Origin of the sequence: Foliimonas ilicis (assembly GCF_039939195.1) — a bacterium.
GTDB classification, from domain to species: domain Bacteria; phylum Pseudomonadota; class Alphaproteobacteria; order Rhizobiales; family Rhizobiaceae; genus Foliimonas; species Foliimonas ilicis.
Window position 1 is genome coordinate 56,010 of the sequence record NZ_JBDUUH010000001.1, and the last position, 57,208, is coordinate 113,217.

The window sequence follows — 57,208 nt, forward strand, 5'->3', positions numbered from 1 at the left end:
ATGGCATCATGGTCGGCCTGACCGGCCTCGTACCCGGCCTGCTTTTTGATCCGGCCAAGACCGCTTTCAATCGCAACACGCTGATTAAAATTGCAGCAGCCTGCCTGATTACCGGGCTGGTCATGGTTGCTGCCGTTTCCGCAAGCCTTGCCTATCTCGGCATCTTCCCATTCTGGTGGGCGGTGATGTATCTGGGGCTCTCGGACATCGTGCCGATGTTGATTGGTACGCCTCTGCTCGTTATCCCCGCGCTGAAGATTCTCAAAAGCGCGCATCCTTCAGGCTTCACGCGCTTCTAGGCGCAAAACGAGACCATTGTGCTTGATTTAAAGAATGTAAATGTCGGTTTCGGCGACGCGCCTCTGGTCGTTGCCGAAGCCTCGATGAGCCTTGCCGCAGGTGAGCGCCTGCTCATTTGCGGTTCTGCGGGCTCGGCCAAGACGACATTGCTCAATGTCGTCGCAGGCATCATCCCGCGGCTCGTCACGCCCGGCCGGTTCTCCGGCGAAATTCTGCTGGACGGACAGGATCTGCGCTCCGTCTCCAAGGATTTTCTCTACACCACCATCGGCAGCGTTACGCAAAATGTCGAAGACCAGCTTTGGGATTTGAGCGTCGAGGATCTGATCGCGTTTCCCTTGGAAAATCGCGGCACGCCGAAGGCTGAAATCCGCGCGCGGATTGAAGAGCTTCTGAACGAATTGCACCTGAACGCCTTGCGCGGACGCCGCGTGCTGACGCTTTCGGGCGGCGAACGACGCATGGTGGCAATCGCTGCCGCCCGCGCTGCCTCACCGCGCATCATGGTGCTGGACGAACCGACGACCGGTCTAGACCCATCCGCCCGTGCGCGGCTGGCGGCGATATTGGCTGCAACTGTGAATGAAACAACGGGATTGCTGATCGCGGAGCAGGACCCGACCGCATTCGAGACCATCGCGAGCAGCGTGCGTTTGCTGGTCGCCGGGCGGTTGTCAGAGCCCTATGAAGCGGGATCAATCATGGGTCAGCAAAAGCCCTGGATCGACGCGGGTATACTGCCGCCGCGCCGCACGAAAAACCGCCTCGAATCTCATGCGACCGGCGGAGAACTGCTATCCGTCAGCGGTATCGAAACCCGCCTCAAGCGCCCTGACGGCAGCCCCGTTCTGCGAAATGCCAGCCTACACATAAAGGGCGGCGAAGTGGTTGGCCTGATCGGTCGCAACGGTGCGGGCAAGACGACGCTGTTCCAAGCGATTCTTGGGCTCGCCAAGATCGCCACGGGAACGATCACCATCGGCGGTGCCAACGCAAACGAATGGACAGTCGCGCGGAGGGCGCGTTCGATTGCCTATCTACCCCAGAATATGCGGCGCATCCTGTTCAACATGACCGTTCTGGAAGAAGTCCTCTTCGCAATCACGGCAGGTGGGAAGGCCGATGATGCGGCGACCGTCAAAGCACGCGCCGCTTTGGAAAAATACGGGCTTTCTGATCTGACGGACGCAAATCCGTTTGCGCTTTCGGCGCGCCAGCAAAGCTTGCTGGGCCTTGCCTGTGCCGATGCCGCACAGGCATCCATCGCGATCCTCGACGAGCCTTTGCTCGCGCGCGACATCCATGGCCGAAACATGCTCGATCTCTTCATCAACACGATGATTTCTCGCGGCCACGCCATCATGCTGATCTCGCACGATCTCGACCTCGTCGAAGAGGTCGCCTCGCGCACGCTCATTCTCGATGACGGTCAGATCGTGTTCAATGGATCGACCGGCGACGGCTGGGCCAGTACGGCGTTTCAGCGACTTGGCTGGCCAATTCCTTCGGTGCTTGCGAGAGGTGCTGCGGCATGACCCGTATTCACGACGTCAATTTCTTCGTCAAGCTCGCGGCAGCCTTCGCCGTCATGACGATTGCCTGGCTGATGCCGGACTGGCGCTACGGCGTGCCTCTGGCGTTTGCCTCCGTTGCCTTCATGGCCATCGTGCGTGTGCCGGGGCTCGGCAGCTACATCAGAGGCGCCACGCTGCTGGTGCTGCTTGTCGTGGCAAGCTGGATTCTGAACCTCATGCTGCAAGGTCAGAGTTTCGCTGACTCATTGCAAATCGCGCTTGGCATGGCGGCGCGCCTCGTAACCACGACGGCGGCGTTCTACTTCGTCATGGAGACGAGCACCCCCGGTTCCATTCTGGCAGCGGCGAGTGCTGCCCGCTTGCCGCCGATCGTGACACTTGTTCTGTCGCTGACTTTCGGTATCATTCCGATGCTGCGCGAGGATTTCGAGCGCATTGCCGATGCGCAGCGCGCCAGGGGCATGGAGATCGACGATGTGTCTCTGCCTGTCCGACTGCGTTTTGCGCTGGCGCGCGGCGTGCCACTTCTGGTGCAGGCAATTCGCATGGCGCACGCTATCTCGCTTTCCCTTTCGATCTATGGTTTCGACATGAGCCGCAAGCGCACGACATGGCGCAATGTCGGCCTTCTCGTCGAACCACGCCTGCCGCAAAAAGGAACCACCCTATGACGACCAATGCGCCCTCACCGGTTACGAACCAGACCTGGCCGGTCGATGTTGCGGGATTGACCGTCGATCTTCCGATTGTCGCGATCAAACCGGATTTCGCGATTTCGCTGATGATAGTGATCGATCTCGGCGTCAAATTCGGTGAGCATATCGGCCGTCAATTGGCTGAAAAACTGCGCGACCTTCAACCGGACATCATCGTCGGTGCCGCAACACTTGGCATTCCGGTCGCTATAGAAGTGAGTCGCGCTCTTGGCCTCGACGACTATGTAATTCTGCAGAAGTCGCCGAAAATCCATCTCGGCGATGCACTGGTTCAACGCATTTCGTCCATTACGTCGAAGGGCGAGCAGCAGCTTCTGCTGGATCGTCAATCTGTCCCGCTGCTCAAGGGAAAGCGCGTGGTCGTGGTGGATGACGTCGTGGCGTCTGGTTCCAGCCTGAAAGGCTCGGTCGATCTCGTGCGCAGCGCTGGCGGCAACGTCGTGGGCATCGGCGTGATCCTGACCGAAGCGCGCGACTGGCAAGAAACGCTGGGCGAAGATGCACGCCTTATCCGCAGCCTCGCCCACATCCCGCAATTCACGTCGAATGACGGCAAGTGGGAGCCGATCGAAGATACGTTTCTCGATTAAAGCGGTTCATTTTTAAATAAAAATGCTGGCGGGACAGCGCCCCCTCGGCCCTGCCGGGCATCTCCCCCACAGGTGGGGAGATTGGCTGACACAACCATCCGCCCTCATTCTGCAGCGCTAATATTGAAGCTTCTCGGCTTGTTCTTCGACAAGTGTGAGGGTCAGCATGTATTGCGCGACGAGCTCTTTTTTCGCCTGCTCGACATTGCCGTCGAGGGTGGCTTCCATGATCATCCGATGCTCGTGATTTGAATCGCGTCGCGGGTAGGTGCCGACCATCGAGATGTATCGGTAGCGCTCGGCGTGATCCATCATTTCGTTGCAAAAACCGAACAGCCATGAAGATCCGCAGGCGGAAATGAGAGCGTTGTGAAACGCCCTGTGCTTGACTTCCCAGTCGGAATTGTCACCGCCATCGGACGGCATGCGGATGGGCGTGCGGGACAGATGATGGAAGGTGAGAACGATATTGTTCTCCCATTCCGGCGTTTTGTTGAGAATGGATTGCTCCAAGGCGATGCTTTCCATCCAGCACCGGGTTTTCACGAGTTCACGAAAATCTTCCAGAGAAATATGCGGCACGAAGAAGCCGCGCTGATCTATCCGGTCGACCAGACGCTCGGAGGAAAGACGGTTGAGCGCCTCGCGAACCGGATTGGCGCCCGCTTCATAGCGAGCGCCGATCGCTTCGATCTGGAGCTTTTGGCCGGGTTTGAGAGTGCCCTTCAGGATATCCAGCCGCAATTGCTGATAAACGATCGTCGCTGCGGTCGTTTTCTCGGAAATGCTGTCGATAAGCTCAATTTTCGAATTCATACGATATCCCAGGCGCCCTGCAATTCAGGACGCCATTTTTTCGGCTACGCTGGCCTTGTGCCAGAATACAAAGCGTCGCTCCACCCAGGCGACACTCCAGAAGAGAGTTAGTCCGAGCAAGCTCAGGAAGATGATGAGGGCAAAAACCCGTGGCGTATTGAGCTGGGAGGCCGCGACGCGAATGAGTTCCCCGAACCCTTTGCCGCCGCCCAGGAATTCGCCGGTGATCGCACCCGCCATGACACCGACCGAGGCGATTTTAAGCCCGGTGAACATCTGCGGAAGGCCTAGCGGGATTTTCATCCTGAACAGCGTTTGCCAGCGGCTTGCCCCCATGGTCTTGAAAAGCATGCGCGCATTTTCATCTGCCGCGTGTAACCCCGCTGCCGTTCCCACGACAATGGGAAATGTTGCGATGAAAGCGGCCAGCGCGACCTTGGATGCGATGCCGAAACCGAGCCAGGCCAGAAACAGCGGCGCAAAGGCAACTTTCGGCATCGTGTCGATGGCAACGAGATAGGGGAGAACGGCCCGTTCGCCAAAAGCGGTTTCGCCAACGATCACACCCAGCACGAAGCCGATGCTGATCGCGATCGCAAAGCCGAAGATGACTTCCTTTACCGTTATCCAGAGCGCGTTGAGCATGTAGCCGCCGGTCACAAGGTTCGTGCCGACGAAAATCATGTCCTCTGCGGTTTCGCCCGGCGAAGGCAGGATGATCGGCGATACGAAGCCGAACAGATAGATCATTTGCCAGATGGCGATGAATGCCAGAAACAATCCCAACATCGCCACCCAGCGGGGAAGACGATCCAGAAACGAAACCGGTTCGCTCCATGTCGTATGTACGATCTCATCCAATTGAACAGGAGTATCGCTCATATGAATGCTCCCTTATCCAGTCTGGCGCGGATGCGTTTGACGTAAGACCCGAATTTGGGCTCCGTCATCATGTCGAGCGAACGCGGGCGCGGCAGGTCGATTTCTATGGCCTCTACGAAATGCCCCGGACGCGGCGACATGACGTAGACGATGTCGGACAGGATCACCGCTTCCTGAATCGAATGCGTTACCAGAAAGGCTGTCGCGTTCCGCTCCATGCAAATTCTCTGCAATTCCATATTCATGAAATCGCGGGACAATTCGTCGAGTGCGCTGAAAGGCTCGTCGAGAAGCAGCACTGCCGGTTTGGTAATCAGCATCCGGCAGATCGAGGCTCTTTGCGCCATGCCGCCCGATAGTTCGCTCGGCATCGCTTTTTCGAAGCCCTTCAAGCCGACAAGCTCAAGCAGGGCTTTTGCGTCGGCGTGACTGGCTTTCGCGGCTTCGCGCCCATCGCGGATCTCGATCGGCAGGACGATGTTTTCCAAGGTCGAGCGCCAGGGAAACAAGGTGGCCTGCTGAAACATCATGCCGATGTCTCTGCGCGGACCCGTTACCGGTTTCCCCTCCAGAATGACACTGCCTTCGGTCGGCGGGACAAGTCCGGCCATGATCTTCAAAAGCGTGGACTTGCCGCATCCCGAAGGACCAATGACCGAGGAAAACGTTCCCTCGGCCAAGGTCAGATCGATCTTGTTCAGGGCATGCAGATTTCCGCGCGCATAACTCTTCGCGACCTGTCTGAGTTGGTAGACAGGCCGACCCTGAGGGTCGACCTGCTGCCGAATGGCCTCCGCTGCGGAGTTCATTCGTTCCATACCTTCACGAAATCATTCGTGTAGGCGGCATTCAGATCATCGAGCGGAGCTTTCAGAGCACCCGTCTCGACCAGGCTTTCATGCCACATCTTCCAATGTTCCGGCGGCTGGAAGCCCCATGGCGTGGACTTATCGACCGGCGTCATGCGCTCCTGGATGGCCGTGAACAAGGTATCGGCAAACGCCTTGTCTTCGCCTTCCTGCGGATTGCCCGTGGCTGCATGTTCGAGCACGGCCGCACGATTGGCGGGGTCCATGCCGAATTTCACGCCCTTGACCAGAGCGCGGCCGAAACCTTCGATAACTTTCGGGTTTTCGGTCATGTAGGCGCGGGTCACGGCCCATCCATTGCCAAAATAGGCTAGTGCCGGCTCCGGGGTGATTTCACGCAGCGGGATGCCCTTGGACTGAATGATTGCAGAGTCGCTGACCGCAGCAGCGTAGGCGGAAATCTCGTTGTTCATGAAGGCGGCAACGGCGGTTCCACCATCGCCAACGGCGAGGAATTCATAATCCTTGCCTTCTTCAAGACCGACCTCGCCCATAATTGCGCGGGTAAAGCCGACTTCAGCACCATCGGCAGTGCCTACGCCGATGACAGCACCCTTCAAATCCTTGGGTTCCTTGACCTCGGATTCATCCTTTACGACCAGACCGAAGACGGATTTTGGAAAATGATTGTAGATGAAAACAACATCCTCACCGCGTGCGCGTGCGCCAAGAAGCGGTCCGGGCCCTGGATTTCCGATCTGGGCCTGCCCTGCCACCATGGTCTGCAAGACGGATGCCGAGCCGTTGACGACTTCGACCGTTACATTGAGCCCTTCGTCTTTCAAATAGCCTTCGCCCAATGCGACGAAGAGCGGAAAATTATTCAGCGCCGAAGGGTTCGGCACCACGACGGTAATGTCTTTCAAATCCTGCGCCTGCGCCGATGGCTGAAGCGCAAAACATGCGAAGGCGACCAATCCGGTACGGAATGCGCCTGATAAATAGACTCCCAGTCCCATAGTTTTTCCTCCCATTTTCATCCGCAGTTTTCTGCTGTCTTTCACGAACATTAGCAGCCTACATTATTTTTATCATCTGTCAAAATCGTAGATATTTTATATGACATGCAAGAAATGTGTATTATAAGTTCACATATTGGGAAATTTTGGAGGAGAAATCTGAATGAGTAAGAACGGCTTTGCCATTGAGGCACCGGAGCAGGTCAGCCTGGAAATCACCGGCACCACTGAGCGCTTTCCGGTGCGGCGGATCTATTGCGTCGGGCGCAACTACGTCGCGCACGTTCGCGAAATGGGCGGGAATGAGGATCGCGATCCGCCGATCTTCTTCCAGAAACCTACGGATGCGATCGTGCTGAACGACAGCGTCGTCGCCTATCCGACGAAAACCGCCGATTACCATCACGAGATGGAAATGGTGATCGCCCTCAAATCGGGCGGCTACAACATTTCAGAAGATGACGCGCTGAGCCATATCTACGGTTATGGCGTCGCTCTGGACATGACGCGCCGGGATATTCAGGGCAATGGCAAACCATGGGAGATCGCGAAGTCGTTCGACCAGTCCTGCCCATGCGGACCTATCACGCCCGCCGACAAAAGCGGTCATATCGCCGGTGGTGAAATCAAGCTCACCGTCAATGGCGAAACCCGTCAGGTGTCCGATATCGATCTGCTGATCTGGAAAATTCCAGAAATCATCGCCAATCTGTCGACCTATTTCGAATTGAAGCCCGGCGACATCATTCTGACCGGCACACCGCATGGCGTCGGGCCAGTGAAGCCCGGCGATGTGCTTGTCGGAACGATCGCAGGTCTGGAAGCACTCACGGTGCGGATCGGTCAGCCCGCAGCCTGAACGCTTAAAGATACTCGTCCGGTCAAGGCCCCGTTGCGGTCTTGGCCGGACGACGGCTAGGGGCTATTTCATGACAGCGGTCTTCGATTTCGAACGCCCGGAGCGTGCCCAAATCGCGCAACTCGCAGCGTTTTCATCCGCGACTATTCACGAAACGAACGGGCAGTGCGGCGCGCTTCCTCATTTCCTGAAGCCTGTTTCCCCGGAAATGCGGCTTCATGGCGCGATACTAACTGTTTTTTGTCCGGCGGGAGACAATTTACCGCTTCATCTGGCAATCGAAGGCGCCCGCGAGGGAGACGTTCTTGTGGTCGATCATGAAGGATCGCTCGACGACGGTCCCTTCGGCGACGTCATGGCTGAAGCCTGCATCGCAAGAGGTATCGCCGGGCTTGTGATCGATGGCTGCATTCGCGATGCGACAACGATCAGAGCCATGAATTTCCCGGTGTTCTCGCGCGGCCTCTGCATCAAAGGCACGACCAAACTGCATGCAGGAAGGATCGGCGCTCCAATCCGGCTTGGCGATCAGGCGGTCGAATCCGGCGACATCATTGTGGGTGATGAAGATGGGTTGGTGGTCGTCGGCAAGCTGGAGCTTGCCGGACTGGCCGAAAAATGCGCCCAGCGCGAGCAACGCGAAGTCGAACTGCGCCGCGCCATCCGCGACGGAATAAGCACGGTCGAACTGCTTGGGCTAAAGCGGGAATCGATGCGCGATTGAGTCTTGCACACCGTCGCCACTATCTTCGTGTTCAGCATTAAGCGCGCCGCCAAAAGAGGCAGCGCGCTTGCATTCTTTAATGTTCAGTTCAGTTGGTCCTGAACCTTTTCCAGCGCAGCGAGCGCGCAGGCTTCGTCGAACTGGCCGCCGGGCGCGCCGCCGACACCGATTGCGCCAATGGTTTCCTCGCCGGCCTTGACGGGAACACCGCCTGCCAGAACCAGAAAACCATCGATCGACGCAAGTTCGCCGGCCGTAGGATTCTTCTGAATGTTTTCGGCCATAATGCTGGTCGGGGTGCGGGACGAAGCCGACGTATACGCCTTCTGACGCGCAGCTTCTGGTGTGTGCGCACCCGCATTGTCGGCACGCAGAAGTGCACGCAGAATACCGGCGCGGTCAACGACGGCAGCCGAAACATTATAGCCCTGTGCCGAGCATGCGGTGACTGCTTCCTGGGCAATGCTGACCGCAATATCGAGCGGCATGTTCTTTTCCTGCAGAAGCTGCGCAGACGATGCGGATGTCATTGCAAGTGCTGCTGTTGCTGCGAGAATGATACGCTTCATGTTGGTTCTCCTGGGTCCGTTGATTGAAAGCTCCTGCTTTCTGACAACAGATCTACAGGCTGAACATTTTTTGCTGAATCCGCGATGCCACAGGGATGACTAGGTACTCCTACCTACATCCGGGCCTGGAGCGGCAAGTGTCAGCCGTACAAACTCGGCAACCGAGCTCGTTCCCAGCTTCTCGGCGATGTTGGCGCGGTGAGCGTCGATCGTTCGAGCCGATATGTCGAGCGCCGCTGCGATGTCTTTGGTCGCGAAGCCCTGACAGACCATGTCCAGCACTTCGCGCTCGCGTGTTGTCAGCGTGCCAAGCAGATCGGCAGCCTCTCGTCGCTCCAGCCTTTCTTCCAGTATCTTGCCTGCTGCCTGTATCGCATCCAGAAGGACGTCTTCATCGATGGGCTTACTCAGAAAATCCATCACGCCTGCTTTGAAAGCCCTGCGACATGCATTCACATCGCCATGTCCGGTAATCATGATGATTGGCCAATCGATGCCGCGTTCTGTCAGCTTCTGCTGCAATTGCAGGCCGCTGATCATCGGCATTCGGAGGTCGATCAACATGCAGCCGGGGCGCGCCGTATCGAGATGCGCGAGAAATGTCGCCGGATCGGCAAATGCCTCAACAGTCATCCCATAGGTTTGCAGCAGCAGCGACAGCGCTTCCCGCACCGCTTCATCGTCGTCGACAAGATAAATGCGTGACCGGCTCATGATATATCCTGTGGTGCTGGTGAAGCGGCTGGCATGATGATCGTGAACCGTGCGCCGCCTTCCGGCGCATTGTCTGCCGTGATCCTGCCGCCGATGCGCTCCACAAGCGTCGCGCAGAGCGATAGCCCAAGCCCCATGCCATCCTGTTTCGTAGTGAAAAAAGGCTCGAACAGACGCGGCAGAACCGTATCGGCAATACCGGGGCCATCGTCGGTAACGGCGACAATGATGCTGTCGTCCTGCAATCCCGTCTCGATACGGATTTCCCGCCGCAAAGAAGCCGCCTGCTCCAGACTGTCGGCTGCATTTCGGACGAGATTGTTCAAAACCTGCTCCAGTTCCACGGGGTCGGCATGAAGGATGGGAAGCGCTGGCGACAATTCCAGTTTCAGGGTAATCGCGCGCCGCTCAAGATCCGCTTTCACGAGGTTGGAAATATCGCGAACGACCTGATTGATGTCGGTCGGTATCCGCGTTGGTTCGCGGTTGCTGATATAGTCGCGCATACGCTTCAGCATCTCACCGGCGCGTTTTGCCTCGCGCACATTGGCTTTCAGCGCTTGTGACAGCAGTGCGGTTGCCTGCTCAGTCGGCTCCTGGTCGAAAAGACGTTGCGCTGCCTGGCTCTGGCTCATCAATGCCGTCAAAGGCTGGGTTAACTCATGCGCGATGCCGGATGCCAGCTCGCCCAGCGAATTGACGCGCGATGCATGGGCAAGGCGCGTCTCGCGTTCCAGAAGCTTTGCACGCTCTTCTGCCGCCGATGCGGCCAGCCTCGATTGGTGAGCGTTCATGCGTTGGCGCCATCCGAAACTGAACAGCAGCAAGCCGATCAGCGAAGTCAAAGCCACACCGGACAGGAGCCGCAAATCGATGACATCGAAAAGCGCGAGCGGGCGTTCCAAGGAGAGCAGAAGCGGCTGAGACTGGCTGTCAATCATCCTGCTGAATCGCGGCAGCGGGAGCCATGAAGACGGAAATTGTGCAGCGGGGCGGTCTGTAACGGTTTGACCATCGATATTCAGCCGCAAATGAGCCCATTCCGGCAACTCTTCCGGCTCGACTAGCCGGGAGGGATCAATGCGCATAATCACGGCAAGGCCCGGATTGGTGTCGTTTACCTTTTTGCCCAGTATGTAATGACCGGGCAGGTCCTTATCGACATAGGTTCGAACTTCGCCCGCGCGTTGCTGGAAAATCGAGGCGGAAAATGCCGCATGGTCGACAGCGCCATTATTCTCCGGAACAGCAAGAACTGGCCTCAAAGTGACTATTGCCTGGTCACTAGCCTCGGCAAGTTCGACCAGAATGATGCCGGTAATGCGCGGATAAAACCGCATGATGCTCTGGGCCACCTGCCTGACGGACTGCTGCTGCGAGGCATCGGTGGCAAGAATAAGCGCGATGAGACTGGTTAGATGAGCATCGTGCTGGGCCACGCGTTGCGAAATGACCCTGTCCAGCGCAAAGCCCGTGGCGTTTAACTCGTCGGTGGCTCTTTGGATCGCTGCACTGGTGTTAAGCAGAAGGAATAATCCGACAGTCGCCAGCCACAGAAGCAGGATCAACGCTGCCCATCCGAAAGAAGGTCCGCTGCTCTTCGTCACCTGCCAGGCATTTCCTCTGTGTCGTTTGCGTCCGCTGGAAACCAAGCGGTAGTTGCTGACCCCAAAATCAGGCACGCTAGAAAGTTCGAATGAACGCGGCGACCTCTTCCTGAAGTTCCTCTACTTTGGTTTCGGCTTCTCCACGCCGTTTGCCGAGACCCTCTATGTTGTCTTCTTCCTGTTCGAGCATCACGACATAGCGCTGCCCTAAAGCACTGTCGGCAGGCACGGCGGCAAGATTTTCACGAATGCGGCTCTGGCCTTCCGAGGCCCGGTCCAGATCGCGCTCGATCTCACCCACCACACGCTCGGCCTCGGCAACTCCCCGCCGCAATTCGGCAAGTTTCGTGAATTTGGAAGCTGTCTCGGAATCGGCAACCGACCCGGCCCAGCCAAACAAGGCATCGGACGACGCATCGACGAGTGCGAAGACCTCCAACTGTTTCATTTCGTCAGTTGCCACCACTTCGGCTTGACCGCGAGGCTCAATTTCAGTCCGCAGCCTTTGATGCGTCGGCGTGACGCTATCAAGTGACTCTGAGGTGAAATTCCATCCATCGCGCCGGGGATGCTCGATGATCACGGTTCGCGGAGCGTCCGCGGCCCCTTTTATTGTATAGGTGGTGACGACACGAGAAAGCCGGGTGATGCGAACGCTGCCATCAACAACGGAAATCTGACTGATATTTTCCTCCGGACGCGTCTGTGTCGCGACTTCTACCTTCCTATCGGCGGCAAAACTTGCCATCCGGCTTTCACCAGCAGGCAGACCGGCCAATTGGGCATCGCCGACATATCCGTTCTGATCGTCATAGACGGTGAGAATACCCGGCGGCAGGCTCCCCGGACTGTCGTTTTTCAAGAACAATGCCGCGATGGGATGGTTTTCGTTTCGCCCCGGCTGAAAGACCGATACGCGCTCGGCCGGCACCTCATCATCGACAAAAGGCAGCGAAAGCGTCTGGCCCGCCTTGAGATCAACAGGCTGGGGCAGCCTGTAAGTGGCGGAGGTCATGCCTTCATTCTGTTCGGCTTGCCGGGAAGCGGGTGCGAGTGCAGCCATATCGCCGGCAAAAGAGGCTTCAACCTCCGCAAAAGGCTCACTCCTGCGCAGCGCCGGAGCTGCGCCAGCGGCACTTATCATTGCCTTGGAATTGTCCGGTCTGGGCGCAGACGTGCTTCCCGCTGTGACAGGAACGACCTGCCGTTCATGCCAGTAACGCTGATGCAGGTGCTGGGAGAGCGTTACCGGCGCGCCCGACGAAAGGGTCAGCGCTATCTCGTCCCAATCTTCACCGGTTGCATTTTCGACGACCGCCCAAGCCTGAAGACGCGCCTTTTGATCATTCCCGATCACCAAGCGGTAGGCCGCTTTCCAAACTGGAGCTGGCACAAGATATGTAAGCGTGATGGAGCGGCTGCGCTCGCCCGACAATTCCAGGGAAATTACCCGGATTTCATCCGTTCGTCCGCGCCCACTGACATTTGCCGCCTCCCGCACCTTCTCAAGCACTGAATCATCCAGAATGCTGAGCGCCGTATCGGTTCCCATTCTCAGCACTTTGATTTCGCCATTGTCAGCCATGACGGAAAGAACGCGCTCCTCGATGTCGTTTTCGGGATTCGTGCTCTTCTGGCTACTAACGCCCAGAACGACGCCGTCCAGAGTGCGCCCTCCCGACGAGGCGCGAATTTTCACACCTTGAAGGGACGCCGCGAGATCCGGCAGCGACCCCATCTGCTCAGGCGTGAAGGGCAGCCGCCGAAACGTCTCTTCTACGGGCGACAGGCCATCGAGCGTCATCGCGCCGACCGTGCCTTCAGGATCTCGGACGACGAGACTTTTCAGAATGTCATCGACATGTTCGAGCGGCACTTCCAGCCGCAAGATGGTCGAACCGTCAGCCGATGCGTTACGGCGAATTTCAGCCAATCCACCGGAAGAAAGGGTGATGGCTTCGATTTTGCTTGAATTTTCTTCCGCTGAGACCGGAGTTGCCAGTACCGCCCCGATGACGACCGCGGAAGCCATGGCTGCCCGAATTGCCTTGCTGCGCGGATTTTGACTCTTCTTCATAATCTCCACCCGAAACGGTTTGCCATATCGCCAAGCTACACTTGGAAGGAATGGCCATTCAACCCGTTTCTAAACCCATAGTGTCAATCGGAGCCGGGCATGTCTGCGGCACCATGAGGTGAATGTTTGTTTGCAAGGCACTCCCAACGGGATTCGAACCCCTGCAATTTGAGCGGAGCGCCACACCATTTGCCCGTTGATGATGCACAACACATCGGCTATGTAGCGGGACGCTCGTCCGAATGAGGACAGGCGACTTCGTTAACAGGCACCCGTAGCTCAGCTGGATAGAGCGCTGCCCTCCGAAGGCAGAGGTCACAGGTTCGAATCCTGTCGGGTGCGCCAAAAATCCTAAAGAATACAGATATTTACGACACATAACCGGTTCGCACTTTGTGCCATTTTGAAAATTCATGCACGAACAGAATCGGAACTTGCGGCACTTCTTCTTACAAATCCCGTATACGGAGTCATGGATGCCATCCACAATATGCCTTTTGCTCTCTGAGAGGCCTTTAGTGCCACATCTATATTCGGACGGGTGCGCTTCTTCCGCGCCTCGTTCACGGTCACCTTAGGGATATCAAGTAACAAAAGAAATGAAGGTGATTCAATTTGTTATAATAGTGAAATACATCATATATTCTTCTTAGATTAGTTATCCGAGAATCCTCTATTATCTGTCAATATAGTCCTGCAAACGACACAAAATCAGTGTAACCAGCGCCCCAAGCTTTATCTACGGCACGCCGCAGAAACAAAACTTAATGCGCGAACTAACACTTAATGCAGCTCGGTGAACGGTTGCTAAAGCACTTGCGTCGTGGACCGACATCGCATCGCGCATAATTGCCGGTAGATTGAAGGGTTCGGATGCCGAGGCGTAGCCTCCTCGTAGGATTCAACGATATCCGGTCACCCTCCGAGCCAATTGACTGCATTAATAGAATTGACGTTTAATCACCAACTGCTGGCGGACGGGGAACCTTTAAATTTTCCGAGGAGGAATTCTTGATGGAACTGGCTGCTACAGCCCGTGCAATGCTTAATCGTTATCGCAATGGAAGGGATATAAAGAATGCTTTGAAGTCTGCGCCTGAAGAGCTGCGTAAAAGCCTCTCTGCCTCGTTCGACAAACCATCAAACGCCATGCTTAAGATCGAAGGGCGACGAAACATTCTTCTCAGCGACCCTTCAGAAATTAGCATTGTTGATTTCGGCGCCGGCGCATCAACGGATGAACTGTCAATTGAAGAACAGAAAAAGGGACGGTTCTTGACATCGACGGTAGCGCTTTCCGCGCGCGCTAGTAAGCCAGAGCTTTGGGCTCGTTTTCTTTACAATCTGACCATAAATCACGCTGCAAAAAATGTACTCGAGATGGGGACATGCGTAGGTATCTCTGGCGCCTACATCGCCTCGGCATTGCGTAAAACCAATGGGCGATTAACTACTCTCGAAGGTGACCCCGAGCGTGGCCGAATTTCAGGAGAGACTTTTTCCGTTCTAGAACTGAACGAGATTGCAGACGTGATTATCGGACCTTTCCATGAGACGCTGAATACAGTTCTTGCCGAGCGCGGTCCTTTCGATCTTGTGTTTGTTGACGGGCATCATGACGGTGAGGCCACAGTTCAATACTTCGATATCTTGAAATCCCATGTCATCCAGAATGCAATAATCGTGTTTGATGACATCCGTTGGTCGGCTGGAATGAAACAGGGATGGGATCGTATTGCGTCCCAGCCCGGCGTAGAGCCAGTGGACTTAGGAGGTATTGGTCTGGTGAGAATTACTGCATAGCCGTACTTTATGCCACTCAAAGAGACTGGTCCGCGACCGTATCCATCTGTCAATTAGTATTTACCTCTTCGGAATAAACCGGAGGGTCGTGTGTTCAAGCGGCAGCAGGACACCCACCGCCCATGCCCCACGACCTGATGCGTTGCGTAGCCGCTTTAATGTGGCGGGAGCTGCAGGAATTGCGAAGGCCCACTGCTCCTTTAATGTTTAAAGCACTTTTACCTGCATCCACATGGTATCGGTCATCCCATCGGTTGCAGGCGTGGAACAGACGTGATTAGAGTTGTTAGACGTTATGTCCTGATGGCAGGCAATGGCATCCCAGGCTCACCCCCAGTCACAGAATATCGATCTGATTAAAATGGCTGCCTGCCTGCTCGTCATCACCGTTCACGTGACGGGGGTTAACCTTGTCGATATTGCGAGTCCGGGGTGGACGGCAACAAACGTCTACGAGTCATTCTCACGCGTTTGCGTACCGCTGTTTTTCATGGTGTCTGGAGCGACTCTGCTTCCTAGGGATCATCGTTTAGGTGAATTCCTCAAGCGGCGCTTCTTGCGTATTTTTCCGCCGCTACTGTTTTGGTCTTTTGTTTATATCGGCTACTATTACTATAGCAAAGGATGGGACTTGCGGGCTTGGGGAGCATACTATTCCTTTTTGCTCTGGAGACCATCTGCAACGCATCTTTGGTATTTATATGCGCTGATTGGGATTTACCCGTTTATCCCCCTCATATCGAAAATATACAACAATTCCAGCAACACGGAGAAGATTTACTTTCTTGCGCTGTGGTTTTTAACTTCGACTGCCGTTCCCTTTCTGGGCAGCGCATACGGCATTCGCCTGAACCTGTCAGCCTACTACTTACAGACGATCGGTGGCTATATCGGCTACTTTTTCCTGGGAGCCTTCGCCATGGAAATTGGGAGACGGCCTCATAGGTCAATCCCATGGATTTCCGTCGCAATCTACGTTCTGAGCAGCATACTGATCGCCGTCATGACCTATCGGGTCTCGATGGCTGCCGGGAAATGGACAACCGTGTTTCAGGCTTATCTGACACCACTGGTCGCAGTGGCGGCTTTCGGTTTGTTCACGCTGCTAATGTCGTTGCGCTTGCATCTCACCGAACTTCAAGGCCGCGCACTCGCGAGTTTCGCGCAGTGCTCGCTGGGCGTCTATTGCATCCACATCATTGTCAGAGATGAGCTTGCGCGGGCGGATATAACTGCAGCCCATAGCCCGTATACGCTGATTGTCCCGGCGGTTGCCGTGCTAGTGATGGTCATCTCCTGGTTAGTGATCTTCGTTGCCAGGAAGGTACCGGCGCTTCGCTACATTTTGTAGAATCGGGCCTACTGCTTCAGTACGACTCGAAATTGTGCAGACCGGATGCAGGTAGAGCCAAACAACATCATGCCCCGCGATAAATGCTGAACCCTAAAGCGGTGACGTTTTTCGGAAGCGAAAAACCTTGATAAGGATCAGTCCGAAAACAAAGCCGCCCGAAATCATCGCAGTTTGAAGACCCACGCTGAAGAGAACGAGTGCGTAAGGCGTCATGAGAGTGATAAGCATTCGCCCTTCATCTCGGTAAAGCCAATTATCTCTTCGACCGAGCAGCAGCCTCAGCACGACGAACGCAATTAATATCCCGGAAAACCCAAAATTAATGTAGGCGTCGCTAATAAAATCAGCGTTTGCCGAGACACCCTCACGCCAATAGTATGCCCCCACGGTATGCGTGGGGTTATCTGTACGCCCATCGAAGAATCGCCCAAGCAGGCCATTGCCGCCCCAGAAGTATCCATTCTGGTCGGCAAAATTCTTGTATCGAGCAAATAAACCTGAGCTCACCATGAAAAGGCGGTCATAAAAAGCCACCGCCCAAATGCCCATTGCGGAACTTGTGCCAACGACGGACAAAACGCCCCACTGCGCTACCGATAGGGCGGCAGGGACGTAATATGCATTGAACTGCAATCGTCTATGGGCGAACCAATAATAGAAGACTAAAATTAAGCCCGAAAAAGCTAACGAGATTTTATGCGCGGCCAGCAGGTAATCGACAATAAAAATAAACAAAGGGACCGCAAGAAATAGCGGCTTCCTCCTCTCTATCGCATAGGCGGCTGCACAAAATGCAGAAACGTATTTAGAAAATTGGATTCCATAGCGCTCCCAACCTGACACCAACGATGCAAATTCGGCACGTGTGCTATACGCATCTTTCAACCCAGAAAGCTGCAATTGAGAAGAATACCTTATGGAAAGATAGAAATAAAATGCTGCTCCAATCAGCCCCACAAAAGCCAAGATAGCACGACCGTCGTGACCGACGACGACTTTCAAACGAGTAAAATTACCCCCCGCAATTCCGGAAAGAGCCAGCGGAAGCACAACATACAGAGATGTAATTATTGCCCACCAATAGGGATCACTCAGCGACGCAACTATTGACCCGCAAATACCGCCTACAGCAACCAGGGGCAGCAGAACAAAGCAAAACAGGTCATTCTGGGACTTCCGACAAAACAGCCACAACGCCGGGACAAGGATGAAAATGGCGTTGCTCACCCCCAATAACAAAAGAGAAGGTTCGTAAATAAAATACGAACCGAAGTACAAATGATATTCGGCATTACGTAGTGTCACATATGTAAAAAATGACGTGAATACGTATATGATAACCCAAAATAAAAGCACGACATCATGGTGCAGTCGAACCCGCCCCCCATGCTTCACGCGCGTTTCCACTGAAATTCCCTTGCCTTGCCGATTTTCATACTGCACTGATGCGCCAGTGTGGACGCATAGATCGACGAGGCAAATGATGTCAACAAAGAACCAAAAGCAATACGATCCTGAGACTGGCCGAGCATATCCGTTTGGAGCGATGGCGTCTCCTCTTGTGATATTGCTATCGCCAAGTGTGCATCTACGGTGTCTCCCGACGAAGTGATGCGCATAGCTCACCTAACAACCGTTCATCATCGCCACGACACTCGAATATTGCTCAAGGAATGCAGATCGCTAGCTAAAGTGCATGACGTCACACTCGTCGTGGCCGATGGGCTTGGTCCCGAGATCTACGATGGCGTCCGAATTGAAGACTTGGGAAAGCCTGCTGGCCGTCGCGAACGCATTCTCGTGAAAACCCTTGAGGGCGTCCGTAGGCTAATCGGCAAGTTCGACCTTCTTCATTTCCATGATTCCGAACTTATCCCCGCAGCGCTTTGGGCAAAGGCGCGAGGTATCAAGGTAGTGTATGATGTACACGAAGATTTGCCTCGCGATCTTCGCATAAAGGAATGGATACCTTCAACTCTTCGTTTGCCGCTCTCATGGTCTGCAAGCGCAGCCGAGAAAATTGCTGGTAGAGCTTTCGACGGCGTTGTCACTGCAACGCCCACTATCGCACTGCGCTTTCCCGTTTCAAAAACAATATGCATACGCAATTTCCCAGACGCTGCCGAGTTTCAGAATGTGGCCGGCAAACCCTACCACATGCGTCCTGAAAAATTTGCCTATATCGGAACACTGTCGCATGCGAGAGGTATAGTGCCCCTCGTCGAAGCCGCCGATTTCACCCGAGCGACGCTAGTTCTAGGAGGCAAATTCAACACTCCCGAATTGGAAAGTGAAGTTCGAAAATCCCGTGGCTGGCAGTCCACCGAATTCATTGGCTTCGCAGATCGTAAGATGGTCGCAGATGTGCTGGCTGAGGTTCGTGTTGGCGTATGCACATTACTGCCGACCCAAACCCACCTCGATTCCTATCCCGTTAAACTTTTCGAGTATCTCGCCGCTGGACTTCCCGTGGTTCTATCTGATTTCCCAGTTTGGAGATCGCTTCTAGACGGCGTCGATTGCGCTCTTTTCGTAGACCCATCGAAGCCCGGCTCGATAGCAGCGGCCATAAACGAACTGATGGATAATCCGCAAAAGGCTGAAGCGATGGGTCGGAAAGGTAAAGAGGCCGCTTTGAGCCGCTTTAGTTGGGTGTCTGAAGAAAAGCGCCTGATCGAATTTTACGACGGGCTCGGTTCACAGACTCGCCTCAATTTGCCACCCGCAACTGCTTGAAACGAGCGCTATCAACTGCGCCGGATGAGCAGCTCTTTGCAAGCATAGCTCTCACGGGAATTGAAGGGCACAGAGACTGAACCTTCCGTTTGCTGGGCACTGGTTGCAAATTGCACCGGGAATAGTCGCGCACAGATGCTATGATCGAATGCATTTGCGAGTGATTTCTCCCGCGTTGCATTTGCCGCGAACAGCACAGTCAAGCATCCGAGTACGTAGCGCAGATCGTATACGCTATGACCAAATGGCCGCCGAAAGTGGACCAGTGTGGTCCTTCAACGAATTGACAGGCGACTGCGATGAAGGTTAACGGCGGGTCGACAATAAGGAAAAGTCCTCAATGCCTTTGGTTAGTGTAATCATGCCTGCGTACAATGCCGCAGCGACGATTGCATCTGCGATCGAGTCGGTAAAGCGGCAAACGATTGAAGATTGGGAACTCCTGGTGGTGGATGACTGGTCATGCGATAGCACCGCGCAAATCATCGAGGATTATTCCCGCCTTGATAGCCGTATCAGAGTGTTACGCACTGAACGAAACAGCGGAAGCCCCGCAATACCGCGAAATGTTGCCACGCGTGCGGCGTCTGGAAGGTACATCGCCTTTCTCGATGCCGATGATGTCTGGCTACCGCAGAAACTGGAACGGCAAACGCAGGCAATGCGCGATACGAACGCTGTCATCTGCTGTTCGGGCTATACCGTTATTGATCCATTCGGCCAGAAAATCGGGGCTTTTGTCCCGCCGCGCCGCGCCGGATATCGAGAACTTCTCAAGCGCAACACAATCGGTTGCCTGACCGTTGTCTATGATACGAAGAGATTCGGAAAGCGGGAATTTCCTAACTGCGGGCACGAGGATTACGCGCTGTGGCTAGATATGCTTCGCGAAGGTGAATCTGCACTAGGCTTGCCCGAAAAACTCGCCTCTTATCGCCTGATGCCAGGAAGCGTATCTTCCGACAAACTCAAGGTCGCTCGCTTTTTTTGGCACATATATCGAGAGCGCGAAAACTTTGGCCCTGCACTTAGCGCTTACATGTGCGCGCGCTACGCTCTCCTCAATCGCTCTAAGTATAAAAAATCATAACAGGAAGATCCCCATTCGATCCACTTAGCACGTAGAGGCGCTGGCTTCATCGCAGGGGATTGGAACCCCTACGAATATCAATGTGGAATCATTGATCTGCGCACAGCTCTGCCACCCGACTTCGATATCATTAGCATCGCACCGCCAATCGATGACATTTTCATTAAACATGGGCGCCAAAGACCTCAGTATCGATCGATAATTTCAGACGCCGCCTAGTCTGATCATGAACTGCTCCAGTTCAGCCGGGTCCATTCTGACGACGTGCTTTTCCTCCGGGTAGGCTTTGCTGTCGACGTCGGCGACGAATTCGGAGAAAGCGGCGATACGCTCGGTTTGGAGGCGGTCGAACTCGGCTGCGAAGTTGCGGTAGACTTTCGAGTGCCTTGGCATGTGGCCGCGGTTCTGGCCGAGCACGTCTTCCGCGAAGAGGTATTGCGCGTCGCACCCGGTACCCGCGCCCATGGAGATCATGAAAAGCGAGGTGCGTTCGGAAATCGCGGTTGCGACTTCGACTGGCACCACTTCGATTTCCGCCCCAAAGGCACCGGCGGCCTCGTATTGCTTCACCGCCTCGAACATCTGCATCGCGGTATCAGCCGTCTTGCCGACGGCCTTGAAACCGCCGGTCCAGGTGGCCCGCGAAGGGATGAGCCCGACATGGCCGATCACCGGAATGGCCTCATCAGCCATACGTTTGACGGTGGCAAAGCTGGCGCTGCAATAGACCGCGTCGGCGCTGGCCTTGTAGAGCCGGAAGGCCCAGCGCACGAAATCGTCGCCGGTGCCGATCTCGAAGAAATTGTCGCCCGGCATGGAAAACAGGCTGGGGGCGGCATCGCGATATTGCGGATTGAGCAGGAGGTCCGGAGGTATAGATACGATGTCGATGCCGGCACGCTCTGCAGCCTCGGCCTCCTCCAGCGTCATGACGCGGAGCATGCTCAACTGCCTTTTGCCCCTCATGGCGCGCAGGTCGGCGATAGTCGGCCTTTTTCGGCTCATCGAATCTTCCTCCTAATTCTTTATGCAGCGAGAAGCGCTTTAAGCTTCACGTCCGCGGCGGCGAGTTTTTCAATCGGCGGATGGGCGCGGCGCGCGATCAGCATTTCAGCCAAGCGCACATCTTTCGCGACGGCATTACCCCTGCCGATGCCGCTTGCGGCGACCAGCCTTCCGTCTTCCGCCAGATGAAACAGAATGAACGCGCCGTCGCCGAGATCACGGCGCACCGTTTTCACGCCTTCGTCGGAAAGTCCGGCGATCTGAATGCCGAGATCGTATTGATCCGACCAGAACCACGGTACGAACTCATGGCGCGTATCGTTGCCGAGCATATTCGCTGCGGCCAGCGCGCCCTGCTCTTGCGCATTCCGCCATGCCTCAAGCCGCACGCGGCGACCGTCATAGATCGACAGCGGAAAAGAGCAGCAATCGCCGGCGGCAAAGATATGCGGGTCGCTGGTACGCAGCCGATCATTGACCGCGATGCCGTTTTCGACGGTGAGACCTGCTGCTTGGGCAAGCGCTGTGTTCGGAACGGCGCCGATGCCTATGACGCACAGATCAGCCTCTATCGCTTCGCCTGAGGCGAGATGGATGTGGGGCGCGTCGGCATTATCCTCGATCTTCGTTATGCCCGTCCCGCACAAAAACCGAACGCCGCGTTCGACATGCTCTGCATGCACTATCTCGGCAATCTCTACTGGGACGCCGCGCATCAGAATTCTGCCCTGCGCCTCAATCACGGTAACGTCGCAACCAAGCAGGCGCGCCGATGCGGCGATTTCCAGGCCGATGAAGCCGCCGCCGATTATGGCGACACGCGCTTTTCCGCGCAGATGCGAACGTATCGCCAAGGCGTCTTCGAAGCTGCGCAAGGTGACGCAACGACCGCCATTGCCCTCGACCGGCAGACGGCGCGGTGAGGAGCCGGTTGCGAGAAGAAGTTTGTCATAAGAAAGCGCGCGTCCGTCTGCGAAATGAACGGTTCGCGCATTTCGGTCGATCGAGGTCGCTTCAGCAGAGCCGAGAAACGCAATCCCCTTTTCCTGCAAAGCGGTTTCGGTGACGATCGTGGTTGGCAGCGGATCGTCATCGCCAATCATGGCGTGTTTCGAAAGCGGCGGACGCTCATAGGGCAGATGCTTTTCGGCACCAATTAGCGTCACTGTCCCCTCATAGCCTTGCTCGCGCAAAGCCATTGCAGCGCGGGCACCGCATTCGCCAGCGCCGATAATCACCATTCCGGGTTGTTCGGGCGCGCCCACGTATCAGCCGATCTGGACCAGCACTTTGCCAGCCTCGACCTTGACCGGATAGGTCTGAAGATTGACGCAGACTGGCGCACCTTTGGCTTGGCCTGTCTTGTAGTTGAAACGGCCATTATGCTTGGGGCATTCGATGATGTCGTCCATGACAAGGCCATCGGCCAGATGCACTTTTTCATGCGTGCAAAGTCCATCGGTGGCGAAAAACTCGTCATCAGGCGAACGGTAAATCGCAAAAGTCCGCCCGGAATGGTCGAAGCGGATCACGTCCTCCTCGTCCACATCATCCACGCCGCACACTTCGATCCAGTCTGTCATATGATGTTCCCGCATTCTTTCCTGCCCGCCGCTATTCCGCTGCCAGATTCAGGGCATGAAATTCGTCGCGATAGGGACGCGCTGTCGATGGGAGTTCACGCTTCAGGAAATAATCCTCATTGCGCAATTGGTGCAGCAGCACCGGGAACACCTCGCGATAGGCGTGCCACATGGATGGGTTCGCTACCGGCAGATCATGCTTGATGAGTTCGTGAAGCCGGGGCAGCGCGTGATACGGAACCATCGGGAACATGTGGTGCTCGACGTGATAATTCATGTTCCAGTAGATGAACCGGCTGATCGGGTTCATGTAGACGGTGCGCGTGTTCAGCCGGTGGTCGATGACATTGTCGGCAAGGCCGATATGCTGAAGCAGGCCTGTCAGCACCATGTGCCAGCAGCCATACATGCGCGGCAATCCGATCAGCATCAGCGGCAGAAACGACCACATGTAAAGCGCCAAAGCGACGGTCGCGATGTAGATCGCCATGTGGATGCGGGCAGCCGTGACAACCTTCTTGCGTTCCATCTCAGGGATGAAACTCGCCTCGTCCGGCGTGATGATGCCGAGCGCGTTTTTGGACAGCGCGATCATCGAATACCAGACATCGAGAACGCCTAAGAAATTGAGAGCGACGCGCGCCAGATCCGGCGGGCGCATGACGGCGATTTCCGCATCGCGCCCGACGATTATCGTGTCTGTGTGGTGGCGCGCATGGCTCCACCGCCACGTTACCGGATTTCGCATCAGCATGAAGCTGGCGATCTGGTAGACGACATCGTTCATCCAGCGCGTGCGGAAGGCCGTGCCGTGGCCGCATTCATGCCAGCGCGAGTCGCTGGACGAGCCGTAGAGCACGCCATAGACGAAGAAGAACGGGACGCACCACCATGTGCCCCAGAAGTAGATGCCGCCCGCAGCCGAAGCCAGGATCGCGGCGATCCAGATGATCGTGTCGCGTATCGCGGGGCCATCGGAGCGCTGCATCAGCTCCTTCATGGTCTTGCGCGCGACATCTGAATGATACCAATCGGCCGAGGCGAGGCCCGTCTCGATTGCCTTGCGGGTACTTTCGCCAACGAGGCTGTAGTCCCGTTTCTTTAAGATTGCAGTCACGTCATCACCTCCCGACATGAGCGCAGTTTCCGGCCCCATGGAAGGGCAGCGTCAACGCATTGCGGCCTGCAGTATAAAGCGGGCCATGAAAGCCCTCAATCATCATGCAATATTTTCTATCATTTCTATCATTGTGTGCCGCAGCGACTGAGGATATGACTTGTGGCTCAACCGGAGCCCGATCCGCATGGCGAAGCGCCCGACAATAGAACAGCTCGCGCAGGAATCCGGCGTCAGCGTCGCCACAGTCGACCGTGTTCTCAACCGGCGCCTGCCCGTTCGTGCCGAGACCGCAAGCCGGGTCCACGACGCCGCAATACGCATCGGCTTTCATGCAGCCGGGCTGATTGGTCAGCGGCTTCGGGAGGAACAGCGCGAAATCCGCCTGGGTTTCCTGCTGCTGAAAACAGACCAGCCATTTTACGGCCCTTTTGCGCAGGACATAGAAGATGCTGTCGCCGCGGCGCGTGACCTTCGCGCATCCTGCAAGATTGATTTCATTTCCTCTCAAAACCCAGCAGAGGTTGTCGCCAGGCTGGAGGCCATGGCGGCGCGCACCGATGCCGTCGCCATGGTCGCGCCGGAGCATCCGATGCTTTCTGCCGCGGTGGAGCGGCTCAAGGAGCGCGGGGTGCCGGTCTTTGCGCTTCTGTCGGACTTCGCGCCAGCGGCGCGTCATGCCTATGCCGGCGTGCACAATGGCAAGGTCGGGCGCACGGCGGCATGGATGATTGCGCGCAGCGCACGTCCCGGAAAGGTCGCCCTTTTCGTCGGCAGCCACCGCTTTCATGGACACGAACTGCGCGAGATCGGTTTCCGCGCCTTCTTCCGTGAACAGGCGCCGGGCTTCACCGTGCTCGACACGATCGTCAACATGGAAGCGCAGGAGTTGACGCATGAGGCAATGCTCGATCTTCATCGCCAGCATCCCGATCTGGTTGGCGTCTATGTCGCTGGCGGCGGATCGGGCGGCTTGGTGACGGCCTTGCGCGAAATGTCTCCCGACAAGCGCCCGGTCGCGATCTGCAACGAACTGACCGCAGACAGACGCGCTGCTCTGGCAGAAGGGCTGCTGACCATGGTGATCCACACGCCGCGCGAGCGGCTTTGCCGTGAAATCGTGCCGCTGATGGCGCAATCGCTGAAGCCGGGCGGCAGTGCGCCTGCGCAGATTTTCCTGCCATTCGACATCCATTTGCCGGAAAGCGTCTGAACGCTTCCGCGAATATTCGCATTGCGCATTCATGCCGATGACGCCCTTGCCAATGGCCGGAATCGACCGGACGGTTTTGGGAAATCCGTATCCGGCTGCCGCGCAATAGCGGCAATCCGGCGCTCGCTTTCGGCAATTTCTTCCGAACCGTCGAGGACACGGAAAACCGCGTCATAAGAGCGGCTGTCGCCATGTTCGAGCCAGATCATCTCACCGCGCTCGCGGGCAGCAAGATTGCCGGTGACATGATGCGTCGAAGGCTCGATGCCCATCGCATACTGACCGGATTGGAAGTTCTGCCACTGATAGGCGCAGGGGAGCTGGTCCTTGCGGGTCACGACTTCGAAGCCGAGGCCAAGCCGATCGTTGACCAGAGCAACCGGAACGTTGCCCGCAGCGTCTGCCGCGAGTTCGTGTTGCCATACCTGCTCGCAAAAATTCAGCCGGGGCGCAGGCATCGTGCGATAGCCGACGCCTTGGCTTTCATAGTCAGGCCCGGCATGGCCCGCCCAAACCACATCGCTGACCGGCGCCAGATAGCGGGAGCCTTCGTCCAAAAGGGGATGGCTGAGATTGACGTGGTAGAAGAACATATGCGGCGTCTTCGAGAATCCGTGATTGACCACCCGGTCGGTGATGCGGATTTCGTTGCCGCCCAGATCGGCCTCGATGCGACGCAGCAGATGCAAATCCTCACCGAACACGGCGGATTGCTGCACAATGCCTTCCGCCCAAAGAACGCACTCGTCGCCATTCCATGTTTCGCCATAGCCGGTGAGGCGCGCCGGGATGGTGCTGATGCGCCCATGCAGGGAATGCGCGATGCTTTTCTTGCCGGGGTAATTGAACTCGCCGGCGGGCACTTCCGCAGGACCCAGAATATGGTCTAGACCGCAGGTGACGAGCAGCCCTGAAAAAGACCGCGCCCAGGCAAGCCCGCTTTCGCCCTCATATTCATGCAGGCCGGGGTGGCGGAACCCGGCGGGCGAATGCCAACCGATCGCCTGACCTTTGAACTCGCAATCGGCAATGTCCAGCGCACGGTCGACCAATGCGGTGAAGCTCAGGCCGGTTCCGGTGCGGAATTCCAGCATGCGGATGCCGCGCTCGACACCATCGCCAAGCGTCATCAGGCGCACACCGGCGAATTGCGAAAGCATGCCGGAGCGTTCCGCAATCTGCCGTCTGGATAGCGTTTGGCCGTAAAGCTTCACCATTTCAATGCGCCTTCGCATCCTTGAGCAGCGTCGTTACGTCCGCCCCCATGATAATGCTTTCGACAGTCAGAAGATCGGTGTCCGCGACGGTGCGCTCCGCGACGATTTCGCCGCGACGCATGACGATGATGCGGTCCGCGACCTGAAAGACGTGATGAATATTATGCGTGATGAAAAGCACCGTATGCCCCGCATCGCGCACCTCCTTCACGAAGCGCAGAACGCCATGCGTTTCCTCGACGCCCAGATTGTTCGTCGGCTCATCGAGAATGATGACCTTGGCCGCAAACTGCATGGCACGCGAGATCGCAATAGACTGACGCTCGCCGCCCGACAGCGTGTTGACCGGCGCATCCGCGTCCAGCTTCTTCGAAATGCCGACGCGCTTCAAAAGAGCGGATGCGGCGCGACGAAGCTCCGCAAAATCAAGCGGGGCAAAAACACCCAGGAAAGGCATCGTCACCGGTTCGCGGCCCAGGAAAAGATTGCGCGCGATAGAAAGATCGGGGGCAAGCGACGTGTCCTGATGGATCGTCTCTATGCCGAGGTCGATGGCGTCGCGCGCGCTGCGGATCGATGCCTTGTTTCCACGTACATAGATTTCGCCGCCGTCGATCGGATGCACCCCGGAGATGGCTTTGATCAGCGTCGATTTTCCTGCGCCATTGTCGCCAAGAAGGGCAACAACCTCACCCTCGCGCAGCGAAAGCGATGCACTCTTGAGCGCCGTTACGCTGCCGAAAGATTTGCGGATGCGGTCGAGACGGAGAACTTCTGCGGACATCGTCATCTCCTCACGCCGCGCTTCTGAATGAGCGCGTGAAGAACCAGCATCACCAGAATGATCGCGCCGACGAAAATGTTGAATGCCAGACCCGGCACGCCGATCAGCACGATGCCATTGCGGATCGCGCGCAACATCAACGCACCGACGATCGTGCCAAGCACAGTGCCTCGTCCACCGGTAAGTGCCGTGCCGCCAACGACGACCATGGCGATGACTTCAAGCTCGTAGCCCGTACCCGCCACAGGCGAGGCTGCCGAGATGCGGAAAGCGCTGATCATACCGGCCAGACCGGCCAGCACCGATGTCAGGATGAAGAGCCAGATCTTGACGGCGTCGGCAGGCACGCCGCGCGCCACCGCGGCGTTGCGGTTGGAGCCGATAGCACTGATCCAGTTGCCGACCTTCGAATATTGCAACGTGTAGATGGCAAGAATGCTCAGCCCGATGAACCACCAGAGCGAGGTGTAGACCCGGAAGCCGCCAAGCTCGAAACTGCCTGCAAGAAGTGTCACGAAAAATCCCGGCTGATCCCAGGATTTCAGCGGAAAGCCCTGCGTTACATAAAGCGCTGCGCCGCGTACGATCAGCAGCATGGAAAGCGTGACGAGAAAAGAGGAAATACCGATCTTGGTGACGATCAACCCATTGATCGCGCCGATGAGGACACAGACGGCAAGACCGATCAAAAGCGCCAGTCCAATATCGACGCCCGCATTCTGCGCCAGCAGCATCACGATGACCGGGCCGAGCGCGAAGACTGCGCCGACCGACAGATCGAATTCACCTGCCGTCAAAAGCAGCGTCATGCCAAGCGCTATGATGCCGAGTTCCGGCAGGAACGCCAGCATGTTCGAGATATTCAGCGGCGACATGAATCTCGGATTGGCGATGGAAAAACCAACCAGCACAATCACCAGAATGATGAGCGAGGCGAATTGCGGCGATGCGGCCAAACCGCGCCACCGTGCCGTCCTGCCTTCCAGTCTTTCAGTTGTCGTAGACATTGCAGTTTCCATAAGAGGAAGCCCGCCAGCCGGAGGCTGGCGTTGTCCGTTACTGGTTGTATAATTTCAGGATCGGATCGACGCTCGAGGCATCGTAAAGGCTGAACGTCTGCACGTCGTAGCCGATAGGTTCTCCCGAAGCGGCAAGGTTGAGCAGGGCAACCGGCATGAAACCCTGAGCCGACGGATATTGCCATGCGGCGGCGTTGAAATAGCCCGCCTTGACCGCTTCCGCTGTCTCCTTCGAGTTGCCCCAACCGACGACCGGGATCGAACCCGCCGCCATGCCGGCATTCTCCATGACGGGCTTTACGGCCGCCGCAACGGAATCGCCCAGCGCGATAATCGCTGGCGGATTGTTGGCGAGCATATAGTCGCTCATCTTGGCAATGATGCCTGCCGGATCGGTGCCCGCATCCACAACGTCATATTTGATGCCGAGAGGATCGAAGACGCTGGCGATGCCTTCGGTTTCAAGCTGCTGGTAGCTGGCGCCCGGCACTTCCACCGGCAGGAAGACATTGTCGCCTTCCTTCACCAGCTTGTTGTCGACCAGATATTTTGCCCAGACTACACCGGCCTGACGCAGATCCGCACCTACATAAGCCTGTCGTCCGGTCGCCACATCGTCCGTGTTGAAGAAGACGATCGGAATACCAGCGTCCTTGGCGGCTTTCACTTCGGCCGTCCATAGACCGGGCTGCGCCGATGTCGTGCCGATGCCGTCCGGCTTGGCGGCGATTGCCGAATTGAACGCCTCCTTCTGGGCGGCCATATCGCCGCCAGAAAATGAGATGTTGCAGGTGACGTTGAGCTGTTGGCAGGCCTTGGTCGCGCCTGCGTTCCAGTCGAGCCAGAACGCATCCGAGGGACCGCCGTGCGACAGAAGATAGAAGGTTTTCTTCGCGTCCTGCGCCTGCACTGAACCGACGAATGCGGTTCCTGCAACCAACGCCGCCGCAAGGATTTTCATTCCCAGTTTAAGCATGATCTTTCCTCCACAAAAGTCATTGGTTGCATCAAAGGCCGTTGGCGCGCAGCTTGCCGTCGAGGAATTTCTTCGCACGCGGCACATCGTCTTCCGACAAATGTTCGATGATCATCGGAATGTTGGGATGCTTTTCGGCAAGCCGCTGCAGATAGAGATCGTAGTTCAGCGAACCGAGGCCAGGCGCGGGCAGTTCGATCTCGCCGACGCCGCGGAATGTGTGGCTTTCCAGCGCGTCCGCATCACCGATGTCGGCATGCTTTTCGGTCTTGTCGTCGCCCGACCGCTTCACATCCTTGGCATGCGCGATCTTGATCTTGTCGGTCAGCGTGTCGAAAACCTGATTTAGAATCTGGTCCATCTTGTCGATGTTGTGCGTCTCGAAATAGTTGGTCGGGTCCATCAGAAGGCCGAGGCCCGGATGGTCGACCTGCGCGAACATCTTCACGGTTTCCTCAACCGAGCCGACAACGTTGTTCACATAGGTTTCAAGCAGGAAGACCGCGCCGTGGTCGTAGGCTATCTGAGCAAGCTCAGCGACTACCTTGCGGCATTCCTCGAAACCTTCTTCGGTCTTGTTCTTCTCGTGGTGAACCCAGTCGGAATCCGTGTTGTAGGTACCGGTTTCGGAAATCACATAGGGCGTGCCGAAATGGCGCGCATTGCGGATGATTTCCTTCAGATAGCCTACGCGCTTTTCGCGCTCGCCCTTGTCGGGATGAATGATGTTCGTGTAGCCGGAAATGCAGCAGATCGGCAGGTGATGGTCGCGGAAAACATCGCGAACCTGCTTGGCTTTTTCTTTGGTGATCTGCCCTGCCGAGAGGTCAACATCCTTGAAATGCAGGTCGAGCTGCACCGTGTTGAAATCGAGCGCACGAATTTTCTTCGCAGTCTCTTCGAGGCCGTACGGAAAATATCCTGTGAAAATACCAGCTTGCATCATGATCGCGTTTCCTCCCTGCGAAAATCAGTTGGTCGAAATTTCGGATAGTTTGACTGAGCGGCGCTCGGCGATGGAGCGATAACCCGCCTCGATGAGCGCCATGGTCTTGACGTTGTCGGCGACGGTAAGCGCCGGTGGCGTGCCGGTCTCGATCGCGTGCTGCAATTGCTCCATCACGCCGATGAAAGCATGCGGAAACCACATCGTTTCCCAGGTGGGCGAGACCCATTTTCCGCCGGTCGTTTTTGCCGAGGCATAGGACAGCGTCGAAGCCGCTCCCGCCGGCCAGCCGATCGTGCCTTTCGCGGCACCTTCCGTGCCTTCGACGCGCCAGTTGATGTGCTGGTCGTCCTGATAGCCCTCCTGACGAGGGCCGGACCATACGTCTTCCAACGACACGGCCATGACTCCTGACGGGAACTTCAATGTCGAGACGGTGATGCCGTCCGAATGATCGAAGCTCGTGCGCGGGTCCTTGCGGGTCAGCGTGGTGATTTCATCCGGGTCGCCGAACAGGAAGCGCAGTGCATCGAGATGATGCACGCTCATATTGGCCAGCGTAAGCCGGTCGTAATCCTCGAGGAAGGACTGCCAATGCGGAATGGCATGCATGTCGATCTGCGCGAAAACGATATCGCCAAGCGCGCCATCATCGATGATCTGCTTCAGCACGCGCATCGACTGGTCATAGCGCATGTTCTGATTGACGGAGAGTATCTTGCCTGCAGCCTTTGCCTCGTCCCGCAGCTTGATTGCTTCTTCCAGCGAAAGTGCCAACGGCTTTTGGGCGAGAACCCCTTTTATATGCGGCTGCTTCAGCGCATGGCGGATGAGTGCGGGCTGCAAGTCCGGCGGAAATGCGAGATCGATTATATCGATATTGGCGTTTTCGATCAGGCCTTCCGGCGTGTCGTGAACCGTCTCAATGCCCCAGCGCTCGGCGACCTTCTGTGCGTTCGATTTCGTGCGCGAGGCAATCGCGACCACCGGGAAACCGGCTTCCTTGTAAGCGGCAAGATGGCATTCGGCCATGATCATGCCTGCGCCTACACAGCCGATCCTGTATTTTTTCGTGCGGACTTTGACATCCGGCTCGAACGGCTTTCCCGCCATCATGGCCTCCCCAATTCTGCTTTTCTCAGTGATATTCATCGTGCGAGCGCTCCTCCGCTCTGCCCGAAATAATGCACGCGACCGGGGTCGCAGGAAATCGCCACCATCGCTTCTGGATGGATTTCCGGCTGGCCGCGCATGAGCGCGCGGAAACGCGCTTCGCCTGCCGAAAGCGTCACGACCGTATACCCGCCAAGCGGCTCAACCTCGAACACCTTGGCCGGACGACCAGAATTCGCGTCGGACCATGGGAGAACCTTGATGTCCTCGGGGCGCAATCCGATCTCGACAGCATCGGCAGGAGCAGAGGCATTTTCGATACGGATCGTGCCGTCCGCCGCCTCAAGTCCGCCCGCGCTGCGCGACGTCCGCAGGATATTCATCATCGGAGAACCCAGAAGCCGGGCGACATAGGTGCTTGCCGGTCTGTCGTAAATCTCTGCGGGCCCGCCGATCTGGCGGATTTTTCCGCCTTCGAGGATCGCAATGCGGTCGGCGACCGACATCGCCTCTTCCTGATCATGCGTGACGTAGATCAGCGTCTTGCCAAGGTCTCGCTGGATGCGTTTCAACTCGACGCGGGTTTCTTCGCGCAGCCGCGCATCGAGCGCCGAAATCGGATCGTCCATCAAATACGCAGCAGGGTCGCGCACCAGCGCACGGGCAATCGCCACGCGCTGCCGCTCGCCACCGGAAAGCTGCGCAGGCGGCTTGTGCAGGATGTGGCCGATGTGAAGCTTTGCAGAAACATCGGCCACACGCTTCGCAATCTGCGCTTCGGCAACCTTTCGCTCGACCAGCGGAAAGCGAACGTTTTCGAGCGCTGTCATATGCGGAAACAGAGCGAGGTTCTGGAAGACCATCGCGACGTTGCGGTCTGCCGGCGAAATCGTATTTACCGGCAGCCCGCCGATGAGTATTTCACCGGAATCGGGTGTTTCCAATCCGAGAATTAGACGCAGGATCGTCGATTTTCCCGACAAAGGCGGGCCGAAAAAGCAGAAAAACTCATTGTCGTTGACGGTAAACGACGCGGCGTCGACAGCCAGCGTTTTGTCGTAGCGCTTGGTCACATTGCGGAAGCTGATCTCGGCCATCGTTATGACCCCGCCCTGATCGCGTCGCCGCTGGCGGCGTCGAAAATGCGCACCGCATCCGATGCAGGCGCAACGACTGTTGTCTCGTTGATCGGCACGCCAACATCATTGTCGAAGACGGCCTTTATGGCTTCCTGCCCCTCGCCCAGATGCACGATCGTCCGCGCGCCTATGCGTTCGACGAACGTCACCGGCATGGCAAGTCCATGTCCCTTGCTTGCAAGCGACGCCTGCTCGGGACGAAAGCCATAAAGCACGTCGCCCTTGGCGGCCCGGACAGTTGACGCAAGTTCGGGGACAAGCGGCGGCGTGACACCAAGCGGGCCAAGGTCGATGACGAGGCCGCGGTCGCTTTCGGCAGGCCTGCCTTTCAAAAGGTTCATGCCGGGTGCGCCAATGAACTTTGCCACGAAAACATTGGCCGGATTGTTGTAGACCTCCAGCGGCGTGCCGACCTGCTGGAGCACGCCATGATCCATGACGGCGATGCGGTCGGCCATGGTCATCGCCTCAAGCTGGTCGTGGGTGACGTAGACCATCGTCTGCCTGAACTGCCGCTGCAATTGCTTCAGCTCGGTGCGCATGACGGCACGAAACGCTGCATCGACATTCGACAATGGCTCGTCGAGCAGGAAGATCGCCGGTTCCATGATTGCGGAGCGGCCAATGGCGACACGCTGCAGAATGTTGACCGACAGCTTTTCCGCCTTACGGTCGAGCAAAGGCGTTAGCTGCAGAAGCTCTGCGATGGCGCCGACGCGCCGGTCGATTTCGGCCTTCGGCGCACCGCGCATTTTCGGGCCGTAGCCGAGGTTTTGCCGCACGGTCATATGCGTGAAAATCGCGTAGTTCTGGAAAACGAAGCCGACACCGCGACGGCCCATCGGCACGCCTGCCATGTCCCGCTCGCCGAACAGGATGCGCCCGCTCGTCGGCTCTTCCATTCCGGCGATCATGTTCATCGTCGTCGACTTGCCGCAGCCCGAGGGGCCAAGCAGCGCCATGAATTCGCCATCGGCGATTTCGAGATCCATGGTCTTCAGCGCGGTAAAGTCGCCGAATGTCTTGACCAGATTTTGCAGATGGATCGCGCTCATCTCACGCCTCCTGCCGGGCAGCGGCCATACGCTTCATGGCGAAGACGGCGACGATGGAGAGAACGATCAGGATCGCCAGCGCGATTGCCGCGACATAGCCCCAGATCAGATCCTGCGTGGTGATCTTGTAGATATAGACGGAGATCGTTTCCGTCGCGACGCCCGGCCCGCCGCCGGTCATGATGTAGAGCGTGTCGAAAATCTTGAAGTTCTCGATGACACGAATGGCCAGCGCGATGATGATGATCGTCTTCATTTTTGGCAGAACGATCGTGATGAAACGCTGCCACGAATTCGCGCCGAGAAGCGTCGCTGCCTTCATCTGATCTTCCGGCACGCCGACGAGACCGGCAAGCAGGATCAGGAACATCAGCGGGGTCCACTGCCAGATGTCGGCAATCATCACCGCAATCAATGCCAGTGTCGGATCGGACAGCCACGCAATGGTGACCGGCGAACCGCTGAGCATCGTCAAAATGTCATTGAGCGGACCGCCCGACTGGAACAGCATGAAGAACATGTATCCAGCGACCGCAGGCACGACCATCATCGGCATCAGCAGAATCGAGTAGAAAACGCGCTTGCCCGGAAACTCATCGGCAAAGAGCGTCGCGAGTGCGAGGCCGAGCAGGAATTCCGCAGGCACACAGATCAACATTACGATTGCGGTGCGCCAAAGCGCGTTCCAGAAGCGGGTGTCTGTCGCGAGATCGGTATAGTTCGCGAAGCTGTTCCACAATTCCCAAGCGTTCCACCAGCCGAGACCGGACAGCGGCGACCAGTCGGTGAGGCTGATGTAGAGCTGCATCAAAAGCGGGAAGACCGCGATGAACAGTACCAGGATTTGAGCCGGCAAAGTCAGCCGGAAACCGAGCCGTGCACCTTCGTCCTGCTTTTTGGGAAGGCTGGCCGCTGCCGTAATGTTATGTTCTGGGAGGGTCACGACGCTCATTGCTTCAATGCCCCGAAGGTCAGTCCGCGCACGAGGTGGCGCTGGATTGCGATACCCATGATGACTGGCGGCACGGCTGCGATCAGTCCGAGTGCGGCCTTCGCGCCGTAAAGCTGGCCTGTCATCGAGGACGACAGCGACGCCATATAGACCGGCACCGTCACCCATTCGCGTGTCGTCAGCAGCAGGGCGATCAGATAATCCGACCAGTTTAGAATGAAGACGAACAGAGCGGCGGAAGCCAGCGGTGCGCGCATCATCGGCAAGGTGATGCGCGTGAACACACGCCAGCGCGAGCAGCCTTCGACAAGCGCCGCTTCTTCGATTTCGCGCGGCATGTCGTCGAAGAATGTTTTCATCAGCCAGAAGGCGAAGGGCAGCGTGACGATGCCGTAGATCAGAGCCAGCCCAAGCCACGTATCCGTGAAATTCAAAAACGCCCACATGATCATGACCGGGGTCATGACGGCCATTGGCGGGAAAAGGCGCAACTGGATCAGCGCCAGCGGCAAATTCTTACCCGAGCCGAAACGCGACAGGCCGTAGGCAGCGGCGGTTCCGGCAGACATTGCAATCGCCGTGCCGAACACAGCCGAAAGCAGCGACGACAGTATCGGCTTCATTGCCGTCCGGTCGAGCGCGACGATCAGATTGGTCGAGGATTCACCGAAGATGAAACGGAAATTGCTGAGCGTTGGCTCTTTCGGCCACCATGTCAGCTCGGCACCCGTCGCAGACCATTCCGCAATAGGCTTGAACGCCATCGAAACCATCCAGAGGATCGGAATCAAGGTGACGGCCAAGGCAAGCGCGATGGCAGCATAACGAAATATCTCGAAAGGGACAGAACGCTTCATCTTGCAACTTTGCTGGATCGGTCGTTCAGGAGGGGAAAAACCGAGGCTTCTCCCCTCCACGATTTGGTTCGTGTCGGGCGATCAGCCGATCGGATCGGTGATGGTCGGCCACGCCTCCTTGTTGGTCTTAATGGCTTCGAGCAGCTTGTCCTCGCCCGTGCGGCGGGCAATGCGTTTCCACTCCCGCTCGGTGTCGGCCATTGCCTGCTCGGCGGTCTTCGCCTTGGTCAGCGCGGCGACGAGGTTTTCGTCGAGCGCATTGTGGAAGGCGGTCGCACCAGGATAGTTGATCGTCGGCACTGTGCGGGCCACCGTGTCGCGTACCACGTCCATGTGGTAGCCGTGGTACGTCTGGCGAACGAGCGGATCGGAAAAGTCCGACAGGCGGAACGGATCGAAATAACCGCCCGGATTTGCAGTCATCCATGCATAGATGCGGCTTGAGCCGAGCCATTGCAGGAAGAGGTAGCAAGCCTCCGGGTTTTTCGACTGCGACGAGACCGATGCCGACAAATTGAGCCATAGAACCGAACGGCTGATGAGCTGCCCGTCGATCTCGCGGCCGGGCGGCAGCATCGAGCCTATCTTGCCGGTGACCTGCGAATCCTTATTGGCGGCGTTGTCGAGGAATTTCGGCAGATTGGAGAAAGCGCAGGTCATCGCCGCGCCGCCCTTTGCGAAATTGCCATACTGCTCCGGCCAGCCCCATGAAATCGCATCCGGCGAATGATGCGCCAGCGATGCGATATATTCGTTCGTAGCACTGATGCCTGCTTCCGAATTGATCTGCGGTGCGCCGGTATCGTCGAACAGGAACTGGTTGGGCGAGCCCATCGACACGTAGCGCTGGTACCAATTCGTGTAGCCCCAGCCCTGATTGCGGATGTCCGTCGAGCCGAACAATCCCTTGTCCGGGCGCTGGAAGAACATCGCGATCTCGTCATGCTGCTTCCAGGTTTTCGGCGGGGCCAGTTCGTAGCCATGCTTGTCGGAGAAGGCTTTCTTCTCCGTCTCGTCGCCGAACAGATCGGTGCGATAGACCCAGGTCTGGAAGTCGCCGTCGAGCGACACGCCATAGGTCGAGCCGCGATACTGATTGAGAAGCGATACACCCTTTGCGCCGTTGACATAGCCGCGCTCAGGATCGTCCCACTCAGGCTTATGCTTCTCGACGTAATCGTCAAGCTGCAGGATGCCGCCGGTTTCGGCGAGATCGCCAAGACGATTCCATTCCACGGCATAGATGTCGTAGGCACCTCCCTTGGTGGAGATGTCCTGCATGGTCTTGGTGAATTCCTGACCGTTGGGAACGCCAACGATATCGAGCGGAATGCCCGTTTCCTTTTCCCAAAGATCCTTGATCGAAGGGGCGCCAGCCGGAAAGGGCTGCGTCAACTGGCCGATAGATCCATCCGAGAGGCCAAGTACGATGCGCGCCGGAGCCTTGCCGTCTGCCTTCATGGTTTTTACGGCTTCAATCGCCCGGCCTTCGGGCGTATCAGCGCCATACTGGTAGCGTTCGGCCCCATCAAAACCGGTCGGGCCGCCGATCATGCCGGGCGCCAAGGCGTCGGCAGCAAATGCCCGGCTCGGCCGGATAAATTTAGGTGCAATACCAACTGCAGCAACGAGTGCCGCAGCCTTTCCCCCGGACGCAAGCAAATCGCGCCGCGATAAGCGGATCAAATTCGACATCGAAATCCTCCCTCGGGCCTTGTCTCCTCCACGACCCTTATGAGGGATATTGACGGCAGCACTCTTGCAATGTCAACATCATTTCAAATCATAAAACCTCATTGAATCGCACTGACTTGGCCGAATGGGCATTCTGAGGATTGGGAGGAACCGATTAGTGACTGAATTTGATGTGTTTTCGCATCAATTCGGCATTGCATGTGGAGGACGCGGCAGAATCCGTCTAACAGCTTGCTTATATGGAAATGCCGAGTACATCATTTTCCATCACGATCGGCATTGCCGGCATTATTCGCCCCTCATTATGGCCGGGCGGCGCGGCGGATGCCGCATTCGGGAAAGGTGACCAGAGTTGCGGTCGACGTTAATTGATGTGGCGAGAGAAGCTGGCGTGTCCGCAGCGACGGTCGATCGCGTGCTCAACAACAGGGTTGGCGTGCGGCAACGAACACGCGAAATCGTGCTCGAAACAGCGCAGCGCCTCGGCTACATCACCGAAAATGGCGGCTTTCAAAGCATAGCCAAACCTTCCGAAAGCAAGACTATCCGGCTCGACTTCGCATTTCCTGCCGGAACCAATACCTTCATCAAGATGCTGCAGCGGCATATCGAAACGCAGGCGATGGCGCGGCCTGAACTCGATGTGCGCATTGCAACGATCGAAGGGTTCAACCCGGATCGTCTCGCACGGCTGTTGCAGGATTTGCGCGGCCAGACGCAGGGCGTCGGCGTGATCGCGCTCGATCATCCGACCGTGCGGGAAGCGATCCGCTCGCTGTCTGCCGATAACATCAAGGTCGTGACCATCGCGTCTGACATTCTTCACGTCCCCCGCGTCGCTTATATCGGCATAGACAATCGGGCAGCAGGCCGGCTTGCGGGTTATCTTGTCAGCCGCTTCATGGGGGCAAATCGTTCAGGCAAGGTAGCACTTTTCGCCGGCTCGCTGTCTTATCGCGGGCATGAGGAGCGCGAGATGGGCTTTCGTCACATCGTGACCGAAGAGTTCAAGAATTTGCAGATCGTCGAGACGCGCGAAATGCTGGACGACCGCGAAAAGGCTTATGACGAAGCCTGCGCACTGCTCGACAAGCACCCCGACCTCGCGGCGATTTACAATATCGGTGCAGGCAATACCGGCATTGCGCGTGCTTTAAAGGAGCGCGGTCTTGAACATACAGTCGTGTTTATCGGCCATGAGGCGACCGAAGGCACGAAAGAGCTGCTTCTTGATGGAACGCTTGATGCCGTTATCGACCAGAACCCGCGCGTCGAAGCGAGAGAAGCTTTGAACGTGCTGACACAGTCCGTCCGGGGATTGCCGTTCGATCTGCATGCACCGCGCCTGCAGGTGATATTCAAGGAAAACATCCCGGAATTTTAGGCTGAAACGAAAAGGGCGACCCGAAGGCCGCCCATGCTGCTATTTCAGCATTTCTTTCGGCAATGACGCGCCGTGATATTTTTCATAGATCGTGTTGAGCTTGCCGTTTTTGAGGTTTTCCGAAACCCAGACATTCAGCTTTTCGAGCAATTCCGGCTCATTCTTGCGAACGCCGATTGCCAGATCGAAGGTGCGAATGACGAATTTCGGCTCGAATGCCAGCGTCTTGTTGCGTTCACCGATCTGGTTCACGATGGTCTCAGAGGTGGCAACCATCTGCGCCTGACCGCTGACGGCGGCAGTAACCATGGTCGCGTCATCGTCGTAACGCGCAACGTTGAAGCCGCGCTCTGAAGCCAAGGCGGTCAATTCGGTGTCCTGCGTCGTGCCGCGCGTGACCGTTACCGTCTTTCCCTTCAGATCTTCCCAATCCTTGATTTCCGATCCGGCAGGCGCGCCGATGACCGAACGAAGGGCTGCGTAAGGCGTCGAGAAATCGATGACTTCGGCGCGCTGCGGCGTGACCGACAGTGTCGAGATCACGATATCGGCCTTGTTGGTCTGGAGATTGGGAATGCGTGTCGCGCCCGTCGTCTCGACGAATTCGAGCGTCAGGCCCCAATCCTTGGCCAGCAATTCGGCCGTTTCGACATCCGAGCCGACCGGCTTCAAATTGGCGTCGAGCATGCCGGATGGCGGGATGGCAAGGTCGGTCGATACCCTGATCTTGCCCGACGCGATGAGATCCTCATAGCTGTTGGCAAAAGCGGATGCTGAAGGCGCAACGAGCGCTGCGCAGAGAGCGCCGATTGCCAGAAAATTCCTGATATTCCTCATAATTTCTCCTCCTGGTTTGTCGTTTTTTGTGGTGGTTTTACGCGTCAGAAATCATTCATGACGAATTCGCGAAGTTCCTGGGTCTTCGGTTCAGTGAGAATGTCGGAAGAGCCAGATTCATGAACGAGGCCCTGATGCATGAACACGACCTGATCGGCGATGCGGCGGGCAAATCCCATCTCATGCGTCACCATGATCATCGTCATGCCGGAAGCGGCGAGCGCCTCGATCACCTTCAACACCTCGCCGGTAAGTTTCGGATCGAGCGCCGACGTGACCTCGTCGAACAGCATGACCTGCGGCTCCATGGCGAGCGAGCGGGCGATTGCAGCACGCTGCTGCTGACCGCCGGAAAGTTGCTCGGGATAATTCTCCGCCTTTTCCGATAGACCGACCTTGGCCAGACTTTCACGCGCGATTTCGCGCGCTGCGGCCTTGTCCATCTTCTTCACCGAGCGGGGTGCAAGCGTGATGTTTTCCTCGATCGTCAGATGCGGAAAGAGGTTGTAGCTCTGGAACACGATGCCGACATCAAGCCGCAGCTTTCGCAAATCGAGATCGCGGTCATGAACCTTGTGGCCGCACACTTCGATCGTGCCGCTGTCGACTGTTTCCAGACGATCGATGCACCGCAGAGCCGTGCTCTTGCCGGAGCCGCTGGCGCCGATCAGCGCCGTGACATCGCCCTTTTCGACGGAAAAGGAAACGCCGTGAAGCACGGCCAGGGAGCCGAAGCTCTTCTTCACGTCCTTCAATTCTACAATTGGCATGATGATCTCCGAATGGGTGGCGTCCTCAAGCGGACACGGCCTTGAGGGTGCGCAGGCGGGATGCGCCACTGCGCTCAAGACGCTGGCTGAGGAGTGAAACGGGGAAGCACAGGCAGAAATAAAGCAGTGCCACGATCATGTAGATCGCGAACGGCTCGAAGATCGAATTGTTGATGAGCTGCCCGGCGCGTGTGAGTTCGACGAAGCCGACGACAGACGCAAGCGACGTGTTCTTGATGATCTGCACCGAAAACCCGATGGTCGGCGGCGTGGCGATGCGTATCGCCTGCGGCAGGATCACCTTGAAAAGGCGCTGCGTTCGGCTGAGCGCCAGGCATTCCGCCGCTTCCCACTGCGCGCGTGGCACGGACTGAAGCGCGCCGCGCCAGATTTCGCCAAGATAGGCGCTGACATAGATCGTAAGCGAAAGACCGGCGGCGAGCATGGGCGAAATCGAAAACCCAAGCGTCGGCAGGCCGAAGAAGGTGAGAAACAGGATCACCAGAAGCGGCGTTCCCTGAACGATCTGGACATAAATGCCAGCAAGAATTCGCAACACTCGGAATGGCGAGGTGCGACCTAGTGCGACGACGAAGCCGCCGAGCCCGCCGCCGGCAAACGCCATCAGCGAGAGCATCAGCGTCCAGAATGCGCCATTCAGAAGAAAGGTCAGATGGGCGGAATTGATTGCCGTGTTCATGTCGTCATATCCTCACAGGCTGGTTCCCAGACGCCTGAGGCGCGGGAATACGAGGAGGCCGAACGCCCAGAAAATCAGCCGCATCACCAACGACAGAGCGAGGTAGATGAGCGCGACAACAATGTAGGTTTCGAACGGGCGATAGGTTTCGGACTGGATAAAATTCGCCGCTGCCGTCAGTTCTTCCGCAGAAATCTGCGACGTGACCGAGGATGCAAGCATCAGAAGAATGAACTGGCTGGTGAGCGATGGGTACATGCGCTCCATAGCGGGACGAAGCGCGACATGCCAATAGGTCTGCGCGCGCGAAAGGCCGAGGCACTCGCCCGCTTCCCACTGTCCGCGATGGATGGAATCGAAACCGGCGCGCATGATTTCCGCCGTGTAGGCGCCGACATTGATGGTCAGCGCGATAATCGCGACTGTGACTGCCGAAAATGAGAAGCCAAGGCTAGAAAGACCGAAATAAACGACGAATATCTGCACCAGAAATGGCGTATTGCGGATCGCTTCAACGTAAAACGCCGCAATCCGCTTCAGGAAAACCACATCCGAGCGACGCGCAATCGCGCAGAATGTGCCGATCAGAAAGCCGGTCAATGTCGTAACAGCGGCAAGCTGGATGGTCAGCATCAGGCCGTCGGCAAGCATCTGCCAACGCGCCAGAATGGCTGTGAAATCGAGGGTCATCGCGAAGCGCCACCTTCAGCGCGCTGGCCGCTCATGCGGTCATAGACGCGAAACAATGCCTGATTGCCGTTCGAGCCTTCGCCATGTGCGCGCGCATCGATATATTGCGACGTGACGAGCGACGTGCCGGGCAATGGAACGCTCTGATGCTGCGCCGTTTCGAGCACAAGACGCAGATCTTTCAGCATGAGATCGATGCGGAAGCCCGCTCCGGCATCGCCGTCGATCATGGCCGAGCCGAGCTTTTCGAGCATCCAGGAATTGGCCGATCCGCCCATCAGCACTTCGCGCATCTGGCCGAGATCGACACCGCACGCGCGTCCGAGCGCCAAAGCCTCGCAAATCGCCTGCAGATTGATGCCGCAGATGAGCTGATTGCAGAGCTTGACCGTCTGGCCAGCACCGGAGGCGCCGACATGATTGATCGTCGTGCCCATGCCTTCCAGAACCGGTTTGGCGCGCAGGAATGCATCCTTGTCGCCGCCGACCATGATCGAGAGCGCGGCATTCTTGGCACCGATCGGCCCGCCGGAAACCGGCGCATCAAGCATCGCGATGCCCGCCTGCGCAAGTTCCTGCGAAAGAGTGCGCGTCGCCTCCGGCGAAATCGTGCTCATGTCCACAAGCAGCCGCCCCTTTGGCGGCGAGGCCAGAAGGCCGCCCGCACCGCGAACGATTTCCGCCACATGTGGCGTGTCGGGAAGCATGGTGACCACGACATCCGCATCGGCGGTGGCTTCAGCGAGGGACGAGGCCGGGATGACGCCAGTGCCGTTCATCGATTCTACTGCGGCAGGCACCACATCGAATGCGCGGACCGTGTAGCCTGCAACGACGAGGTTGCGCGCCATTTCACGGCCCATGACGCCGAGGCCGATAAATCCGACACTGCCTTTTTGATCACTCATGAAAGCTCCTCCCTAGACTGACCCAAAAAGGGTCAGGCTTCGTTTTCCATGTCCGCAAGCTTCTCGACGCGGCGCACGAAATCCGCATCGCCGCGGTCGAAGGTTGCGCCGAGATAGGAGGCGACGAGATCGCGCGCCAACCACGGGCCGACGATCTGGGCGCCGATGCACATGACATTGACGTCGTCATGCTCGACGGACTGATGAGCGGAGTGGACATCGTGGCAGACGGCGGCGCGAATGCCGCGAACCTTGTTGGCCGCAATTGCAGCACCAACGCCGGTGCCGCATACGAGGAGGCCGCGTTCGGCTTGTGCATTGCGCACCTTTGCGCAAACAAGCTGAGCGATATCCGGGAAGTCGACCGGGTTCGAATCGAAGCTGCCTACGTCATCGACGTCGTGACCGCTTTCTTTCAGGAAGGCGACGATGTCCGCCTTGAGCGGAAATCCGGCATGGTCGCTGCCTACTACAATCTTCATACGGTGGTCCTTTGATTTATGCTGGTCAAATATCTGGCTGGGTCGTCGCCGCTTCGCCGCCGAACGTGGCGTAACGAGCGGTCGCGCGGCGACGGAAATCCGCGCCGATCTCGAAATGCCGAGCGAGCAATTCGTCGGCCTTTGGCGCATCGCGATCCACGATGGCGGTAAAAATCATCCGGTGATGATCGATAAGAAACTCGTTGATGCCTTCGATCTGGATGATCTGCTCACGACGCTCCAGATGCGAGCGACGCATAAGCTCCGAAATCGAGCTGTAGATCGTGATGAGGGTCGGCGAATGGGCCGCCTTCACGATTGCTTCGTGGAACTCGAAATCGGCAATACCGCCAGCGACCGGATCACGGATCGTATCAACGATCTTTGCGAGTGCTGCGGCCAAGCGGTCGAAATCCGGCTGATTGGCACGACGGCAAGCAAGACGGATCGAGTGATGCTCGATCGCGACACGCGCCTGCATGATGTCGTCGATTACGTCTGGCTGCTGCGCCAAAACAAAGGTGAAAAACTCGCCGAGTGTGGAGGCATCCGGTCGCTTGACGATGGTGCCGACACCGTGACGGATTTCGACGACGCCGATCACGGAAAGTGCGCGCAGGGCCTCGCGCAGCACTGGCCGAGACACATCGAGACGGGCGGCAAGCTCACGTTCGGGAAGAAGACAATCGCCGGTGCGCAACCGCCCGGACAGAAGCTGCTCACGCAAAAACGTCGCCACCTTGTCGTAGGCGGTTCTCGGGTCGCTCGTCTCGCGAAGTATCTGCGGTGCAGTGGTCATTCTTTGATCATACCGTGGTATGACCTCTAGTCAACCAGTAAAATCCGAAGGCTTGTCACGCTGGATAGGCACGCTCCATGACAAGGGTTTGGCGTTGTTTTAAAACGCAAAAAAGCTGCGGTCGCGAAATCGCGCACCGCAGCTTCAGAGCGTTTAGGAGAGGTCAGTTCTTCGCGGAAACCAGATTGGAAGCGAGGCGTACAGCGTTTTCGAAGGCTCCGGTATCGGCTATGCCTTTGCCGACAATGTCGAAAGCGGTGCCATGTGCGGGTGTTGCAAAGACGATGTCGAGCCCGGCAGTGACCGTCACGCCGCGGTTAAACCCACGCATCTTCGTCGCGATCTGGCCCTGATCATGATACATGGCCAGAACGCCGTCATACTCGCCCGCGAAGGCCTTGAGATAGATCGTATCTGACGGAAACGGTCCTCGGCAATCATAGCCTTTTTCGGCCATTGCCTTGACTGCGGGAGCGATGATTTCAATCTCTTCGCTGCCGAAAAGACCGCCTTCTCCGCCATGCGGATTGAGTGCGGCCACGGCCAAACGCGGTGCCCCGATACCGGCTTTTTTCATCATCCTCGTTGCAAGCGTGATCGCGTTTTCGATTGCCGGGCGGTTTACCTGATCGATAGCCTGACGCAGTGAAACGTGCGAGGTGACGCGCGACATCCACTGATTGTCGAGCACGTTCATTTCGCTGAAATGTCCGCGATGATTGAGGAGGTTCGCAAACATCTTGTGCTCGTCAGGAAACTTCCAGCCGCCATCGAACATTGCGCGCTTGTTCAGCGGTGCGAAGCAGATCGCGTCCACCTCGCCCGATTTCGCGAACTCGATGGCGCGCGCAAGCGTGTCGCCGGTAAGCTTGCCGGACGCAGCGCTGGCAACACCGACAGGATGAAAAACGGGATCGGTATTCTGGAGGTCTATCAGCGGTATGGAATCATCTGACCAGTCGGTGTCTCCGGGGCTTTCATAGCGCCGGTAGTTGAAAGACACGCCAGCCTGTTTCATTCCCAAATCGAGCACGCGCGCGTCACCAACGACGACAATGCGCGCCACATCGGAGAGCCGTCCGTCGTGGAGAATTTTTGCGGTTTGTTCCGGGCCGATGCCGGTGCAATCTCCGGGTGTCAGCGCGATAATTGGGCGGGTATCGCTCATCATGCCGTCTCCAGTTCCGAAACCACCATCGCGGACAGCGCATCCGCCACGGCCTTGCCGCAGGTGGTCGTATTGGCCTTGCCGCCAAGATCTGCGGTGCAGAATTCGGGGTTAGAAAGCACGGTTTCGATCGCCGAAACGATTGCCGCGCCTGCCTGCGGGTATCCCAGATGATCGAGCATCATCGCGCCGGTCCAGATCTGGCCGACGGGGTTCGCGATGCCCTTTCCGGCAATGTCGGGTGCCGATCCATGAACGGGCTCGAACAGCGAAGGGAAATTGCGTTCGGGATTTATGTTGCCGGATGGCGCGATGCCGATCGTGCCGGTGCAGGCCGGGCCGAGATCGGAAAGGATGTCGCCGAAGAGATTCGATGCGACCACCACATCGAAACGATCCGGGTTGAGAACGAAATGCGCGCACAAAATATCGATATGATATTTGTCCCAACGCACGTCCGGGTAGGAAGCGGCCATCGCTTCGACGCGCTCATCCCAATACGGCATGGTGATCGAGATGCCATTCGACTTCGTTGCGGATGTCAAATTCTTGCCCGGTCTTTTCTGCGCCAAATCGAACGCGAACCTCAATATGCGGTCCACACCGATGCGGCTCATCACCGTTTCCTGCATAACGATTTCGCGTTCGGTGCCGGGATACATCTTCCCGCCGATAGACGAATATTCGCCTTCGGTGTTTTCGCGCACGACGAAGAAATCTATCTCGCCGGGTTTGCGACCGGCAAGCGGGGAGCGCACGCCTGGCATCAATCGAACGGGGCGCAGATTTACGTATTGATCGAACTCGCGGCGAAACTGAATGAGCGAACCCCACAGCGAGATGTGATCGGGCACCGTATCGGGCCAACCGACCGCGCCGAAATAGATCGCGTCATGGCCGCCGATCAGCTCTTTCCAATTGTCCGGCATCATCTGGCCGTGCTTCGCATAATAGTCGCACGAGGCGAAATCGAAATGATCGAAGACGAGGTCGATATCGAATTTTTTCGCTGCGACTTCCAGCACGCGCAGGCCTTCGGGAACGACCTCCTTGCCGATACCGTCGCCGGGAATGACAGCTATTCTGCTACCGTTCTTGGACATGTCGTTCCTCCTATTCATTATCGCCAGCGAGTGCGGCGCAGACTGCTTCGGTCACGTCATCGGTCGTGGCAGTGCCGCCGAGATCCGGCGTATGCAGTTTTTCGTCGGCGGTGACGCGTTCGATGGCGCGCATCAGCCGGTTTGCGGCAGCAGGCTGGCCCAGATGTTCAAGCATCAAAACCGCAGACCAGAACGTGCCGACCGGATTGGCGATGCCCTTGCCGGTAATGTCGAAGGCAGAGCCGTGGATCGGTTCGAACATCGACGGAAACCGGCCCTCGGGATTCAGATTTGCAGTCGGCGCGATGCCGATCGAGCCTGCGAGTGCTGCCGCCAGATCGGAGAGAATATCGGCGTGCAGATTGGTCGCGACGATCGTGTCGAGCGAGCGCGGGTTCAGCGTCATGCGAACCGTCATCGCATCGACCAGCATCTTGTCCCAGGTCACGTCGGGATAATCGGCCGACACTTCCTTGGCGATGTCATCCCACAGCACCATGCCGTGACGCTGCGCATTCGACTTGGTAACGACGGTCAGGAATTTCCGGGGCCGCGAGCGCGCGGTCTCGAAGGCGAACCGCATGATCCGCTCGACGCCTGCCCGTGTGAAAATCGAGACTTCGGTGGCGACTTCCTCCGGCAGGCCGCGATGCGAGCGCCCGCCCTGTCCGGCATATTCGCCTTCCGAATTTTCGCGCACGATCATCCAATCCAGATCGCCTGCCTCGACGCCCTTCAACGGGCTTTCGATGCCGGGGAGAATGCGGGTCGGGCGGATGTTGGCGTATTGGTCGAAGGGCTGGCAAATGGCGAGACGCAGGCCCCAGAGTGTCAAATGGTCTGGTACGTCGGGTGCACCGACCGCGCCGAAATATATCGCGTCGAAGGCTTTGAGGCGTTCGGCTCCGTCAGCCGGCATCATGACGCCATGCTTCTTGTAGTAGTCCGAGCCCCAATCGAAATGTTCGACTTCCAGCTTGAAACCGCCATCGCGCGCGGTGCAGGCTTCAAGTGCGCGAAGGCCTGCTGCCACGACCTCCCTGCCGATTCCATCTCCGGGAATAGAAGCAATTTTGTAATGACGCATGATCACCTTCCAGCCATTTTGAAGCCTGACAAAAACCGGATGCCGCAGTTCAGTCAAATTGTCAATTATAAACTGTTGACAATTTTAGCCGAGATGGGACTTTAGTGCTACTGATATCGACGCAGATTTTTCCGGGAGGAATTCGCAATGTCTTCTGAAGCACTCATCGAAATGCCGCCGCTTTATGAGCCGGGTGGACCCGAACTCATGCCGGGTTTTCGTTATGAGCGCGTGACGACCGATGGGGCTGAGATAAATGTTGCGATAGGCGGGGAAGGTCCGCCGATCCTGCTGCTTCACGGCAACCCGCTTACGCATGTGAGCTGGCATCGTGTCGCGCCCACACTGGCGAAAAGTTTCACCGTCGTCGTGCCCGATCTGCGCGGCTATGGCGACAGTTCGAAGCCGGATGGAGGCGAGGATCATTCCGGCTATTCCTTTCGGTCTATGGGCGAGGACAACGCCTTCATTATGAGCCATTTCGGCTTCGACCGGTTTCAGGTCGCGGGTCATGACCGCGGGGCGCGGGTGGCTTTCCGCATGGCGCTGGATTTTCCAGACCGCGTAGAGCGTCTCGTCGCGCTTGATATCGTGCCGACACATCACGCGCTGACCAATGTGACTTTGGGCTGGGGAATCGAGGCCTATCACTGGTTTTTCATGGCGCAGAAAGCGCCGTTCCCGGAGCGGCTGATCACAGCCGATCTCGGCTATTACATCGACTACAAGCTGAACAAGAAAGGCGTCGGCCTTTCCATCTTCAGTCCCGGCGCCATGGCCGAATACAAGCGCTGCACCACACCGGAGCAAATCCACGCGGTCTGCGAAGATTACCGCGCGACGGTCAGCGTCGATCTGGCGATGGACACTGAAGATTATCTGAAACGTACGATCGCCTGCCCGGTCCTCATCCTATGGGGTTCGAACAGCCATTGCGGGCGGCACTTCAAGCCGCTGGAAGCCTGGAGCCCTTGGGCGCCCGATCTTATCGGATGGGATATTCCGACCGGCCACTACCCCGCAGAACAGCGACCCGACATCGTCTATAGAGCGCTTTGGGAGTTTTTCTCCGGGCGCGGGGTCGCGAAAATCACCGATTGAGACTTCGAGGCAGCGGATAATATCCGCTGCCTCGCCTTGGATTACTCCGATATCGCCGCGAGAATACCGCGTGTCATATCGACTGTGCCTCCGGTTCCCTTGATGTCGCCGGTACGCGTTGCCGGGTTCGAGAGGGCCTTCGTGATGCCCTTTTCCATCAGTGCTGCAGTCTCCACTGCCTCGCGAATTCCCCGGTTGTGACCGAGCCATTCAACCATCATCCGCGCGGATTCGATCATCGCGAACGGGTTGGCGATCCCTTTGCCTGCAATATCCGGCGCCGAGCCGTGCGTCGCCTGAGCCATGGCCAGCGCACCTTCACCAATACAGAGGCCGGGCGCCATGCCTAGCCCGCCGACGAGGCCGGCAGCAACATCCGTCAATATATCGCCGAACATATTCGTCGTGACGACGACGTCGAAGCTTTGCGGATCGCGCACGAGGCGCATCGCCATCGTATCGACGATGACCTCGTTGATCGTGACGTCCGGGAATTCCTTGCCGACGCGGTAACATTCCTCGACGAACATGCCGCAGCCAAGCTTGAAGACGGTATTCTTGTGAACGACCGTCAGCCGTTTCTTGCGCTGCTGCGCGATTTCGAATGCCGCCCGCGCAACGCGCGACGACCCCTGCCGTGTGATGACACGAACGGAAATCGTGGTGTCTTCGGTCGGCCGGAATTCACCCGAGCCCGCAACCACATTGCGGTCCGGCTGGAAGCCCTCATTGTTCTCTCGCACGATGACGAGGTCGACATTGTCTTGCAGCGCGCCGAGGCCCGGATATGAACGCGTCGGGCGCACATTGGCGAAGAGGTTGAAGCGCTTGCGCAGGATCGGGTGCGGATTAATCGCGCCTTCAACCTTCGGATAGGCCTGATGCCCTATCGGTCCAAGAATGAAGCCATCCATTTTCGACAGGGTTTCGATGGTGCCATCCGGGAAGGTGGAGCCATGCGTGTCAAGCGCCGTCCGACCGATCGGCATGGGTCGCCAGTCGATATTCAGGCCCGTCCGCGCGGCGGCGGCGCGCACGACTTCAACGGACGCAGGCACGATTTCATGCCCGATGTCGTCGCCATTAAGAATACCTAGTACGAGATGATTTTGCATGTGGATTCCTCAGCGTGACGGCTTGGCAGAAGCGCGCGAAAGGTCGGCGACGTCCGCCGTCTGTTCGAGCTTCCAGGCAGCGTCGAGCAAGCTGCGGGACGCATCTTCGCCAATCACGAAACTCGACTGCTTCACGAATTTTTCGCCGATCGTGTCATTGGACAAAGGACGCTCGAGGCTGCCAATCGCATGTGGAACGTGGAGGTCGATGCGTTCGGAATTGTTGAGCGTGACTGCGATATGCACCGCGTCCTCATGCACACTCGTATCGCTGGACGCCTTTACCTTGTCGCGCAACGCAATGATTGCCGGGTCGCGAACAGCTTCATCGGTGAAGGCCGTTGGAGATCCGTCGCCCCGCAGAAGCGCGGTTGCTGCGGCATGAAACACGCTGAACTTTCCTTCCAGACCAGTTTTCGGCGAAGTCTTTCCGGTGAGTTCCAGCACAAGCGGGTGGCTGCGAAGTTCAACGGATGTGATCTCGGAAACCCTCTCGCCCAGTTGCTCTCGTAGTTGTTGGCAGCCATCGATTGTCGGATGAATGACAATGCCGCAGGCATAGGGTTTGTAGGTGTTGAGACCGGCTTCCCAATGCGTGCCGAGACCATCGACGATCTCGGTGTAATCCTGCTTTGTGGACAGAACATTCGCGAAGCCGCGCGGCGCTTCTATTGCGCGCTCGGAGCTGTCGAAATTCGCCTTTGCAAGAAACGCCGCCATGGCACCATTCTGCGCGGCGCGACCGGGGTGGAAGCTCTTGCACATGGTGCCGAACATTTCGCGAAGGCCTGACGACTGCGTGGCGGCGATGCCGAAGGCCCAGACCATCTGCTGATGCGTCAGGCCCAAGAGTTTGCCAGTTGCCGCAGCCGCGCCGAAAACGCCGGCGGTGCCGGTGATGTGCCAGCCGCGATCATAGTGATCCGGATAGACCGAATTGCCGATGCGGCATTCGACTTCGATGCCGGTAATCAGCGCGGTCAGGAAATCATGACCGCTGATGTTCCTGCCCTCGGACACCGCAAATATCGCGGACGCGACCGGCCCGGCAGGGTGAATGATCGTTTTCAAATGCGTGTCGTCATAGTCGAGAACGTGGGACGAAATGCCGTTGATAAGTGCTGCGTGCAGTTCGTCGAGCCGCTCGCTGCGGCCAATTACCTGCGCGCGCGCCTCGCCTGAAAATTGCTGCACGGCATCAAGCGCGCGATCCACAGTTTCATGCTCGGCACCGCCAACCGCGCAGCCGAGCCAGTTGACGAAAGTCCTCACGCCTTCCGCCCGCACTTCCGCCGGGATCTGTTCGGCGGTTAGATCGACCGTCCATCGCGCCAGTCGTTTGGTGATTTCGGTATCTTGCATTCTGTATGCTTTCCTGCTCGGGCGCGAAGGCCACGGATTAGAGAATTTTGCCGTCGATCCGGCGTGAAAGGAGTTCAAAGCCCTTGAGGGTGATGGGGATCGTCGTCATCACGATTGCGATGCGCATGATCTGAAAAGCGGTGACGGTTGCGGCATCGAGATGCATCGCAGTGGCTGTCAGAACCATTTCCGTGACCCCGGCGGGCGCGACGGCCAAAAGGCTGGTCGTAAAGGACAAATCTGTGATCAGCGTCAGAAGCCCAGCAATTGCAGCAGCAGCGGCAATCAGGAACGCCGTGGTGGCAACGGCTGAGATCGTGACGCGAGGCAGGCGTGCGAGGATCTGCCTGCGGAACCGGCAGCCGATCCATGTGCCGATAAGGATCTGAGCGACCGTCAAAAACATCGGCGGAACGGCGAAGGGACCGAATCCGAAACCCGCAACCACCGCACCAATAAGCGCGGGTACGAAAAGCCAGCTATTCGGGATTTTGAAACGACTTACGGCAAGCGCTGCGATTGCGGCCGTGACGAGCAAAGCCACAAGCGCGATTGCCTCGCTTGCGAACGTTATCGGTGTGGTCGCGATCCCGCCGTCGCTGCCAAATATGGTCACCAGAAACGGTATGGTGGTGACGATGACCGTGACACGTACGAGGTGTACGACGGCCACCGTTTCGCTGTCTGCATTCTTCTGGTTTGCGACGACCGCCATCTCGGCAAGTCCGGCGGCGGATGTGGCAAAGAACGCCGTCTTGCGATCCACTCCGCCAAGCCGTTCCAGCATAAAAGCGGCGATGGTTGTGGCCGACATGATCAGCACTGTGGCCAAAATCATAACCGGGATAAGCTTTGCAGTCGCGATCGCGACTTCAGGCACGAAACGCAGTCCGATCGCCAGACCGACGACGATCTGACCCGCTTCCCGACCATAGGGAAGCGGCGCTATGCCAATGCCGGATACGGCTGCGAGACCACACAACATCAAAGGCCCGAGCAGGAAGGGCAGCGGCATGTTCGCCAGATTGGCCAGTAAAGCGCCAACCAACCCGATCATAAGCGCCAATCCTATCCTCAGGATCGGGCGGCCGGAAAAGCCCGAACCGCCATTTGCCTGAGATGTTCCCGCTTCGGGCATGCCGGAAGTCTCAGCCCACGGTGATGAGACGACGAGCCAGCTCATCGACCGAGGCCAGCTTTTCCAGGCCGCGCACGAGTTCTACGATCTCGTCCGCCCTGCTACGGCTCATTCCGGCGAACTCGGCATTTTCGCGGAATTTTCCGGCGACTTCCTCATAGCTCATCGGGAATGCCGGGCTGCCCTTGCCGAAATCGGCGCGTCCGGAAATCTTGCTGCCATCGGCAAGCTCGATGTCGATCAGCGTCGTCATCAGATGATAGCCGGCTGCCTCCGCCTCGTCGTCGATCACGAAATCGACCTTCTCGATCATCGCCTTGACGTCTTCACGCTCGACCGCAGCATCGGTGAATTCGTTCAGGCCCGCGCGACCATCCAGAAGCAGGATCGCCATGCAGAATTCCATTGAGAATTTCGCCTGGAGCTCGTCCTTCGGACGATGATGGATGAGGGCGTTCGGCATGTTAGAGTTGGTGCCGATACGAACGTGCTTCACGTCTTCAGCCTTGATGCCGTGCTCCTTGATAAGGCGCAGCATTTCGGTCATGCCCGGATGGGTGAGCGAGCCCGATGGATGCGGCTTGATGGAAACGCCGGGGCTTGCGAATGTCCACGGCGCGCCAAGCTTGCCGTAGATCGCGCTGGAATCATATCCACCGCCAGCAGCGCTGAAGAAGCCGCGCGGCGCCTCCAGAATGCGGGCAGCAGCCGTCCAGCCATAGGAGGCGAACTGCGCTGCCGCGACGCCGCTTTCGGAAGAGCGCCCGGCGTGGAAAGGCTTGGTCATGGTGCCGAAGTTTTCGCGAAGGCCAGCCGACTGGCTGCCTGCCAGCGAAAGCGCGCGCTGCGTGGTTTCGACGTCGAAGCCGAGCAATTTCGCAGCGGCAGATGCTGCCGCGAAGGTTCCGCAAGTCGCGGTCGCATGGAAACCGGTCTGGTAGTGGCGCGGTGCGATTGCTTCTGCGATCTTGCACTCGACTTCCACGCCCAGATGGTAAGCCAGCATGAAATCCTTGCCGGATGCGCCGACGAGTTCGCTGACGGCAAATGCGGCTGGAAGTGCAGGTGCGGTCGGGTGCGTCAGTAGGCCGTAAACACGGTCCTTGGCGACAGCAAGCTGCGTGTCGTCGTAGTCGTCAGCATGGATGCCGACGCCATTTGCGAATGCTGCAAAACGTGGAGCAACCTTGCGGCCGCCGCCGATAACCGTGGCAACGCCTTCGCCGAGATCCAGATCGTTGAGGTGCTGGCGGACCAGCTCACCGCTCTTGGCGACCGAGCCGGAAAGCGCAAGACCGAAGCCATCCAGAATTGATTTCTTGCCAAGTTCGACCACCTCTGCCGACAAATCGGCGGGAGTCGTGTCCACGACAAATTCGGCAACGTATTTCGTCAATTCGACGTCGACGACTTTGTTCTGGTTCATTGCAATCCTCTCCAATAAGCAAATGTCATTGGCAGGACCATTAAGCGCTAACTGTTAATTGTCAACAATTTTCTAAATGAAATTTGCCAACGCTTTGGATTGCGCCTTTTCGGATTGTTTTTGGGAATAAACGTTTTGACAAAATGACTTAGGCGCAGTTTTCACTGATGAAAACCGCATCATTTAGATTGAGAATCCGAAAGTTTGTTGTCTTGCAGAGCGCTGTTCAGGGCTCTTTTGGGTCCGGCTGACCTGCATTTCTGGTCCGCACGATGCCGTTCAGAATGTGCGATCGTGCCGCGACGAAGGCGTCCATCGGCTTGCGTGCCTCAAATGCATCGACAATCGCCGTGTGCTCTTCGTTCGATATTTTGAGAACGTCCGGGCTCGACAGCGCGCGATAGCGCTGGATGTGAAGTTCGCGCACGAAGCTCTGATAAATCAGCGCCAGGCGGTTGTTGCCGGACATCAGCGTTATCTGGCGGTGGAATTCGAGATTGACCGGATAGTAGACATGGACGTCGCCAAGTTCCACGATCTCGTCCATCCGCTGCAGAAGGGCACGCAGGATGGCTATCTGGGCATCCGTCACGCGCTCGGCCAGCATCATGGCCATGCAGCCGAACACGCTTGCGCGCGCTTCCGACAGATCCTGTGCCTCGTCATTGGTCAGCGCGCGAATGAAAAATCCACGATTTGGGATGATCTCGATGAGGCCCATTGCAGCCAATGCGCTGCATGCCTCGCGGATGGGTCCGCGGCTTACGCCAAGGCGTTGGGACAAGCCGTTTTCGTTGACGCGCTCGTTCGGCTTCAACTCGCCGTCGATGATCATCCGCTCGATTTCGGCCTGGACCACATTTGCAAGCGAACGCGTTCGCAGAAAATCGATTGCCGCGAGATTTTGTGGATGGTCGAAAGTATTTGACATGCGAAAGCCAACTTTTATTCAACAGGAACGGGAGCGCGGCCCTCTAAAGGCCGCCCTCCCCTTGCTTCGATCTATAACAGCGCGCTTTGCAATAGGCCATCCCGGCCCATAGCGCACGGTGCTTTGCCGACGCACCGCCTAGCCTCGCGCATTCATTTGCGATCCGCCAAGAACCGGTACACGATTGGCCACGAAGACGACCGCGAAAGACGCCAGCAGCAAGATGATGCCGAGCACGCAGATGGCGCCGAGATCACCGCTTTCATTCAGATCATAGATGATGACGGAGACCAGCTTCGTGTTGGATGTTGTCAGCAGGATCGTCGCGGACAATTCGCGGATCGTTCCGACAAACACGAAACACCATGCCGCCACGACACTGGTTCTGAGCAGAGGCGCAGTGATGTCCCAAAGAGCTCTCAGACGCGATGCACCCATGATGCGGCCAGCGTCTTCGAGTTCCGGATGGATGCCCGCGAAAGACGACGACATCTGCTGGTAGCCCGCTGGCATCTCGATGGTCATGAAGGCGATCAGAAGAATCCAGAGCGTGCCGTAAAGCTGGAAGGTCGGGTTGGCATAGCTGAGGAACAATCCAACACCGAGCACGATGCCCGGAATGGCAACTGGTGCGGTTGCCAGAACGCCGAGGAAGCCCGCACCGGCGACCGAACGGCGTGTCACCAGATAGGAGATGACCAGAGCCATAGCCGTGACAATCGTCGCCGTGACAATGCCAAGCAGGAATGTGTTGCGCAGCGCGAGTTTCGTCGCCGAGAAATCGAACAGCACGAAGCGCCAATGACGAAGCGTGAACGTATCGAGATTAAGCGGGTCGCTGGCCGTTCCAACAAAAGCGGTTTTGATAATCGCGCCATAGGGTAGGAAAATCGTCAGCGACAGGATGCTGAACACAAAGGCGATTGCCGGCCATTTCCATGGACCAAGCTCGATGACGCGCGGCGTACCGCTTTTGCCGCCGAGAACCGTGTAGCCCTTGCGGCCGAGAATGGCCTTCTGCGAACGAAGCAGGATAACGGTGATAACCAGCAATGGCAGAGCGGCAGCGGCCGCAAGACCAAGCCGTGGTGGAAACTGGAAAAGGCTCCAGATTTTCGTGGTGATGACGTGGAAACCGGCGGGTAGTGCGAGGATTGCTGGCGAACCGAACATCGTCAGCGCCTGCAGAATGGCGATCAGCGTTCCGGCCAGCATTGCCGGCAGAACGAGCGGGATCGTCACCTTGCGCAAAGTCGTCATCGACTTGCCGCCAAGGATCGACGACGCGTCTTCGAGATCGGAAGGCACCTTATCCAGCGCGTTCGCGACCAGCGTGAACACATAAGGAAAGGTGAAGCAGGCGATTGCGAAAATGAGACCGGTGAATGTGTAGATATTGACCAGCGATGTGCCGGGCGCGAGGCCGAATATGTTGCGGTAGAGAATATTGATCAGACCGCTGTTCGGGGCCGCCAGAATTTCATAGGCGATAGCACCAAGAAAAGGCGGCGTAACGAATGAGGCCGTCACCAGCATGCGGATGGTGCGCCTTCCCGGCAAATCCGTTCTGGCCACGAGCCAGGCCATCGGTGTCGCAACCACGCAGGCAAGAATGCCGACGCCCAGCGACATGCCGATTGCCAGCATATAGGCCCGCAGAAGCGTCGGGTCGGCAACGAGCGCTATGAAATTGTCCAGAGTGGCACCGCCATGGGTGTCACTTCGGAAGCTGTAATAAACGAGCCAGAAGAGTGGCAGGATGACCAGCACGCTCAAGACGAGGGTCAGCAAAGCGAAGGTAGGCCATGATAGGTCGATGCCGCGGCGCCGACCCTGAGCAAGAGCGTGACTGGTCATGATCTGTTACGTCCCGAAATACTGTTCGTAGTTGGATTTGATCTCCGGGATCATGGGTTCAAGCTTTTCCGGATCGGACTGCAGAATCTTGATCTCGGACATTGGCTTGCGGCCCTCTTTCTCCTTCACGTCAGGATGAAAGGAACGCAGACCACCGAAGTCGCTATTGAGCTGCTGGGCTTCCAGAGAAAACAGGAACGCATAGAAAAGCTTGGCCGCGTTGGGATTCTGCGCTTCCTTCAGGACGGCGGCATTGCCGATCGCCAGCGGGGTGCCTTCTTCCGGGTAGACGATCTCGATCGGGACATTTTCGTCCTGCAGGCGGAAGACATTGTATTCGTTGCCATCGACCTCGATGGCACGCTCACCCTGAGCGAGCTTCTTTGGAGGCTCGGTCGAGGACTGAACCTGCATGACACTCTGCTGGCCGAGTTTTTCGAAATATTCCCAGCCGAGAAGATCAGACAGGACATGCGTCGATGTCATGACGGTGCCGCTATAGCCCGGATGCGCCTTGACCATCTTGCCTTTGTAACGAGGGTCGAGAAGATCGGTCCAGGTTTTCGGAACGTCGGCTGCATCGACCAGATCCGTCCGGTAAGCGAGAACGGAAAAGTGCGCGCGGTAGGCAGCAAAATAGCCGTCGGCATCGCGTTCTTCGGCAGGCCATTTTTCAGCGACTTCCTGCGGAACCATCGGCTCCAGCCAGCCTTCGCGCTTGAAGTACTGGAAATGAACCGCGTCGGATGTCTCGATCACATCCGCATTGTAGATGCCGGTCGAATACTCCTGTCCGATGCGCTGAAAGACGCGCTCGGAGCCGGCTCGCTCTACCTGAACCTGAATTCCCGGATATTTGGACTTGAAGAGTTCGGCGAGTTTTTCCGCAACGGTCACATCGGTCGCGGTGTAGAAAATCAGCTTGCCTTCGCCTTTCGCGGCTTCTTCGAGTTCAGGGGTGATCTGATAGGGTTCTGGTGCTTCAGCTCTTGCAACGGATGACACCGTCATTCCGGCTGCAACGAGCGCCATGGATATTGTTTTCTTCCACATATGTACTTTCCTCCCTTTCCACATGTTTCGGTCTCTCCTCCCGGAGCAGTTCGGATCGAACGGCACGAAGCGTGCAGTCCCGCGCTAGTGTGCTAGCGCGCGGCAGTTTTCCGGCGGGAATTTCAGCCAGACTTCATTTCCTACCGGGATTTCCACTTCGACCGGCGCGACCGTACGAATGGTCTCGCCTCCCTTGATCGTCACCAGATAGTCGCGGTGCGATCCGAGATAGATTTGGCGAATGACTTCGCCTGCAACGATGTTGGTTTCCATGTCCGTCGGCTTTTTGGCTGACAGTTCGAGATCATGATGCCGGACGGACACGGCCGTATTTCCTGTCGGCGCGACCGTGCCGCTGCCACATCTAAGAACCAGCCCGCCCTCGCAAACCACCGTGTCGTCGGAGGCGCGTGTGCCACTCAGAAT

General features: G+C 57.4%; 55 protein-coding genes and 1 tRNA gene (2 of these 56 only partly in view). 14 read left to right on the forward strand and 42 right to left on the reverse strand.

What is annotated here, in order from left to right:
- The 4 genes in view from ABFT80_RS00285 to ABFT80_RS00300 are tightly spaced (at most 18 nt apart) and all read left to right on the forward strand, a layout consistent with a single transcriptional unit that may run on beyond the window.
- Positions 1-299: the 3' portion of an aminotriazole resistance protein gene (locus ABFT80_RS00285; protein WP_347969862.1), read on the forward strand. 274 nt of this gene lie to the left of the window's left edge; the window shows 299 of its 573 coding nt (coding positions 275-573); the start codon falls outside the window, past its left edge; it ends in the stop codon at positions 297-299.
- Positions 300-317: 18 nt separating this feature from the next.
- Positions 318-1,835: an ABC transporter ATP-binding protein gene (locus ABFT80_RS00290; RefSeq protein WP_347969863.1), complete on the forward strand. Its 1,518-nt coding sequence runs from the start codon at positions 318-320 to the stop codon at positions 1,833-1,835.
- Positions 1,832-2,506, forward strand: coding sequence for an energy-coupling factor transporter transmembrane component T family protein (locus tag ABFT80_RS00295; protein WP_347969864.1), 675 nt, complete (start codon positions 1,832-1,834; stop codon positions 2,504-2,506). Before ABFT80_RS00290 ends, ABFT80_RS00295 begins: the two co-directional genes overlap by 4 nt.
- Positions 2,503-3,141 (forward strand): phosphoribosyltransferase family protein, encoded by a 639-nt coding sequence (locus tag ABFT80_RS00300; protein WP_347969865.1) that lies wholly within the window; start codon positions 2,503-2,505, stop codon positions 3,139-3,141. The genes ABFT80_RS00295 and ABFT80_RS00300 overlap by 4 nt, the downstream gene beginning before the upstream one ends.
- Positions 3,142-3,258: 117 nt before the next feature.
- Here the strand turns inward: ABFT80_RS00300 and ABFT80_RS00305 are convergent, their stop codons facing one another.
- Genes ABFT80_RS00305 through ABFT80_RS00320 form a run of 4 tightly spaced genes read right to left on the reverse strand, consistent with a single transcriptional unit; the run spans position 3,259 to position 6,667 of the window.
- The gene (locus tag ABFT80_RS00305; protein WP_347969866.1) at positions 3,259-3,957 is read right to left on the reverse strand and encodes a GntR family transcriptional regulator; all 699 of its coding nucleotides are present in this window, start codon (positions 3,955-3,957) and stop codon (positions 3,259-3,261) included.
- A 24-nt stretch (positions 3,958-3,981) separates the two neighbouring features.
- Positions 3,982-4,839, reverse strand: coding sequence for an ABC transporter permease (locus tag ABFT80_RS00310; protein ID WP_347969867.1), 858 nt, complete (start codon positions 4,837-4,839; stop codon positions 3,982-3,984).
- A complete protein-coding gene (locus ABFT80_RS00315) occupies positions 4,836-5,648 on the reverse strand; it encodes an ABC transporter ATP-binding protein (protein ID WP_347969868.1) in 813 nt (270 codons plus the stop codon). The genes ABFT80_RS00310 and ABFT80_RS00315 overlap by 4 nt, the downstream gene beginning before the upstream one ends.
- Entirely contained in the window at positions 5,645-6,667 is a 1,023-nt protein-coding gene (locus tag ABFT80_RS00320) for an ABC transporter substrate-binding protein (RefSeq protein ID WP_347969869.1), read from the reverse strand. The genes ABFT80_RS00315 and ABFT80_RS00320 overlap by 4 nt, the downstream gene beginning before the upstream one ends.
- A 163-nt stretch (positions 6,668-6,830) precedes the next feature.
- On the opposite strand from ABFT80_RS00320, the gene ABFT80_RS00325 reads away from it, so the two are divergent.
- Complete coding sequence (locus ABFT80_RS00325; RefSeq protein ID WP_347969870.1) at positions 6,831-7,526, forward strand: fumarylacetoacetate hydrolase family protein; 696 nt, start codon at positions 6,831-6,833, stop codon at positions 7,524-7,526.
- A gap of 70 nt (positions 7,527-7,596) precedes the next feature.
- A complete protein-coding gene (locus ABFT80_RS00330) occupies positions 7,597-8,250 on the forward strand; it encodes a 4-carboxy-4-hydroxy-2-oxoadipate aldolase/oxaloacetate decarboxylase (protein ID WP_347969871.1) in 654 nt (217 codons plus the stop codon).
- A gap of 83 nt (positions 8,251-8,333) precedes the next feature.
- Here ABFT80_RS00330 and ABFT80_RS00335 read toward each other — a convergent pair whose 3' ends face one another.
- From ABFT80_RS00335 to ABFT80_RS00350, 4 genes are all read right to left on the reverse strand, one after another.
- Complete coding sequence (locus ABFT80_RS00335) at positions 8,334-8,819, reverse strand: GlcG/HbpS family heme-binding protein (protein ID WP_347969872.1); 486 nt, start codon at positions 8,817-8,819, stop codon at positions 8,334-8,336.
- Between the two features lie 99 nt (positions 8,820-8,918).
- A complete protein-coding gene (locus tag ABFT80_RS00340; protein WP_347969873.1) occupies positions 8,919-9,533 on the reverse strand; it encodes a response regulator transcription factor in 615 nt (204 codons plus the stop codon).
- The gene (locus tag ABFT80_RS00345) at positions 9,530-11,140 is read right to left on the reverse strand and encodes a sensor histidine kinase (protein ID WP_347969874.1); all 1,611 of its coding nucleotides are present in this window, start codon (positions 11,138-11,140) and stop codon (positions 9,530-9,532) included. The genes ABFT80_RS00340 and ABFT80_RS00345 overlap by 4 nt, the downstream gene beginning before the upstream one ends.
- 76 nt (positions 11,141-11,216) lie before the next feature.
- Positions 11,217-13,217: a DUF4139 domain-containing protein gene (locus ABFT80_RS00350; protein ID WP_347969875.1), complete on the reverse strand. Its 2,001-nt coding sequence runs from the start codon at positions 13,215-13,217 to the stop codon at positions 11,217-11,219.
- A gap of 268 nt (positions 13,218-13,485) precedes the next feature.
- Between ABFT80_RS00350 and ABFT80_RS00355 the strand changes: the two genes are divergently transcribed.
- The 3 genes from ABFT80_RS00355 to ABFT80_RS00365 all read left to right on the forward strand — a co-directional run bounded on the left by ABFT80_RS00355 (position 13,486) and on the right by ABFT80_RS00365 (position 16,371).
- Positions 13,486-13,562, forward strand: a tRNA-Arg gene (locus ABFT80_RS00355).
- A gap of 669 nt (positions 13,563-14,231) precedes the next feature.
- Complete coding sequence (locus ABFT80_RS00360) at positions 14,232-15,020, forward strand: O-methyltransferase (RefSeq protein WP_347970796.1); 789 nt, start codon at positions 14,232-14,234, stop codon at positions 15,018-15,020.
- Positions 15,021-15,333: 313 nt separating this feature from the next.
- On the forward strand, positions 15,334-16,371 hold the full coding sequence (locus tag ABFT80_RS00365) for an acyltransferase (protein ID WP_347969876.1): 1,038 nt from the start codon (positions 15,334-15,336) through the stop codon (positions 16,369-16,371).
- 93 nt (positions 16,372-16,464) lie between these two features.
- On the opposite strand, the gene ABFT80_RS00370 is transcribed toward ABFT80_RS00365, so the two are convergent.
- The gene (locus tag ABFT80_RS00370; RefSeq protein WP_347969877.1) at positions 16,465-17,817 is read right to left on the reverse strand and encodes a hypothetical protein; all 1,353 of its coding nucleotides are present in this window, start codon (positions 17,815-17,817) and stop codon (positions 16,465-16,467) included.
- Positions 17,818-17,967: 150 nt separating this feature from the next.
- Between ABFT80_RS00370 and ABFT80_RS00375 the strand changes: the two genes are divergently transcribed.
- Together ABFT80_RS00375 and ABFT80_RS00380 are read left to right on the forward strand one after the other, a co-directional pair.
- On the forward strand, positions 17,968-19,110 hold the full coding sequence (locus tag ABFT80_RS00375; protein WP_347969878.1) for a glycosyltransferase family 4 protein: 1,143 nt from the start codon (positions 17,968-17,970) through the stop codon (positions 19,108-19,110).
- A 340-nt stretch (positions 19,111-19,450) separates the two neighbouring features.
- Positions 19,451-20,200 (forward strand): glycosyltransferase family 2 protein, encoded by a 750-nt coding sequence (locus ABFT80_RS00380; protein ID WP_347969879.1) that lies wholly within the window; start codon positions 19,451-19,453, stop codon positions 20,198-20,200.
- Positions 20,201-20,404: 204 nt separating this feature from the next.
- Here ABFT80_RS00380 and ABFT80_RS00385 read toward each other — a convergent pair whose 3' ends face one another.
- The 4 genes from ABFT80_RS00385 to ABFT80_RS00400 are packed head-to-tail and all read right to left on the reverse strand — an operon-like array spanning position 20,405 to position 23,905.
- Entirely contained in the window at positions 20,405-21,205 is an 801-nt protein-coding gene (locus ABFT80_RS00385; RefSeq protein ID WP_347969880.1) for a 3-methyl-2-oxobutanoate hydroxymethyltransferase, read from the reverse strand.
- Positions 21,206-21,225: 20 nt separating this feature from the next.
- The gene (locus ABFT80_RS00390) at positions 21,226-22,446 is read right to left on the reverse strand and encodes an NAD(P)/FAD-dependent oxidoreductase (RefSeq protein WP_347969881.1); all 1,221 of its coding nucleotides are present in this window, start codon (positions 22,444-22,446) and stop codon (positions 21,226-21,228) included.
- A 27-nt stretch (positions 22,447-22,473) separates the two neighbouring features.
- The gene (locus tag ABFT80_RS00395) at positions 22,474-22,788 is read right to left on the reverse strand and encodes a MocE family 2Fe-2S type ferredoxin (RefSeq protein ID WP_347969882.1); all 315 of its coding nucleotides are present in this window, start codon (positions 22,786-22,788) and stop codon (positions 22,474-22,476) included.
- Between the two features lie 31 nt (positions 22,789-22,819).
- Complete coding sequence (locus ABFT80_RS00400; RefSeq protein ID WP_347969883.1) at positions 22,820-23,905, reverse strand: fatty acid desaturase family protein; 1,086 nt, start codon at positions 23,903-23,905, stop codon at positions 22,820-22,822.
- Positions 23,906-24,092: 187 nt separating this feature from the next.
- Here ABFT80_RS00400 and ABFT80_RS00405 point away from each other — a divergent pair, with 187 nt between their 5' ends.
- The gene (locus tag ABFT80_RS00405) at positions 24,093-25,118 is read left to right on the forward strand and encodes a LacI family DNA-binding transcriptional regulator (protein WP_347969884.1); all 1,026 of its coding nucleotides are present in this window, start codon (positions 24,093-24,095) and stop codon (positions 25,116-25,118) included.
- Positions 25,119-25,147: 29 nt separating this feature from the next.
- Here ABFT80_RS00405 and ABFT80_RS00410 read toward each other — a convergent pair whose 3' ends face one another.
- The 11 genes from ABFT80_RS00410 to ABFT80_RS00460 form a co-directional block, all read right to left on the reverse strand.
- Positions 25,148-26,335 (reverse strand): aldose 1-epimerase family protein, encoded by a 1,188-nt coding sequence (locus ABFT80_RS00410; RefSeq protein ID WP_347969885.1) that lies wholly within the window; start codon positions 26,333-26,335, stop codon positions 25,148-25,150.
- A 1-nt stretch (position 26,336) separates the two neighbouring features.
- Complete coding sequence (locus ABFT80_RS00415) at positions 26,337-27,119, reverse strand: ATP-binding cassette domain-containing protein (RefSeq protein ID WP_347969886.1); 783 nt, start codon at positions 27,117-27,119, stop codon at positions 26,337-26,339.
- Positions 27,120-27,121: 2 nt separating this feature from the next.
- On the reverse strand, positions 27,122-28,126 hold the full coding sequence (locus ABFT80_RS00420) for an ABC transporter permease (RefSeq protein ID WP_347969887.1): 1,005 nt from the start codon (positions 28,124-28,126) through the stop codon (positions 27,122-27,124).
- Between the two features lie 49 nt (positions 28,127-28,175).
- Complete coding sequence (locus ABFT80_RS00425) at positions 28,176-29,114, reverse strand: sugar ABC transporter substrate-binding protein (protein ID WP_347969888.1); 939 nt, start codon at positions 29,112-29,114, stop codon at positions 28,176-28,178.
- A gap of 31 nt (positions 29,115-29,145) precedes the next feature.
- Positions 29,146-30,060 carry a sugar phosphate isomerase/epimerase family protein gene (locus tag ABFT80_RS00430; protein WP_347969889.1) on the reverse strand — a complete coding sequence of 305 codons (915 nt, stop codon included), beginning with the start codon at positions 30,058-30,060 and terminating at the stop codon, positions 29,146-29,148.
- 24 nt (positions 30,061-30,084) lie between these two features.
- Complete coding sequence (locus ABFT80_RS00435) at positions 30,085-31,173, reverse strand: Gfo/Idh/MocA family protein (RefSeq protein WP_347970797.1); 1,089 nt, start codon at positions 31,171-31,173, stop codon at positions 30,085-30,087.
- Positions 31,174-31,208: 35 nt separating this feature from the next.
- A complete protein-coding gene (locus ABFT80_RS00440) occupies positions 31,209-32,270 on the reverse strand; it encodes an ABC transporter ATP-binding protein (protein WP_347969890.1) in 1,062 nt (353 codons plus the stop codon).
- 2 nt (positions 32,271-32,272) lie between these two features.
- Positions 32,273-33,367, reverse strand: coding sequence for an ABC transporter ATP-binding protein (locus ABFT80_RS00445; protein ID WP_347969891.1), 1,095 nt, complete (start codon positions 33,365-33,367; stop codon positions 32,273-32,275).
- A 1-nt stretch (position 33,368) separates the two neighbouring features.
- Positions 33,369-34,319, reverse strand: a complete 951-nt coding sequence (locus ABFT80_RS00450; RefSeq protein ID WP_347969892.1) for a carbohydrate ABC transporter permease — start codon at positions 34,317-34,319, stop codon at positions 33,369-33,371.
- Positions 34,316-35,176: a carbohydrate ABC transporter permease gene (locus tag ABFT80_RS00455; protein WP_347969893.1), complete on the reverse strand. Its 861-nt coding sequence runs from the start codon at positions 35,174-35,176 to the stop codon at positions 34,316-34,318. Before ABFT80_RS00455 ends, ABFT80_RS00450 begins: the two co-directional genes overlap by 4 nt.
- Positions 35,177-35,257: 81 nt before the next feature.
- Positions 35,258-36,871, reverse strand: a complete 1,614-nt coding sequence (locus ABFT80_RS00460; RefSeq protein WP_347969894.1) for an extracellular solute-binding protein — start codon at positions 36,869-36,871, stop codon at positions 35,258-35,260.
- Between the two features lie 352 nt (positions 36,872-37,223).
- On the opposite strand from ABFT80_RS00460, the gene ABFT80_RS00465 reads away from it, so the two are divergent.
- Complete coding sequence (locus ABFT80_RS00465; protein ID WP_347969895.1) at positions 37,224-38,255, forward strand: LacI family DNA-binding transcriptional regulator; 1,032 nt, start codon at positions 37,224-37,226, stop codon at positions 38,253-38,255.
- A gap of 39 nt (positions 38,256-38,294) precedes the next feature.
- Here the strand turns inward: ABFT80_RS00465 and ABFT80_RS00470 are convergent, their stop codons facing one another.
- The 10 genes from ABFT80_RS00470 to ABFT80_RS00515 form a co-directional block, all read right to left on the reverse strand.
- On the reverse strand, positions 38,295-39,092 hold the full coding sequence (locus ABFT80_RS00470; protein ID WP_347969896.1) for a transporter substrate-binding domain-containing protein: 798 nt from the start codon (positions 39,090-39,092) through the stop codon (positions 38,295-38,297).
- 44 nt (positions 39,093-39,136) lie between these two features.
- Positions 39,137-39,862, reverse strand: a complete 726-nt coding sequence (locus ABFT80_RS00475) for an amino acid ABC transporter ATP-binding protein (protein ID WP_347969897.1) — start codon at positions 39,860-39,862, stop codon at positions 39,137-39,139.
- Positions 39,863-39,887: 25 nt separating this feature from the next.
- Positions 39,888-40,562 carry an amino acid ABC transporter permease gene (locus ABFT80_RS00480; protein ID WP_347969898.1) on the reverse strand — a complete coding sequence of 225 codons (675 nt, stop codon included), beginning with the start codon at positions 40,560-40,562 and terminating at the stop codon, positions 39,888-39,890.
- 12 nt (positions 40,563-40,574) lie between these two features.
- The gene (locus tag ABFT80_RS00485) at positions 40,575-41,252 is read right to left on the reverse strand and encodes an amino acid ABC transporter permease (RefSeq protein ID WP_347969899.1); all 678 of its coding nucleotides are present in this window, start codon (positions 41,250-41,252) and stop codon (positions 40,575-40,577) included.
- On the reverse strand, positions 41,249-42,160 hold the full coding sequence (locus ABFT80_RS00490) for an NAD(P)-dependent oxidoreductase (RefSeq protein ID WP_347969900.1): 912 nt from the start codon (positions 42,158-42,160) through the stop codon (positions 41,249-41,251). Before ABFT80_RS00490 ends, ABFT80_RS00485 begins: the two co-directional genes overlap by 4 nt.
- 32 nt (positions 42,161-42,192) lie before the next feature.
- Complete coding sequence (rpiB, locus tag ABFT80_RS00495; protein WP_347969901.1) at positions 42,193-42,642, reverse strand: ribose 5-phosphate isomerase B; 450 nt, start codon at positions 42,640-42,642, stop codon at positions 42,193-42,195.
- A 25-nt stretch (positions 42,643-42,667) separates the two neighbouring features.
- Positions 42,668-43,441 (reverse strand): FadR/GntR family transcriptional regulator, encoded by a 774-nt coding sequence (locus tag ABFT80_RS00500; protein ID WP_347969902.1) that lies wholly within the window; start codon positions 43,439-43,441, stop codon positions 42,668-42,670.
- A 163-nt stretch (positions 43,442-43,604) separates the two neighbouring features.
- A complete protein-coding gene (locus ABFT80_RS00505) occupies positions 43,605-44,612 on the reverse strand; it encodes a PdxA family dehydrogenase (RefSeq protein ID WP_347969903.1) in 1,008 nt (335 codons plus the stop codon).
- A complete protein-coding gene (locus tag ABFT80_RS00510) occupies positions 44,609-45,712 on the reverse strand; it encodes a tartrate dehydrogenase (protein WP_347969904.1) in 1,104 nt (367 codons plus the stop codon). Before ABFT80_RS00510 ends, ABFT80_RS00505 begins: the two co-directional genes overlap by 4 nt.
- A gap of 10 nt (positions 45,713-45,722) precedes the next feature.
- On the reverse strand, positions 45,723-46,799 hold the full coding sequence (locus ABFT80_RS00515; protein ID WP_347969905.1) for a tartrate dehydrogenase: 1,077 nt from the start codon (positions 46,797-46,799) through the stop codon (positions 45,723-45,725).
- Between the two features lie 147 nt (positions 46,800-46,946).
- Here ABFT80_RS00515 and ABFT80_RS00520 point away from each other — a divergent pair, with 147 nt between their 5' ends.
- Complete coding sequence (locus ABFT80_RS00520; RefSeq protein ID WP_347969906.1) at positions 46,947-47,900, forward strand: alpha/beta fold hydrolase; 954 nt, start codon at positions 46,947-46,949, stop codon at positions 47,898-47,900.
- Positions 47,901-47,941: 41 nt separating this feature from the next.
- Here the strand turns inward: ABFT80_RS00520 and ABFT80_RS00525 are convergent, their stop codons facing one another.
- From ABFT80_RS00525 to ABFT80_RS00560, 8 genes are all read right to left on the reverse strand, one after another.
- Positions 47,942-49,015 (reverse strand): isocitrate/isopropylmalate dehydrogenase family protein, encoded by a 1,074-nt coding sequence (locus ABFT80_RS00525; RefSeq protein WP_347969907.1) that lies wholly within the window; start codon positions 49,013-49,015, stop codon positions 47,942-47,944.
- 9 nt (positions 49,016-49,024) lie between these two features.
- Entirely contained in the window at positions 49,025-50,377 is a 1,353-nt protein-coding gene (locus tag ABFT80_RS00530) for an MmgE/PrpD family protein (protein WP_347969908.1), read from the reverse strand.
- 37 nt (positions 50,378-50,414) lie between these two features.
- On the reverse strand, positions 50,415-51,560 hold the full coding sequence (locus ABFT80_RS00535) for an AbrB family transcriptional regulator (protein ID WP_347969909.1): 1,146 nt from the start codon (positions 51,558-51,560) through the stop codon (positions 50,415-50,417).
- The gene (locus ABFT80_RS00540) at positions 51,526-52,941 is read right to left on the reverse strand and encodes an MmgE/PrpD family protein (protein WP_347969910.1); all 1,416 of its coding nucleotides are present in this window, start codon (positions 52,939-52,941) and stop codon (positions 51,526-51,528) included. Before ABFT80_RS00540 ends, ABFT80_RS00535 begins: the two co-directional genes overlap by 35 nt.
- Before the next feature lie 226 nt (positions 52,942-53,167).
- Positions 53,168-53,872, reverse strand: a complete 705-nt coding sequence (locus ABFT80_RS00545) for a GntR family transcriptional regulator (protein WP_347969911.1) — start codon at positions 53,870-53,872, stop codon at positions 53,168-53,170.
- A 138-nt stretch (positions 53,873-54,010) separates the two neighbouring features.
- The gene (locus tag ABFT80_RS00550) at positions 54,011-55,729 is read right to left on the reverse strand and encodes an ABC transporter permease (RefSeq protein ID WP_347969912.1); all 1,719 of its coding nucleotides are present in this window, start codon (positions 55,727-55,729) and stop codon (positions 54,011-54,013) included.
- A 6-nt stretch (positions 55,730-55,735) separates the two neighbouring features.
- Positions 55,736-56,782: an extracellular solute-binding protein gene (locus tag ABFT80_RS00555; protein WP_347969913.1), complete on the reverse strand. Its 1,047-nt coding sequence runs from the start codon at positions 56,780-56,782 to the stop codon at positions 55,736-55,738.
- Between the two features lie 84 nt (positions 56,783-56,866).
- Positions 56,867-57,208: the end of an ABC transporter ATP-binding protein gene (locus tag ABFT80_RS00560; protein WP_347969914.1), read on the reverse strand. The gene runs 726 nt beyond the window's last position; only the last 342 of its 1,068 coding nucleotides appear in the window; the start codon falls outside the window, past its right edge; it ends in the stop codon at positions 56,867-56,869.

Bases quoted from the DNA above. Each gene is read 5' to 3' on its own strand.
- ABFT80_RS00490 (WP_347969900.1), bottom strand. From the start codon at position 42,160: ATGAGTGATCAAAAAGGCAGTGTCGGATTTATCGGCCTCGGCGTCATG.
- ABFT80_RS00460 (WP_347969894.1), bottom strand. From the start codon at position 36,871: ATGTCGAATTTGATCCGCTTATCGCGGCGCGATTTGCTTGCGTCCGGG.
- ABFT80_RS00540 (WP_347969910.1), bottom strand. From the start codon at position 52,941: ATGAACCAGAACAAAGTCGTCGACGTCGAATTGACGAAATACGTTGCC.
- ABFT80_RS00310 (WP_347969867.1), bottom strand. From the start codon at position 4,839: ATGAGCGATACTCCTGTTCAATTGGATGAGATCGTACATACGACATGG.
- ABFT80_RS00470 (WP_347969896.1), bottom strand. From the start codon at position 39,092: ATGAGGAATATCAGGAATTTTCTGGCAATCGGCGCTCTCTGCGCAGCG.
- ABFT80_RS00295 (WP_347969864.1), top strand. From the start codon at position 1,832: ATGACCCGTATTCACGACGTCAATTTCTTCGTCAAGCTCGCGGCAGCC.
- ABFT80_RS00415 (WP_347969886.1), bottom strand. From the start codon at position 27,119: ATGTCCGCAGAAGTTCTCCGTCTCGACCGCATCCGCAAATCTTTCGGC.
- ABFT80_RS00515 (WP_347969905.1), bottom strand. From the start codon at position 46,799: ATGCGTCATTACAAAATTGCTTCTATTCCCGGAGATGGAATCGGCAGG.
- ABFT80_RS00305 (WP_347969866.1), bottom strand. From the start codon at position 3,957: ATGAATTCGAAAATTGAGCTTATCGACAGCATTTCCGAGAAAACGACC.
- ABFT80_RS00485 (WP_347969899.1), bottom strand. From the start codon at position 41,252: ATGACCCTCGATTTCACAGCCATTCTGGCGCGTTGGCAGATGCTTGCC.
- ABFT80_RS00510 (WP_347969904.1), bottom strand. From the start codon at position 45,712: ATGTCCAAGAACGGTAGCAGAATAGCTGTCATTCCCGGCGACGGTATC.
- ABFT80_RS00405 (WP_347969884.1), top strand. From the start codon at position 24,093: ATGGCGAAGCGCCCGACAATAGAACAGCTCGCGCAGGAATCCGGCGTC.
- ABFT80_RS00475 (WP_347969897.1), bottom strand. From the start codon at position 39,862: ATGCCAATTGTAGAATTGAAGGACGTGAAGAAGAGCTTCGGCTCCCTG.
- ABFT80_RS00410 (WP_347969885.1), bottom strand. From the start codon at position 26,335: ATGGTGAAGCTTTACGGCCAAACGCTATCCAGACGGCAGATTGCGGAA.
- ABFT80_RS00330 (WP_347969871.1), top strand. From the start codon at position 7,597: ATGACAGCGGTCTTCGATTTCGAACGCCCGGAGCGTGCCCAAATCGCG.
- ABFT80_RS00335 (WP_347969872.1), bottom strand. From the start codon at position 8,819: ATGAAGCGTATCATTCTCGCAGCAACAGCAGCACTTGCAATGACATCC.
- ABFT80_RS00350 (WP_347969875.1), bottom strand. From the start codon at position 13,217: ATGAAGAAGAGTCAAAATCCGCGCAGCAAGGCAATTCGGGCAGCCATG.
- ABFT80_RS00430 (WP_347969889.1), bottom strand. From the start codon at position 30,060: ATGATGCAAGCTGGTATTTTCACAGGATATTTTCCGTACGGCCTCGAA.
- ABFT80_RS00500 (WP_347969902.1), bottom strand. From the start codon at position 43,441: ATGACCACTGCACCGCAGATACTTCGCGAGACGAGCGACCCGAGAACC.
- ABFT80_RS00535 (WP_347969909.1), bottom strand. From the start codon at position 51,560: ATGAGCTGGCTCGTCGTCTCATCACCGTGGGCTGAGACTTCCGGCATG.
- ABFT80_RS00525 (WP_347969907.1), bottom strand. From the start codon at position 49,015: ATGCAAAATCATCTCGTACTAGGTATTCTTAATGGCGACGACATCGGG.
- rpiB (WP_347969901.1), bottom strand. From the start codon at position 42,642: ATGAAGATTGTAGTAGGCAGCGACCATGCCGGATTTCCGCTCAAGGCG.
- ABFT80_RS00320 (WP_347969869.1), bottom strand. From the start codon at position 6,667: ATGGGACTGGGAGTCTATTTATCAGGCGCATTCCGTACCGGATTGGTC.
- ABFT80_RS00550 (WP_347969912.1), bottom strand. From the start codon at position 55,729: ATGACCAGTCACGCTCTTGCTCAGGGTCGGCGCCGCGGCATCGACCTA.
- ABFT80_RS00380 (WP_347969879.1), top strand. From the start codon at position 19,451: ATGCCTTTGGTTAGTGTAATCATGCCTGCGTACAATGCCGCAGCGACG.
- ABFT80_RS00395 (WP_347969882.1), bottom strand. From the start codon at position 22,788: ATGACAGACTGGATCGAAGTGTGCGGCGTGGATGATGTGGACGAGGAG.
- ABFT80_RS00325 (WP_347969870.1), top strand. From the start codon at position 6,831: ATGAGTAAGAACGGCTTTGCCATTGAGGCACCGGAGCAGGTCAGCCTG.
- ABFT80_RS00315 (WP_347969868.1), bottom strand. From the start codon at position 5,648: ATGAACTCCGCAGCGGAGGCCATTCGGCAGCAGGTCGACCCTCAGGGT.
- ABFT80_RS00480 (WP_347969898.1), bottom strand. From the start codon at position 40,562: ATGAACACGGCAATCAATTCCGCCCATCTGACCTTTCTTCTGAATGGC.
- ABFT80_RS00360 (WP_347970796.1), top strand. From the start codon at position 14,232: ATGGAACTGGCTGCTACAGCCCGTGCAATGCTTAATCGTTATCGCAAT.
- ABFT80_RS00435 (WP_347970797.1), bottom strand. From the start codon at position 31,173: ATGGCGGGAAAGCCGTTCGAGCCGGATGTCAAAGTCCGCACGAAAAAA.
- ABFT80_RS00505 (WP_347969903.1), bottom strand. From the start codon at position 44,612: ATGATGAGCGATACCCGCCCAATTATCGCGCTGACACCCGGAGATTGC.
- ABFT80_RS00365 (WP_347969876.1), top strand. From the start codon at position 15,334: ATGGCATCCCAGGCTCACCCCCAGTCACAGAATATCGATCTGATTAAA.
- ABFT80_RS00300 (WP_347969865.1), top strand. From the start codon at position 2,503: ATGACGACCAATGCGCCCTCACCGGTTACGAACCAGACCTGGCCGGTC.
- ABFT80_RS00445 (WP_347969891.1), bottom strand. From the start codon at position 33,367: ATGAGCGCGATCCATCTGCAAAATCTGGTCAAGACATTCGGCGACTTT.
- ABFT80_RS00440 (WP_347969890.1), bottom strand. From the start codon at position 32,270: ATGGCCGAGATCAGCTTCCGCAATGTGACCAAGCGCTACGACAAAACG.
- ABFT80_RS00390 (WP_347969881.1), bottom strand. From the start codon at position 22,446: ATGGTGATTATCGGCGCTGGCGAATGCGGTGCCCGCGCTGCAATGGCT.
- ABFT80_RS00340 (WP_347969873.1), bottom strand. From the start codon at position 9,533: ATGAGCCGGTCACGCATTTATCTTGTCGACGACGATGAAGCGGTGCGG.
- ABFT80_RS00420 (WP_347969887.1), bottom strand. From the start codon at position 28,126: ATGTCTACGACAACTGAAAGACTGGAAGGCAGGACGGCACGGTGGCGC.
- ABFT80_RS00385 (WP_347969880.1), bottom strand. From the start codon at position 21,205: ATGAGCCGAAAAAGGCCGACTATCGCCGACCTGCGCGCCATGAGGGGC.
- ABFT80_RS00545 (WP_347969911.1), bottom strand. From the start codon at position 53,872: ATGTCAAATACTTTCGACCATCCACAAAATCTCGCGGCAATCGATTTT.
- ABFT80_RS00530 (WP_347969908.1), bottom strand. From the start codon at position 50,377: ATGCAAGATACCGAAATCACCAAACGACTGGCGCGATGGACGGTCGAT.
- ABFT80_RS00425 (WP_347969888.1), bottom strand. From the start codon at position 29,114: ATGCTTAAACTGGGAATGAAAATCCTTGCGGCGGCGTTGGTTGCAGGA.
- ABFT80_RS00520 (WP_347969906.1), top strand. From the start codon at position 46,947: ATGTCTTCTGAAGCACTCATCGAAATGCCGCCGCTTTATGAGCCGGGT.
- ABFT80_RS00555 (WP_347969913.1), bottom strand. From the start codon at position 56,782: ATGTGGAAGAAAACAATATCCATGGCGCTCGTTGCAGCCGGAATGACG.
- ABFT80_RS00455 (WP_347969893.1), bottom strand. From the start codon at position 35,176: ATGAAGCGTTCTGTCCCTTTCGAGATATTTCGTTATGCTGCCATCGCG.
- ABFT80_RS00450 (WP_347969892.1), bottom strand. From the start codon at position 34,319: ATGAGCGTCGTGACCCTCCCAGAACATAACATTACGGCAGCGGCCAGC.